A 54,372-nucleotide genomic window follows, 5' to 3' on the forward strand; every position below is an offset into this window, starting at 1 on the left:
GGTGATCGACCAGGCCACATCGTCGCCGCGCTGGGCCAGGTCGACCGCGCTGGGCGGTGGCGGGATCGACGCGGCGGCGGCGGGGACGAACAGGAGCGACGCAATGCCGGCAAAGCGGGCGTGAATGGCTTTGATCTTCATGTCGCTTTCGTAACGAACCGGCCCTGCCGTGCAAGCCTCGATTGCCGCGCCATCGCCCCCGCGATTGCCAAGCCCGTCCCCATTCGCTAACCGGCGCGCAACTCAAACTCTCCCGGCCGCGCGCGCGGCCCAGCCCATACCGGAGCATATTCCATGGCCGCCCAATATAGTTTCGTGATGAAGGGTCTGAACAAGACCTATCCCGGCGCGCAAAAGCCGACGCTCAAGGATCTGAGCCTGCAATTCTACCCCGATGCCAAGATCGGCATCGTCGGCCCGAACGGCACGGGTAAGTCGACACTGATGAAAATCATGGCGGGCATCGACACCGAATTTACCGGCGAAGCATGGCCGGGCGAGGGGATCACGGTCGGTTATCTGGCTCAGGAGCCCGAGCTCGATCCGACCAAGACGGTCAAGGAAAATGTCATGGACGGCGTCCGCCCGGTCGCCGACATGATGGAACGGTTCAACGAAATCAGCACGCTGATGGCCGACCCGCCCGCCGACGCCGATTTCGACGCACTGATGGAAGAAATGGGCTCGCTTCAGGAAAAGATCGACGCGGTCGACGGCTGGACGCTCGACAACCAGCTCGAAATCGCGATGGAGGCCCTTCGCTGCCCGCCGGGCGACTGGAGCGTCGAAAATCTGTCGGGCGGTGAAAAGCGCCGCATTGCGCTCACCCGCCTGTTGCTCGAAAAGCCCTCGATCCTGCTGCTCGACGAACCGACCAACCATTTGGACGCCGAAAGCGTCGCATGGCTGGAAAAGCATCTGGTCGACTATCCGGGTAACGTCATCCTCGTCACCCACGATCGCTACTTCCTCGACAATGTCGTGAACTGGATCCTCGAACTCGATCGCGGTCGCTATTTCGTCTATGAAGGCAATTATTCGACCTACCTCGAAAAGAAGGGCAAGCGCCTCGAGCAGGAAGCGCGCGAGGATGCCGGTCGCCAGAAGGCGATCAAGGACGAACTGGAGTGGATCCGGCAATCACCCAAAGCGCGGCAGGCCAAGTCGAAGGCGCGTATCAAGAGCTTTGACCAGCTGGTCGAGGCGCAAGAAAAGCGCATTCCCGGCAAGGCGCAGATCGTTATCCAGGTGCCCGAGCGCCTGGGCGGCAAGGTCATCGAGGTCGAAGGCATCTCCAAGGCCTATGGCGACAAGCTGTTGTTTGAAAACCTCAGCTTCTCGCTGCCGCCCGGCGGCATCGTCGGGGTGATCGGCCCCAACGGCGCAGGTAAGTCGACGCTGTTCAAGCTGATCACGGGGCAGGAAACCCCCGACGCGGGCACGGTGACGATCGGCGATACCGTCCGCCTCGGCTTCGTCGACCAGAGCCGCGACGACCTGAAACCCGACAATAATGTCTGGCAGGAAATCTCCGGCGGGCACGAGCTGATGAATATCGGCAAGCACGAGATGCAGACACGCGCCTATGTCGGGGCCTTCAACTTCAAGGGCGTCGACCAGCAGAAAAAGGTCGGCCAGCTGTCAGGCGGCGAGCGCAACCGCGTCCATATGGCGAAGATGCTGAAACAGGGCGGCAACGTCCTGCTGCTCGACGAACCGACCAACGACCTTGACACCGAAACGCTGGCGGCGCTCGAAGAGGCGCTCGAAAATTTCGCGGGCTGCGCGGTGGTGATCAGCCACGATCGCTTTTTCCTCGATCGCCTCGCGACGCATATCCTGGCGTTCGAGGGCGACAGCCATGTCGAATGGTTCGAGGGTAATTTCGAGTCTTACGAAGAGGACAAGATTCGCCGCCTCGGCGACGACGCAACGCGCCCGCATGCGACGTCGTACAAGAAATTGACACGCTGATCACGATGGGGGAGGGGCAGCTGCCGATCTCGTCGAGCGCGATCCGTCTGGACGCGGAGGCGCTCAATGCCTTTATGGCCGAGGCTTTTCCCCAGTCGGCGCCCGGATCGCGCGGGCATGTCGTGTCGGCCGCACCGGGCCATATCCGCGCGCGGCTCGACCCCACCGACAAGGCGCTGCGCCCCGGCGGCCTGATTTCCGGCCCGACGCAGATGGGGTTTGCCGACATGGCGGCCTATGCGCTCGTCCTCGCGCACATCGGCCCGGTCGCGATGGCGGTGACCAGCGCGCTCAACTACCAGTTCCTGCGCCCGTGCCGGCCGGGGCCGATGTTCGCCGACGCGCACATGCTGCGGCTCGGCAAAAGGCTGGCCGTCATGGACGTCCGCATCTGGACCGACGATGCCGACAAGCCTGTTGGTCAGGCGAATGTGACCTACGCGATTCCGTAGGGGCCGGAGCGAGCGCGTCAGCGGCTTTCGGCCGGACGACGACATCCATCGGCCGGTCAGGCGGTGGGAGCAAAATCGCCGGTCGCGTCGTCCATCAGGTGCAGCACCCCGTCGCTGATCGCGAAAAAGGCACCGCGAAGTGTCAGCGTTCCGCGCCGCTCCTTTTCCTGAATGCAGGGAAAGGTCCTGAGATTGTCGATGCTGACGCGAACGGCCGCCATTTCCATCGCGCGCCCCGCCTCACGATTGTCGATATCGGCATGGGTGCTGCGGATCTTTTCGCTCGCGTCGTCGAGCATGGCGATCCAGTCCGCGATGAAGCCTCCGCGTCCAGGCTCGGCACCCTCCATCGATTTGTGAAGCGCGGCATGGCAGCCGCCGCAGAGGCCGTGGCCCATCACGACGATTTCCTCGACCTTGAGGAACTGGACGGCGAATTCGAGCGCGGCGGAGACGCCGTGGCGGCCCGGTGTCGTCTCAAACGGCGGCACCAGCGCAGCGACGTTGCGAACGACAAAGATTTCGCCCGGATTGGTATCGAAAATCTGCGACGGTTCGACGCGGCTATCCGAACAGGCGATGACCATGACCTTGGGCGATTGCCCCTCGGCCAATTCGTCCCAACGGTCGCGTTGCTGCTGCCAGCCGCCGTTACGGAAACGACCATAACCATCGATCATATCTGCAAAGTGAGTCATGCAGGCCCCTTAGCATAGGTAGAGAGGTTGAGAAGAGGCGCGTGCACGACTATGTGGGCGGCATGAACGCTCCCGCCCAGCCCCAACCCGACGCCGCGACCACCCCGAGCCAGCGGGCACGCAAGCCCGACTGGATTCGCGTCAAGGCGCCGACCAGCCCCGGTTATGCCGAAACGCGCAAGCTGATGCGCGAGCTGAACCTGCATACCGTGTGCGAAGAAGCAGCGTGCCCGAACATCGGCGAGTGCTGGACGAAAAAGCACGCAACGGTGATGATCCTCGGCGACACCTGCACGCGCGCCTGCGCTTTCTGCAACGTCAAGACCGGGATGCCGCGTCCGGTCGACCTGCTGGAACCGGAGCATACCGCGATTGCCGCGGCGAAGATGGGGCTAAGCCATATCGTCATCACATCGGTCGACCGTGACGACCTGCCCGATGGCGGGGCAAGCCAGTTCGTGAAGGTCATCAAGGCTCTGCGCCGCGAAACGCCGCAGACCACAATCGAGATCCTGACCCCTGACTTTCGCAACAAGCCCGAAAGCGCGGTCGCCGCGATCGTCGATGCGCGGCCCGACGTTTATAACCACAATCTCGAAACCGTCCCGCGGCTCTATCCGACGATCCGCCCCGGCGCGCGCTATTATGCGTCGCTGCGCTTGCTCGAAAGCGTCAAGCGCCGCGATCCGTCGATCTTTACCAAATCGGGCGTCATGCTCGGGCTTGGCGAGGAGCGGATGGAGGTCCACCAGGTGATGGACGACATGCGCAGCGCCGACATCGACTTCATGACGATGGGCCAATATCTCCAGCCGACGCCGAAACATGCGAAGGTGATCGATTTTGTGACGCCGCAGGCGTTCGACGCCTATGCGCAGATCGCGCGCGCCAAGGGCTTCCTGCAAGTCGCATCGTCGCCGCTCACCCGGTCGAGCTATCACGCTGGCGATGATTTCGAGCGGATGCGCGCCGCGCGCGAAGCGCAGCTGGCGCGCGTCAAGGCGGACTGACCAGCCTTTGCCCCGGCATCATGAAACCCGCGTCCTGCCGTATAGCGACGAGCAGATGTTCGCGCTGGTCACCGATATCGAGCGATATCCGCAGTTCCTGCCATGGGTGATTGCGCTGCGCGTGCGCAGCAACAGCGAGCATGAGGCCGTTGCCGACATGATCGTCGGTTTCAAGGGCCTGCGCGAAAGCTTTTCCTGCCGCGTCCACAAACAACGGCCGCACGAGGTCATCGTCAGCTACATCGACGGACCGATGAAGCACCTGAGCAACGAGTGGCATTTCCAGCCCGCCGACGGCGGAGGTTGCCGCGTCGATTTCCTTGTCGATTTCTCGTTCCGTAGCCGGGTGTTCGAGACGCTCGCCGGACAGATGTTCGACAAGGCGCTGCGAAAGATGATCGCCGCGTTCGAGACGCGCGCCGACGAGCTTTACGGGGCGGGGAGGGCGACGTCTTCCGACGGCCGCAATTCGTCCCTGTCCGGCTGAAGCAGGTCTAGCGCAAACAGGGTCGCCGCATGGCGGATCGCCGCGCGATCGGTCGATGCGAACTGCACGCGCTGGGTGAAATAATCGTCGGGGTCCTGGCCGCGCCGGGCGCGGGCGAACACGACCAGGCCGACGGGCTTTTTTTCCGATCCGCCGCCCGGTCCGGCGATCCCGGTGATCGCGACCGCGACATCGGCATCGCTGTTCGCAAGCGTGCCCGCGGCCATCGCCCATGCGGTCGCGAGCGACACTTCGCCAAAGGTTTCGATGATTTCGCTGCTGACGTCGAGCTGTGTCTGTTTGGCGTGCGCCGAATAGGTGATGAACCCGGCAGAGAAGACATCCGAACTGCCGGCAATATCGGTCAGCGCGGCGCTCACCATGCCGCCGGTGCAGCTTTCGGCGACGGCCAGTTTGCGGCCGACGGCGCGGTTGCTAGCCAAGACATTGGCGGCAAGCTCGTCGCGCGCCACTAGGCGCGATTCAGCGTCGGTCAGCACGGTGTCAATTCTCCGGAAGTTGCAGGGTTGCCGCCGCCTGCGCTGCGATCCCTTCGCGGCGGCCGGTAAAGCCCAGCCGCTCGGTCGTTGTGGCCTTCACACTAACCCGTTCGAGCGGAATCGCAAGGATTTCGGCAATGCGCGCCCGCATCGCGGCGCGGTGCGGGCCGATCTTCGGGGCCTCGGCGATAATGGTCAGGTCGACATGATCGATGCGGCCGCCGCGCGCCGACACGCGCTCGGCCGCGAAAGCGAGGAAGCGGTGCGAAGCGGCGCCGCGCCATTGCGGATCGCTCGGCGGAAAATGATCGCCAATATCGCCGTCGGCGAGCGCGCCAAGGATCGCATCGGTGAGCGCGTGAAGTCCGACGTCGGCATCGCTGTGCCCTTCAAGTCCATGACTATGCGCGATTTCTATCCCGCCGATCCACAGCGACTTGTCGGCCACCAGGCGGTGAACATCATATCCCATCCCGACCGCAGTGCGTGTCATTCGATTGATCCCCAGCAAGCCGTTCAGGATTGCCATATCCTCGGCATATGTCAGTTTATGAAGGCGGGCGTCGCCCGCCACCGCAACGACCGGCAGGCCAAGCCGCCGGACCAGTTGCGCATCGTCGGTTGCCGTCGTCTCGGCGGCATTGGCGTGGGCAGCGCGCAAGGCGCCAAGCCGAAACGCCTGCGGCGTCTGAACCCGCGCTAGCGCGCTGCGATCGACAATCTCGCCCGCCCGGTCGGCGTCTTGTTCGACCAGTGTGTCGGGGACCGGGAGCGTGGGAATCGCCGCGTCCGCGGTGCCGAGCGCAGCGAGCAAACGGTCGATGACGTCTGCGGTGACGCCCGGCCGCGCTGCGTCATGGACCAGCACGAGGCTTTCATCATCCCAGCCGGCCAGTGCGATGAGCGCATTTCCGACCGATTGTTGGCGTTCGACGCCAGGATTGGCAGCAGTCCAGGCATCCGGCAGGGCGTCGATGGCCGTCAAGACGTCACCATTTGCGACCAGCACGCCGCCGCCGATTGCCGGATGCCCGGCAAAGGCGTCAAGGCTCCAGCGCAGGACGGGCTTGCCGCCCAGCGCCGCCATCTGTTTGGGGACGCCAAGACCCGCGCGCGTCCCTTGGCCGCCCGCGAGCAGCACGACCGCGACGCGCGGCGAAGGAGAGGGAGCGAGATCATTCATCATCCGCGCGGTTAGCGCAGCCGCGGCTTGCGGGAAAGCCGCTTAGCGTGTAGGGGCGCTGCTTATTTTTTAGGCAATCGACGAAGGCTTCGCCATGGCGCCGCTGCGGCCCATCCAGATCGGCAACATCACCATCGCGGACCCCGTGATCCTCGCGCCGATGACGGGCGTCAGCGATCTGCCGTTCCGCAAGCTTGTCCGCTTCTATGGCTCGGGGCTCAACGTCACCGAAATGATCGCCAGTCAGGCGGCGATCCGCGAGACGCGCCAATCGATCCAGAAAGCGGCATGGGACCCGGTCGAGGAGCCGGTTTCGATGCAGCTTGTCGGCTGCACCCCCTATGAAATGGGCGAAGCGGCGAAACTCAACGAGGATCGCGGCGCGGCGATTATCGACATCAACATGGGCTGCCCGGTTCGCAAGGTTACCAATGGCGACGCCGGTTCGGCGTTGATGCGCGACCTGAAGCTTGCTGCGGCGTTGATCGACAGCTGCGTCAAGGCGGTGTCGGTGCCGGTGACGGTCAAGATGCGCATGGGCTGGTGCCACGACAGCCTGAATGCGCCGGAACTTGCCCATATTGCCGAGGATCTTGGCGCAAAGCTTGTCACCGTCCATGGGCGGACCCGCAACCAGATGTACCGGGGAGAGGCCGACTGGGGCTTTGTCCGCCGCGTCAAGGACGCGGTGTCGATCCCCGTCATCGTCAACGGCGATATCTGCTCGGCCGCCGATGCGCGCACTGCATTGGCGCAAAGCGGCGCCGATGGTGTGATGATCGGCCGCGGCGCGTACGGCCGCCCCTGGCTGTTGGGGCAGGTGATGGCGGCGCTGCGCGGCGAGCCCGAACATCCCGATCCCGGGATCGACGAACAATATGACGTCATTACATCGCACTACCGCGCGATGATCGACCATTATGGCGAAGTGACCGGCGTCAACATGGCGCGCAAGCATCTGGGTTGGTACGTCAAGGGCCTGCACGGGTCGGCCGAGTTCCGCAACAAGGTGAACCAGATCCCCGACAGCAAGGGCGTGCTCGACGCGCTCGAAGCCTTTTACGGCCCGCATCTCGGCAAGGGGCATCTTGTCAGGGCGGCCGCGTGACCGCGCTCACGTCGAGCATCCCCAGCTTCGACCATGATGAACTGATCCAGTCGCATCCCGTTCCCACGCTGCTGATCGATGGCGGCGGGGTGGTGCTGTTCGTCAATGCCGCTGCCGAACAGCTTTGCAACGTCAGCCGGTCGTCGATGGTCGGGCGTGTCATCTATGACGTCATCCAGATGGACCGCAGCTATCGCCAGCGGATGAATGATGCGTCGACCGCCGCGCTGTTTGCCCACCGGGCCGAAATTTCGGTCGGCGGGCGCAAATCGATCTACGTCGATATGCAGATGGTTCCTTACGCGCACAGCGGCCACCGTATCCTCGCGCTCGTACCTTCGCAAAGCGATGCCGAGTTGATGGGCGGGGCGATCGGACGATCGGGCCGGGCAGCCGGGGCGGCGGCGTCGATGCTGGCCCATGAGATCAAGAATCCGCTGGCGGGTATCAAGGGCGCCGCGCAGCTGCTGGCGCGCAAGACCGACGCCGGGGGCGAGCGTTTCACGACGCTGATCTGTGCCGAAGTCGACAGGATTGCGACGCTGATCGACCAGATGGAGCATTTTTCACGCGGCCAGCCGATCGCTTGCGGTCCGATCAACCTTTACCAGCCGATCCATCAGGCGATGGAAACCGCGCGGGCGCGCCAGTTCCAGGGGGTCCGCTTCGCCGAAGATTTCGACCCGTCGCTGCCGCTCGTGCACGGGAACCATGACGCCATGGTTCAGATTTTGCTCAACCTGTTGACCAATGGTTGCGAAGCGCTGGGCGGACGCGACGATGGCGTCGTCCGGTTGACCACCGCATTCCGGCATGGCCTGTCGATCGACAATGGCGACGGGCGCGGCCGCATCGCGCTGCCCATCGAGGTCAGCGTCAGCGACAATGGTCCGGGCGTTCCCGCCGATATCCGCGGCGACCTGTTCGACCCGTTCGTCACGACCAAGCGCGAGGGGCGCGGCCTGGGCCTTGCGCTCGTCGCCAAGCTGGCCCGCGACATGGGCGGCACCGTCCAGCATATGCGCGACGGTGAATGGACGCGCTTTCGCGTCCACCTCCCGGTCGCGCAAGGAGGGCGATCCGCATGAGCAAGGGCAAGACCATCCTGCTGGTCGAGGACGATCCGGCGATCGCCATGATCATCCGCGAGACGCTGGTGGGCGAATGCGGCCTGTTCGTATCGGTGGGCAGCCTGGCCGAACGCAATGCGTGGCTGGCCGACCATCGGCCCGACCTGATCATCACCGACGTCGTCCTGCCCGATGGCGACGGGATCGATTCGCTGTCGGGCGCCGCGGTCGATGTCGCGACGCCGGTCATCGTGTTGTCGGCGCAGAATACGCTCGACACCGCGGTGCGCGCGACGGGGATCGGCAGCTACGACTATCTACCCAAGCCCTTCGATCTCGACGAACTGACCGCCAGTGTCCGCGCCGCCCTGCAACGCCGCGCCGAACCGTCGGCGCGCGACGCGGCGGCGCCCGCGGACAGCCATGGCCTCGTCGGCCGGGCCCCGGCGATGCAGGCGGTGTACCGCACCATCGCGCGGCTCGCGTCGAACGATCTTGCGGTGCTGATCCTGGGCGAATCAGGAACCGGCAAGGAAGTCGTCGCGCGCGCGATCCACGCGACCGGGCTGCGGCGCGGTGGGCCGTTCGTCGCGATCAACATGGCCGCCATCCCGCGCGAATTGATCGAAGCCGAGCTGTTCGGGCATGAAAAGGGTGCCTTTACCGGCGCACACAGCCGCAACGCAGGTCGTTTTGAACAGGCCGCTGGCGGCACCCTGTTCCTCGACGAAATCGGCGATATGCCGCTGGAGGCGCAGACGCGGCTGCTGCGCGTGCTGCAAAGCAACGAATATTCGACCGTCGGCGGCAACCAGGCCTTACGCGCCGATGTGCGCGTCATCGCCGCGACGCACCGCGACATGCGCACGCTCGTCGCCGATGGCCGGTTCCGCGAGGATCTGTTCTACCGGCTCAACGTCATCCCCGTGACCTTGCCGCCGCTCCGCGACCGGCGCAGCGACATTGCCGCGCTCGTTCGCCATTTCGTCGACGCCGGGCGCAGTTCGGGCCTGCCCGACCGGCAGTTCGCTCCCGCCGCGATGCAATGGCTCGAACGCTACGACTGGCCGGGGAATGTGCGCGAACTGGGCAATGTGGTGCAGCGGCTCGCGGTGCTTTCGCGCGACACCGTCGTCACCGTCCGCGACGTCGAAACGGTACTCCACGAAAATGGCGAAGGCGGGGGCGCGGTCGAGCCAGCGGCGCTGATCGCCCGCGCGGTCGACGACTGGGCGCGCGAACAGATGGCGGATGCGGGCAGCGACGGCGAAATCCACGCGCAGCTCGAAGCGATTGTCGAAGCCGCACTTTTCCGCCGCGTCCTGCGCGACGTGCGCGGCAACCAGCTCGAAGCGGCGCGCCGGCTGGGGATCAATCGCAACACGCTGCGCAAGCGGTTGGGGCAACTCGATATCGACCCCGCGCATCCCTGAGACGCATCGATAGTCGCGAAATCGGGGCAATTGGGCGACACGCGATCAGATTGTGTGTTTTCTATGCAACAGGATTGTCGTATCGCAGCAACAATGGCGCAATCGTCCTCTCTAACCTTCGATATGGATTCTGAGGGCGAGGAAGTGCGTTCGGGTATCTGGCGCTTCGCAGCGCCCGAATATTACACGTTGGCGGTCATCATCAGCGTTGCGATCGCGACCTATATCTTCGTCACCGGCGATGCGCAGAGCGAGCGATTGCTGACCCCGGCGCTGGTGGCGACGATCATGGTCGCCAACCTTGTCCCCGCCATGACGCTGATCGTGCTGGTCGGCAGCCGCGTGGCGCGCGCGCGCGCGGTGCATTCGATGGCGGGCGGGCGAGGGCGCCTGCACGTCCGGCTGGTCGCGCTTTTCTCGTTGATTGCTGCCGCGCCGACGCTGCTCGTCGTGATTTTTGCCTCGCTGCTTTTCCAATATGGCGTCGATTTCTGGTTTTCCGACCGGTCGCGCGGGATGTTCGAGAACGCCGCAAGCCTGGCCGAGGGCTATTATCAGGACAATCAGCGCGAGGTGGGGGCCAACACGGCAAAAATGGCCGAAGATTTGGGCAATCTTCTGTCGAGAACGCGGATCGACGACCCCAACTTCTCCAACTATTATTTGCAGCAGGTCGTCGTTCGCAACCTCAATGAATCGGCGATTATCGAGATCGGGAACGACGGGATCGCGCGCACCGCGGCGATGATCGACCCGGATAACCGCGCGGCGGAAAACCGCCTGTCGCCCGATATGGTGAAGCGGCTCGATGCAGGCGAAGACGTCGTCGTGATTGTGCGGCCCGACCGGATCGAGGCGGCCACACGCCTTCCGGGACAGCGCCGCGCCTATGTCTACGCCTCGCGCGATGGCAATGTCCCCGCGTTCAAGCAATCCGAACGCGCCCGAACCGTGCTCGCTGACTATAACGGCCTGTTTGAACGGTCACAGCTGCTGCAACTGCAATTCAACGGCGCGCTCTATCTTGGATCGCTGTTGCTGCTTGGGCTCGCGGTGATCGCCGCGATCGTCGTCGCCGATCGTATCGTGCGCCCCCTGGGGACGTTGATCGAGGCGACGCGAACGGCCGCAGAAGGCGATTTGTCGGTGCGCGTCACACCGCCGCTTCGCGATGACGAAATCGCGGTGCTGACGCGCGCGTTCAACCGCATGACCGAACAGTTGGAGCGTCAGACGGGCACGCTGGTCAGCGTCAACGAACAGCTGGAAACGCGGCGCAGCTTTATCGAAGCCGTGCTCAGCGGCGTGTCGTCGGCCGTGGTGTCGGTGGATGCCGACCACCGCATCCTGCTTGCCAATGCCGCGGCCGAGCGCCTGATCTGCCAGTCGGCCGAATGCCTGACCGGACGCCCGCTGGCGGATGTTGCGCCCGAACTGGCACGCTTGCTTTCGGGGGACGAGCGCGAAGGCATCGTCCAGCTTGCGCGCAGCGATGCCGAGCCCGCAACGCTTGCCGCCAAGGCCGTCGCGCAGGGGGATGGTTATGTTCTGAGTTTCGAGGACATCACCCAGCAATTGCTCGACCAGCGCCGCGCGGCCTGGTCCGACGTCGCACGGCGCATCGCGCACGAAATCAAGAATCCGCTGACCCCGATCCAGCTTGCGGCGGAGCGCCTCCAGCGGCGCTTCGGCGACAAGGTCGAGGGCGACGCGGCGACCTTTCGCAAGCTGACCGACACGGTGATCCGGCAGGTCCACGACATGCGGCGCATGGTGGACGAATTTTCAAGCTTTGCGCGGATGCCGAAACCGACGTTCGGCGTCGAGGACATCCGCGATATCCTGCGCCAGGCGGTGTTCCTGTTCGAGGTCGCCAAGCCCGATATCGCCTTTTCGGTCCACACGCCGAGCGAGATCGAACCGCTCGTATGCGATCGCCGCCTGTTGTCGCAAGCGCTGACCAACATAGTCAAGAATGCAGTCGAAGCAATTGAAGAGAAATTCAAAAATCCAGACGTGGTGGCGACGGGGCATATCGCGGCCGACCTTCAGATCGGGGCCGACGGGGTGATCGTCATCCGCGTTACCGACGACGGGATCGGCTTGCCCGAAGCGCGCGATGCGATCGCCGAACCCTATATGACGACACGGCAGGGCGGAACGGGTCTGGGCCTCGCGATCGTCAAGAAGATCGTCGAGCAACATTATGGCGAACTGGAATTTTCCGATAATCCGGCGGGGCAGGGGACGTGCGTTACGCTGACCCTGCACCCCGACCGCCTGCGGCCGCTGGTCGGTCAGGGCGGGGATGGCAGCATGGGGCAGGCAGAATCGGTTCCGGGACGTATGCGGAACCGACAGGACAGAGAAGATCATGGCGCTTGATATTTTGATCGTCGACGACGAACGCGACATTTGCGAGCTCGTTGCCGGCGTCATGGAAGACGAAGGTTATGAGGCGCGAACCGCCTCCGACAGCGACTCGGCGCTGGAAGCGATCCGCCAGCGGCGACCCTCGCTGGCGCTGATCGACGTGTGGTTGCAGGGGTCGCGGCTCGATGGGCTGGGGCTGGTCGAGGCGATCAAGGCGTTCGACCCGACGCTCCCGATCATCGTCATTTCGGGCCATGGCGGGCTCGACACAGCCGTTGCTGCGATCCGCCGCGGCGCGTTCGACTTCATCGAAAAGCCGTTCGAGGCGTCGCGCCTGTTGCACCTGGTCGAACGCGCGACCGAAAGCGAACGGTTGAAATTTGAATATGAGCAGCTTCGCGAAAAAGCGGGACCATCGGACGAACTGACCGGGACAAGCGCCGCCATCAACAATGTTCGCGCGACGTTGAAGCGTGTGGCGGGGACGGGGAGCCGCGTGTTGATCACGGGCGCGCCGGGCGTCGGCAAGGAAGTCGCGGCGCGCGTGCTGCACGGTTGGAGCGGGCGCCACACCGCGCCCTTCCGGGTCATTTCGTCGGCGCGCATGGATCCCGAAACGGTCGAAACCGAATTATTCGGGTCCGAAGCCGAGGATGGATCGATCCGTGTCGGTCTGCTCGAACAGGCACATGGCGGCACCTTGTTCCTCGACGAGGTTGCCGACATGCCGCTCACGACGCAGGGCAAGATCCTGCGCGTCCTGACCGACCAGAGCTTCACCCGCGTTGGCGGGCGCACGATGATCCGCGTCGACGTGCGCATCATTTCGGGCTCGGCCCGCGACCTGATGACCGAAATCGCCGAAAGCCGTTTTCGCGAAGACCTCTATTACCGGCTCAACGTCGTGCCGGTGCATATTCCCCCGCTGCGCGAACGACGTGACGATATCGTGAGCCTGTGCGATCATTATATTCGCCGGTACGCGGCCGATCGCCGCGTGCCGCCGCCGGTGATCAGTTCAGAGGCGATGGCGGCGCTTCAGGCGCATGAATGGCCGGGCAATGTGCGCGAGCTTCGCAATGTCATCGAACGGGTGATGATCCTGGCGCCGAGCGACCGACTGAGCCGCATCGACGCCGATATGCTGCCGTCGGAACTGGTTCGCGGGGGAACCGACATCCTGCCCAATTCGGAATCGATCACCGCCATCCCGCTGAAGGAAGCGCGCGAAAATTTCGAGCGGGAATATCTGCGTATCCAGATCAATCGCTTTTCCGGCAATATTTCGCGGACAGCGACCTTTATCGGCATGGAACGCTCCGCCTTGCACCGCAAACTGAAACTTTTGGGGCTGACAGAGAGTTCGGAGGGCGAGGGATAGCCGGCATTGATCGGGGTTCTTCGCCAAGGAGGTCGTTTCCATACAATTCCGGCGCTGAATGCGGTTTCCACTTTTTGGGCGAGTGCTCTGGACCTTCCCCATGCTTTGCCGCATATTGGCAGGTGAAGAAGGTCTTTTTGAGCCGGAACACCGGCACCTTACCCGCGGTTTGACCGCCAAAAACAGGAGGCAAATGTGTCCGATAAAAACCAGAATCTCCAGGATATTTTCCTCAACGCCCTCCGCCGCAGCAAGACCCCGGTAACCATGTTCCTGGTCAAGGGCGTCAAATTGCAGGGCATCATCACCTGGTTCGACAATTTCTCTTTGCTGCTGCGCCGGGACGGGCAGTCGCAGCTTGTTTACAAGCATGCGATTTCGACTGTCATGCCATCGCATGATTTCGATCTGTCGCTGCTGGGCGACAATTTGCGCGAAGCGCCCGCTGGCAAGGGCAAGGCGCTTCAGGACGTGTTCCTGAACGCCGTTCGCCGGTCGGACGAATCGGTGACCATGTTCCTGGTCAACGGCGTGATGCTTCAGGGCGATATCGTGGCATTCGACCTGTTCTGCATGTTGCTCGAACGCGAGCGGCAAGTGCAGCTGGTTTACAAGCACGCGATTTCGACCGTTCAGCCGAACGGGCCGATCAACCTGACCGACAGCGAGCCGGACGCCGAAGCGGACAACGCCTGATCGACCCGATTAACGACATCGAAGACGAGGTGACGCGCGGCGCGGCTGCGCTCATCGTCGTGCCCGAATGGCATAGCCAGCGCCTCGCGCGCGATCTTGACGCGCGCGCCGAGGAGGCGAGGGGGCTCGCGCTCGCGATCGGTCTCGATGTCGTCGCGGTGCATACGCTTCGGCTGCGCCAGACACGCGCTGCGACGTTGCTGGGGGTCGGGCAGATCGAAGCCATCGCGCCCGATATCGCGGCGAAGGCTGTCCAGCTCGTTGTCGTCGATGCGGCGCTCAGCCCGATCCAGCAACGCAATCTGGAAACCGCCTTTGGCACGAAGGTCATCGATCGCACCGGGTTGATCCTTGAAATCTTTGGCGAGCGCGCCGCGACCGCCGAAGGGCGGCTTCAGGTCGAACTGGCGCATCTCGACTATCAGGCCGGGCGGCTGGTGCGCAGCTGGACGCACCTCGAACGCCAGCGCGGTGGCTTCGGCTTTCTGGGCGGCCCCGGTGAAACGCAGATCGAGGCGGACCGGCGGATGATCCGCAACCGTATGGCGCGCATCCGGCGCAGCCTCGACGATGCGCGCCGCACACGCCAGTTGCAGCGGTCCAAGCGGCAGCGCGCACCATGGCCCGTTGTCGCGCTGGTTGGCTATACCAATGCCGGAAAGTCTACGTTTTTCAATCGATTAACGGGAAGTGACGTCATGGCGGAAGACATGCTTTTCGCCACGCTCGACCCGACGATGCGCGAGATTCGATTGCCGGGGATCGACAAGGCGATCCTGTCGGACACGGTTGGATTTGTGTCCGACCTGCCGACCGAACTCGTCGCGGCGTTTCGCGCGACGCTGGAGGAAGTCACAACCGCCGACCTGATCGTCCATGTCCGCGACATTGTTCATCCCGACAGCGATGCGCAGTATGACGATGTCCGCGCCATATTGGATTCGCTTGGCGTCAACGGAGCGCAGGACGGCGGCGAGGGCGACGCGCCGCCCGCCATCGCGCAGATCGAAATCTGGAACAAGATCGACACCGCCGACCCCGACCGGCGCGCGGATATCGAGGAAATGGCGGCGCGGCGGTCTGACGTCGCGGTCATTTCGGCGGTATCGGGTGAAGGTGTCGAGGCAGCGCGAACGCTGATGGCGACACAATTGACCGCACAACATCAGATACAGCGCATCTATCTCGATTACGCTGAAGGTGAGGCGATGGCCTGGCTTCACGCGCGCGGTGAGGTGTTGGCCGATGAGCCGTCGGGCGAGGGGCATGTGCTGACCGTACGGCTCGATCCCGCCGACCGCGCGCGGTTCGAGCGTCTATGGCCGGTTAGCGACGTTCCGACGCCTTGACCGCCAGCCAATGATCTTCCTGCGCCTGGAGTGACAGTCCGGCGAGACTGCCACCGGCTCGATCCTCCATCGCCGCAAAGCGGCGCGCGAATTTCGCATTGCCATCGCGCAGGGCGCTTTCGGCATCGACGCCCAGGTGCCGGGCATAGTTGACGACCGCGAACAGCAGGTCGCCGATTTCTTCATGGCGGTCGGCGTCAGTCGCGGCGTCGCCAACCTCGACAAGTTCTTCGGCGATCTTGTCGCGGGGGCCGTCGGCGTCGGGCCAGTCGAAACCGACGCGCGCCGCGCGCCCCTGTAGCTTTTGCGCGCGCAGTAAGGCCGGCAAGGAGGATGCGACGCCGGCGAGCGCGCCGGTCGGACCATCCGCCGCGCGCTCCGCCGCCTTGATCTGCTCCCATTGCTGGCGGACATCGTCGGTCTGGCCGTCGCCGAAAATATGCGGGTGGCGGCGCTCTATCTTGTCGCTGATCGCGTTGGCGACATCGTCGAACCCGAACAGGCCGCCATCGGCTGCAATCTGGCTGTGAAAAACGACCTGAAGCAACAGGTCGCCAAGTTCGTCGCAGATTGCGGCAGGATCGCCGCCGGCGATCGCGTCCGAAACTTCATAGGCTTCCTCGATCGTGTAGGGTGCGATCGTCGAGAAATCCTGCGCAAGATCCCATTCGCAGCCGCCGTCGGGATTCCGCAGTTGGCGCATGATTGCGAGCAGGCGATCGATGGGCGGCTGAGGATCGGTCGCAGACATATGATTATCCGATAATATATATTATGTTAAATAATGCTAAGAGGGACGAGACCCTCGCGCTATGTTACCGCCTGCCACGTTCGGATGACCAGGAACACCAATCCGAAGATCGCAACCCATGCGAGCGCCATCTTCAACCAGTCGGTCATCGGCAGCCGCCGCGCGAGCAGCGAACTGACCACCAGCGCGAAAGCGCCGACAAACCAGATGAGCTGAACGGTCGTATCCCCGGTCATAATTGCACCTCCAGCCCGTCATATCCGGGTTCGACACCCGGCGGCAATTCGGCCGCAAGGTCGTCATAATCCATCGTATTGTCCATATGCGTGATGATCGCGCGCGGATTGCCGACCTTGGCAAGGCCCTCCAGCGTCATCGCCAGATGCGGGTGCGTCGGATGCGGATAGCGACGCAGGGCGTCGATCACGAACAGATCGACGCCCTGAAAGAAATCGACCATTTCATCCGTGAACTTAGAAAAATCAGTGGCATATGCGATTTTGTGCGCACCATCGCTGAAGATCAGCCCGGTCGCCTTGATCGGCCCATGGGGCATTTCGATCGCCGACACCTCGATCGGACCGATAGACTGGTGATCGTGCAGGTCGATCGGGTCGACCGACGCCGGATAGCCTGCATTGCCGGCGAACGCATAAGTGAAACGCCATTTGAGGATGTCGAGGACATGGTCGCGCGCATAGACTGGTACCGCCGAGCGCCGCAGGTGCATGACCTGCCGCAGATCGTCGAGGCCGTGCGTATGATCGGCGTGTTCATGGGTCCAGATGACCGCATCGATGTCGCCGACACCCGCGTCGAGCAGTTGCAGGCGCATGTCGGGACTGGTGTCGACGAGGATGCGAAACCCGCCGAGCGACACCATGATCGACGCGCGGCTGCGCAAGTTGCGCGGATTGTCGGGGTCGCACTGCCCCCAGTCGTTTCCGATCCGCGGCACGCCCGACGACGTCCCGCAACCCAAGACCCGTACCTTCATTGCGCGCGTGACGTCATGGCGCCGCCTTGTTGAAAAGCGCATAGAAATTGGCGCTTGTCGCAGCCGCAAGCCCATTCTCTTCCTCGCCGCGAAGACCCGCTAGAAAGGCGAGTGTATCGGCGACAAAGGCCGGTTCGCCAGGTTTTCCGCGGTGCGGGACGGGGGCGAGGAAGGGGGAATCGGTCTCGATCAAAAGGCGGTCCTGCGGCAGCCATCTTGCGGTGGCCTGAAGGTCGGCGGCATTTTTGAAGGTCACGATGCCCGAGATCGAGATATAAAGCCCCAACTCAAGTGCCCGGCGCGCAAAATTGTCGCTCGCCGTGAAACAGTGGATGACGCCGGGGAAGATCGCCCTGCCCATCTCTTCGCCGAGCAAGGCCAGCGTGTCGTCCTCGGCATCGCGCGTGTGGACGATGATCGGTAATCCGCTTTGCTGCGACGCATGGATATGGCGGCGGAAACTGTCCTGCTGCCGTTGACGGTCGCTCTTGTTGTAATAATAGTCGAGCCCGGTTTCGCCGATACCGATCACGCGGGGATGCGCGGCGCGCGCGACCAGCTTGGCCGTGTCGACGTCGGGATGATGGTCGGCGTCGTGCGGATGGATACCGACACTGGCCCAGACGTCGCCGTTCGCCTCCGCCACCGCGAGAACGTCGTCCCACTCGGCCTCGCGCGTCGCGATGTTGAGCATCGCGGTGACGCCCTTTGCGCGCGCGCGCGCCAGAACCTCATCCTGCTGCTCGGCAAGTCCCTTGTAATTGAGGTGACAGTGCGAATCGACGAGCATCAGGCCTCCCCTTCCCCCCCAATTGCCTCGGCGGGCAGTTCGAGGCGCGGGAAAATCGGGACGGGCTGCCCGACGGTGAAGCCGCTGGCTACCAGCTGGGCGAACCAGTCCTCGTCGGCAAGCGCCGCAAAATCACGCGCGTCGCCCGCGATCCCCATCTGGTCGAGCAACGCGTCGGCAGCCGCAGGCACGACCGGCCGAATGGCGATCGCCAGGGTGCGGACCGCCTGGAACAAGGTCATCAGGACAGCGCGCATACGCTCGGGATCGGTTTTGCGCAGGGCCCAGGGCGCCTGCGTGTCAACATATTGATTGCAGGCGAAAACGGCGCGAATCCAATCCTCGATGCCGATCGAAAAAGCGAGTTGGTCGAACTCGCGCGGCAGGCGGACGGCCGCCATCTCGGCGATGTCCGCCAGCAGGTCGATATCGTCCTGCGCGGCCGCATAGTCCGAGGAAATAACCCCATCCAAATTCTTGAAAATCATCGACAAACTGCGCTGCGCTAGATTGCCGAAACTGTTCGCGAGATCGGCGTTGGCGGTGCGCACGATCGCCTCGGCCGAATAGGTGCCGTCCTGTCCGAAGCTGACTTCGCGAAGCAGATAGTAACGCAGCGCGTCGACCCCGAACTGGTCGGCAAGCGCCATCGGGTCGACGACATTGCCCAGCGACTTCGACATCTTTTCCCCGCGGTTGAGCAGGAAGCCGTGGCCGAACACCTGTTGCGGCAGCGGCAGTTTGGCGCTCATCAGGAAGGCCGGCCAGTAAACCGTATGAAAACGCACGATATCCTTGCCGATCATATGGATGTTCGCGGGCCAGAATTTGCCGAAATCGCCGTCGGGATCGGGATAGCCCAATCCTGAAAGATAGGTGGTCAGGGCGTCGACCCATACATACATCACATGGCCCGGCGACCCCGGCACCGGCACGCCCCAGTCGAAGCTGGTGCGCGAGACGCTGAGATCCTTGAGCCCCCCCTCGACGAAGCGCAGCACCTCGTTACGGCGGCTTTCGGGGCGGATGAAGTCGGGGTTGTCGTTGTAGAGCGCGAGGAGCCTGTCCTGATAATTGGACAGGCGAAAAAACCAGCTTTCCTCGACGGTCCATTCGACCGGCGTGCCCTGCGGCGAGAGGCGCACGCCCCCTTCCCCGTCGCCGAGTTCGCTTTCGTCGTAAAAGGCTTCGTCGCGGACCGAATACCAGCCTTCATAGCGATCGAGATACAGATCACCATTGGCCTCCATCGCCTTCCAGATCGCCTGGGACGCCGCATGATGCGCGGTATCGGATGTCCGCATGAAATTGTCGTAGCTGATATTCAGCTTGGCATACATCTCACGGAAATATCCGGACATTTCATCGGCGAGGTCGATCGTGGCGCGGCCTTGATCGCGCGCGGTCTGGAACATCTTCAGCCCATGTTCGTCGGTGCCGGTGACCAGCCGGACGTCGCGGCCGCGCGCGCGCTGGAAGCGGGCCATGACATCGGTCGCGATCGCTTCATATGCGTGGCCGATATGCGGGCGGCCATTGGGATAGCTGATCGCGGTGGTGATATAGAAGGGAGCATTATGTTCGGACATGCGCGCGCCTTAGCCGCTGGCGCGCGCAAGGGAAAGCGTCAGCGTGCCGCCCGTCCGTGGCGCGGCGCCAGGTCGGCGAGGCAATTGCCGATTTCAAAGCCGACCATGGCCCCGTCATAGGACCCGCGGATCGCGTCGCGGACGGTGCGCTGGACACGATCCCATTGCGCCAAGATCGGTGCAATCTCGGCAACCGGGCGCTCGCGGGCGAGACGGGCGAGAAGTCCAGGGACGATGTCGATGACGAGTTCCAGCCGCGCACGGTTGCTCGTCCCGCCGACCTCGCGCGCCAGCGCCTCGCGCAGCCGGTTTTCGGGGTCCCCCGATGTCGCGATGGCAAGCAGCTTCTTTTCCATCGCTGCGACGTCGCTGTCGATCAGCGCAATTGCTTTGCCCGGAACCCCGCCCGCGGCGCCAACGATCGCGCGCACATCCGCCATGTCGAGCATCGGGCGCAGTTCATGCAGCCAAGCTGTCATGACGTCATCGTTAACAGGCTGGAAACGCAGGATTCTGCAACGCGACCGGATCGTCGGTAACAGCCGTCCGGGCGAGTGGCTGATCAGCAGGAAGAGCGTTTTGGCGGGCGGCTCCTCCAGCGTTTTCAACAGCGCATTGGCGCCGTCGGTTTCAAGATCATCCACTGCATCGACGAGGATGACCCGCCATTCACCCAGGGACAGCGACAGATGCAGGCGGCGGATCATCTGGCGCACCTGTTCGATCGTGATGTTGCGTGCCAGATCCTTGGTCTTGTCCTTTGGCTGGCGTGCGAGCCGGAGGATTTCGGGATGATTGCCCGCGTCGACAAGGCGTGCGGCTGCGTCGTCGCCCCGGTCATCCAGCGTCAGCGCCCCGCCCTCGCCGCCCCGGCCATGGGTGACGAGAAAACGCGCGACATTTTCGGCAAACGCCCCCTTCCCCATTCCCTGCGGTCCAGCGAGCAGCCAGGCGTGATGAAGGCGCCCCACCTGCCAGGCGTCCATGAACGCCTTTTCGGCATCCTGATGGCCGATCATGGCAGCCATTCCGCCAGGTGGGAGAGGATGGCCGCCGTGACGTCGTCCGCTGCTGCGTCGGCATCGACAATCCGCCAGCGCGCGGGCTCTGCGGTCGCCATTTCGACGAAACGCGCGGTCAGGCGCGCCTGATAATCGGCGGGGTTGTTGCCCATGCGATCAGAGCCCCCACGCGCCGCAACACGGCGGGCCGCTTCGTCCGCGCTGACCGTCAGCAGGAAGGTGCGGTCGGGAAGCAGGCCATTCGACCCGAAATCATGGAGCGCGAGCAGGTCGGCGTCGGTGATTCCGCCGCCGCCGCCCTGATAGGCGCGGCTCGAATCGACGAAACGGTCGCAAAGCACCCACGCCCCGCGCTCGATCGCCGGACGGATCAGGCGCGCGACATGATCGGCGCGCGCCGCGGCAAACAGCAACGCCTCGCTGCGCGCGTCCCAGCGGTCGTCGCTCCCCTCCATCAACAGCGTGCGGATCGCCTCGGCGCCGACGCTGCCACCGGGTTCGCGCGTCGCGACGGTTTCGATCCCGCGCGACTGCAACACGGCGGCGAGCGCGCGGATCTGGGTCGATTTGCCGACCCCTTCGCCGCCCTCCAGCGTGACAAAGCGCCCGCGCGTCATCGCGCTAACCGGACATGTCGAGGAAGGCGGCGGCGGGCAGGCATGGTTCGGCGGTAGCGGGGCCGGCGGCCTTTGTCATCTGCGCGTCGCGGCCGTCCCGCCTTTCGGCGGCTTCGCATTCGCGACGGACGCCCCAGCGGCGCCAAACCCCCATTCCATCAGCCGCTCGGCCTCTTCGCGCCGCGCCTTCTCGCTTTTCATACCCGCGACGACGAGGACCAGGCGGCGGCCATCGCGCTTCGCCGAACCGAGGAAGCAATAGCCCGCCTCGGACGTGTGGCCTGTCTTGAGGCCGTCGGCCCCGGCGAAACGGCCGAGAATGGGATTGCGGTTCGGCTGGATGATCGGCTTGCCTTCAGGCGACTTGCCGTGCTGGAATCGCGGAATCGAAAAATAGCGCGCATAGCCGGCGGGATGGTCGCTGATCAGGCGGTCGGCGAGCAGGACCAGATCGGCGGCGCTGACCTGGGTGATGCCGCCGTCAGGCCAGCCGCTGGGCGTTCCGAAACGACTCGACGTCATGCCAATTTTGCCCGCGACGACATTCATTCTTTTAACAAAAGCGGCCTCACTGCCGTCAATGCCGACCGCCAACACCGCCGCCGCGTCGTTGCCGGACACCGTGATCAACCCTTTGAGCAGGTCGTCGACCGACACTTTCTCGTTCGGTGCCAGGAACATGGTCGAACCGCCGGTGCTGCTGTTCCATTTCTTCCACGTCGCTTCCCCGACGGTGAATTGCCTGTCGCGCGCCAATTCGCCGCTCTCGATCAGGTCGAGAACGACATAGGCCGTCATCACCTTTGCCATCGAGGCGGGGGGAAAGCGTTTTTCGGCGCCACGTGAAAAGAGGATCGCGCCCGAATCCATATCCTTCAGCATCACGATCGGCGCCTGCGTCACATAGGGTGACCGGGCAGCCGGCGCGGTCTTCGCCGCGCGGGTGTCGTTGGCGAATGCGGCGGGGCCAGCGAGGGCGAGGCTGAGGAGAGCCAGCGCCGCGAGGCTGCCTTTCGACCGCGCCCTTCCTCTCGCCATGCGCGCGCCGGTCAACGGTTGCGCTGGACCACCGCGTCGCGGAAGCCCTTGGCCTTGGCGGTCGCAAGTCCGCTGCGTGCATCGGCATCGCTGGCGAACGGCCCGATCCGCACGCGCCACAGCTGGCCGGCTTTCGTGACATGTCCGCCGACCGATTTCGCCGCGGCATTGGCACGGGCTTCGGTGCTGAATGCGCCAACCTGAACGACATATTTGCCCGATGCGACCGCCGCAGGCTTCGCCGTCGCGGCAGCGCCAGCGGTCGGCTTGGCTGGCGGCGCCACTTTGGGGGTCGGCATCACCGTTGCGGGGCTGTCGGCGATAAAGCGATCGTCGCCCGGCTTGGCGTTGGCCGATGCGATGGGCGCGGTGGCCGCGGCCGAAGCCGCAGCGGCCTTTGGAACGGGCAAGGCCTTCGCCTTGTTCCGCAAAATGGCGAGCAGCGAGTCGGGGGTCGCGATGCGTTCAGGAACCGGCTTTCCGGTGCGAAGCTGCGCGCGCTCGGCGGCGATCGGATTGGTCCGGCGGACGCGGACGGCGGAGACACCGGCGGTGAGGCCCAGCTGCTCCGCAGCGCCGCGCGACAGGTCGATCAGGCGGTCGCCGACCATCGGGCCGCGGTCGTTGACGCGCACCAGAATCGTCCGCCCGGTGTCGAGCGCGGTAACCTCGACATAGCTCGGTAGCGGCAGGGTCTTGTGCGCAGCGCTGATCGCCGCGGGATCGAATGTCTCCCCATTGGCGGTCGGCCGCCCGGCCAGTTCGTCGCCATACCAGCTTGCATAGCCGACATCGTCATAATCGGGAATGTCGGCGGGCGTGTAGGTGACGCCGTCGATCGTATAAGGATCGCCGATCTTGACCGGGACGTCGGGAACGGCCGCGACGGTCGCGGCGGGCGCGGGGTTTGCCGCCGGCCCGCCCTCGCGCGTGCCATCGAAACTGCCGCAGCCGGACAGCATCAGCGCCGCCCCGGCCATCAGGCCCGCGTCCTTAACGATCGATTTCATCCGCCAGCAACCCCACAGACAGTGCGTAAAAATTGGAACAATTATAGTCCAATATCGCACGATAGTTACCGGTCAGCAAATATGCGGTCCGTCCCGGCCCATCGGGTTCGAGCAAGGTCGCCTGGATATTGCTGTCGGGCCAGCGTCCGTCGAGCGTCTGGACACCCGCGGCGCGCCACTCCGCCCTCGAGCGCCAGCGGCTGTGGCGGTCGAAAACGCGGGGACAGCGCGTCGGGCTGAGCTTGTTCGCAACCGCGGCGCGATTGAATCCGGCCGGAACGCTCACCGCGACACCCCATGGTTGCCCGGCGCGCCAGCCAGCGCGGCGAAGGTACGAGCCGATCGATTCGATGGCATCGGCTTCGCTCGACCAGATGCGCGCGACGCCGTCGCCATCGCCATCCTCGGCCACCGCCAGATAGACCGACGGCAGGAATTGCGGATAGCCGAACGCGCCTGCCCAACTGCCCTTGAGCGCAGCGCGCGGGACGCCTTGCTCGACCATCACCATCGTTGCGATCAGTTCGGGCTCGAACAGGCTGCGGCGGCGGCCTTCATAGGCCAGGGTCGCGAGTGCTTCCGGCAGGTCGAAACTGCCGGTGACCTGACCATAAGCGGTTTCATGCCCGTAAATGGCGATCATGATGCTCGTCGGGACCCCGGTGCGTGCTTCGATGCGCGACAGAAGCGGAAGCAGCCGGTCGTGAACGCGGCGCCCGCCGCCGATGCGCGCTGCATCGACATGCTTGATCCGGTAAGGCGCGAAGGCCGGGATCGGGGTGTTGGGGCTGGGCGGGCTGCCAAGATTGTCGCGGTCGAGCGCAACCACGCGCGCATTATAGCGCAGGCCCGACGTCACCCGGTCAAAAGTTGCCCGCGACACACCGCGCGCCTGCGCCTTGGGCCACAGCGACTGGACGTAGGTGTCGAAGCCCGTATCGCCGCTTTGCGCGTGGAGCGGCGCCGACGCCGTGAGCATCCACGCCGACAAACACGCTGCGGCAAGAGTGAAAAGGCGTCCGATTCTGAAACGTATAGCTTGCATGATGTCCCCACCCATAAGGCGTGTCTCGCACAGATGCGAGCGCCTTGGCTAGGCAGCCGCGGGATGAGTTGAGTCATTCACGCGGTGGGTCGAGCGGGCAAGGTTTTGCTTGCCGCCGGACGCCTGCACGCTATGGCGGCGGCCGAGGACAGGTGGCCGAGTGGTTTAAGGCAGCGGTCTTGAAAACCGCCGTGGGTGCAAGCTCACCGTGGGTTCGAATCCCACCCTGTCCGCCAGTCAGGCAAAATGCAGCCGCCGGTATTTGCCGCGGAAATACAGCAGCGGATCGCGGTGCGGTTCAAACTGCGCACGGACGACGCGGCCGACGAGGATGAAATGATCGCCCGCCTCGTGCAGCGATTCCCGCTGGCATTCAAACGAGACGAGCGAACTGTCCAGCAGCGGGACGCCGGTCTGGCCGGGCGTCCATGGCTGGTTCGCGAACCTGTCTTCGCCCTTTGCCGCAAAGCGGTTCGATGTCGGCTGCTGGCCGATTTGCAGGACGTTGACGCCGAAATGGCCCGCGTTGCGCAGCGCAGGAGCGGTCCCCGCCGTATTGGCGATACAGACGAGCAAGAGCGGCGGATCGAGGGAAACCGAGGTAAAGCTGTTGGCGGTGAGCCCGACCGGCGCGCTTGCATCGTCCAGCGCCGTCACGATCGTGATGCCGGTGGCGAAACAGCCCATCGCGTCGCGCAGCGTCCGCGGGTCCGATCCCGCCTTGAATTCCATCGCTTCGCGCGGCTGGCGTCGTTCGAGAAATTCGAGCAGCTGGCCTAGCAACGCCTCTCTGCGGTCGGAGGCCAGTTCCAGGTCGCATTCGTCGATGTCTGCACTTTCGCCAAACGGCAACGCGGCGTTGAACGTGTCGCTGACGGCGCTGCCCTGCGCCGGCGAGAAGCCGCCCCGCACGACAAGCGCGGGAACCGCAAGGCGCGCCGCGACGTCGTTGGCGATCGCATCGTCATCGACCGGCATATCGACCAGCACCAATCCGGCAGCGAGAAGCGCACCATCGAGAGCCAGGGCGCGCGTCGCGATCCAACCCCCGCGTCCGGCCGTCACGACGATAGGGCGCGATCCCATCTGCGCGAGCACCGCGCGCAAATCCTCTATATGCGGGGCAAGGTCCCCCGTCTCGCGAAGGTCAAGATTGACGACGCGGCGCCCCGAGAGCACCAGCGCGTCGGCGACGTCGCGCCAGGCCGCTCGGCTCTGCCCCACGTCGGGGATCAACAGCACCGCCGGATCATTTTCGTCACCCAGCATGTCCGCCGACAGCCGAACGCCGCCGAAACCTTTATATTCGATGACGCTCAAGCTTCCCCCAAACATCTTTGCTGCCGCGCCGGCTGGCACGGACGGCCAGCGGCATGCGATGCGACCAGATTGCGAAGAATCGGGTCATATCGGATGCGGCCGCGCCGCGCCAGCGCGGCGGGCGTGTCAGGCGTGCAGCGAAGTCAGGCGCGCATCGACGCCAGCCGCTGATCGATGATCGCATCGGCGTCGGCGATGATGCGGTCGATCAACTGCTGACAGGTCGGGATATCGTGGATCAGCCCCTGCACCATGCCGGCCCAGAAGACGCCCTTGCAGAGGTCGCCGGTTTCGAGCAGCTCCCGGCCCGCCTTGCCGTTCACCAGGTCGGCCACGTCGGCGAAGGTCGCATCGGGAGCGGCCAAGCGCCGCACGACCTCTTCGCTGACCGCGCTCTTGCCCACGCGTGCGGTGTTCTTGAGGCTGCGGAAAATCAGGAAACTGCCACGCTCGTCATTATCGATATAAGCCTGTTTCACATTATCGTGGATTGGCGCCTCGACCGTGGCGCAAAAGCGCGTGCCCATGTTGATACCCTCGGCGCCGAGCGTCAGTGCCGCGACCAGTCCGCGTCCGTCGCCAAACCCGCCCGACGCCAGCATCGGGATTTTCACCTTGTCGGCCGCCGCCGGGATCAGGATCAGCCCCGGAATATCGTCCTCGCCCGGATGGCCGGCGCATTCAAAACCGTCGATCGATATGATGTCGCAGCCCGCGCGCTCCGCGGACAGCGCATGGCGCACCGCGGTGCATTTGTGGAGGATCGTGACGCCATGGGGCTTCAGCATTTCCCAAATCTCGCGCACGGCCTGCGTCCCGGCGGTTTCGACAATCTTGACCCCGCCGTCGATGATTGCCTGCGCATAGGCTTTATAGTCGGGAGCATTGATCGTCGGGAACACCGTCATGTTCACGCCGAACGGCTTATCGGTCATCGCGCGGCAGCGTTCGATCTCGGCGCGAAGTGCCTCGGGCGTCGGCTGGGTCAGCGCTGTCAGGATGCCAAGGCCACCGGCGTTTGATACGGCGGCGGCAAGTTCGGCATAGCCGACGCTCTGCATCCCGCCCTGGACGATCGGATGCTCGATACCCAGCATTTCGGTGATGCGTGTCTTGAAAGCCATTCGGTCCCTCCTCAAACAATCCTGCCCTTACGGCATCTTCGCACCGATCCATGAAATAACTTGACGCTTACGTCAACGTCGGGTTGATTGGAGCAAAGGTTAGATAGCGAAGGGAATCGAAATGGCGGCGGACGAAGGCATATCGGATCGGGCAATGGCGATCGCCGCGCAGGTCGAAGCGTTCGTTCGCGAAATCGTCATTTCCTATGAAAAAGATCCGCGCCGCGACCATCATGGCGCGCCGACCGACGAGCTGGTGATGGACATGCGCGAACAGGCGCGCGCGGCTGGCGTCCTGACGCCGCATATCCTGAGCGACGGGAGCCACCTCAACCAGCGCGAGACCGCCGTGGTGCTGATCAAGAGCGGCCTGTCGCCGCTTGGCCCGCTTGCCTGCAACACGATGGCGCCCGACGAGGGCAATATGTATCTGCTCGGCAAGGAAGGCAGTCCCGAACTCAAGGCGCGCTTCCTGAAGCCGATGGTCGAAGGTCGCGTCCGTTCGGCCTTTTTCATGACCGAACCCGCCGAAGACGGCGGTGCCGGGTCCGACCCCTCGATGATGAAAACGACGTGCCATCTCGATGGCAATCATTGGGTCGTGAACGGCCGCAAGACCTTTATCACCGGCGCGCAGGGCGCGCGCGTCGGCATCGTGATGGCAAAGGCCGAACAAGGCGCGTGCATGTTCCTGATTGACTTGCCCGACCCCGCGATCCGCATCGACGATGTGCCGAACACGATCGACAATTCGATGCCCGGCGGCCATGCCACGTTGACGATCGACAATTTGCGCATTCCCGCCGACCAGATGCTGGGACAGGCTGGGGAGGGTTTTCGCTATGCGCAGGTGCGGCTGTCCCCTGCCCGCCTGTCGCATTGTATGCGCTGGCTCGGCGCGTGCCTTCGCGCGCACGAGATCGCCACCGATTACGCCAACCGCCGCGAAGCGTTTGGCAAGCCGCTGATCGAGCATGAGGGCGTCGGCTTCATGCTCGCAGAAAACATGATCGACCTGAAACAGGCCGAGCTGATGATCGATTGGTGCGCAGGCGTGCTCGACACCGGATCGCTCGGCACGGTCGAAAGTTCGATGGCAAAAGTTGCGGTGTCCGAAGCACTGATGCGTATCGCCGATCGCTGCGTCCAGGTGATGGGCGGCACGGGGGTCACCGACAAGACGATCGTCGAACAGGTGTTTCGTGAAGTGCGCGCTTTCCGCATCTACGACGGGCCGACCGAGGTGCACAAATGGAGCCTGGCGAAAAAAATCCGGCGCGACTGGAAAGCGGCGATCGCCTGACACGCCCGCTAGTTGCGCGGCGGAATGCCTGATGTCAAACCTCTTGACGTTTACGTCAACGTCCGGTTCACTGACTCGACAAGATATATGGGAGAAGGACGGGTGCAGCGATGACCATCCTCTATGACGAAGGCCAGCAGGCGATCGCGACCGAATCGCGGCGCGTGCTGGAAGCGCGGGTCGGCAAAGAGGCCCTGTTGCCGCTTCTCGAAACCGTCGGCGAATATCATCAACCGTTCTGGGACACCGCGAAGGAACAGGGCTGGACCGCGCTGGCGCTTCCCGAAGCCGACGGCGGACTGGGCCTTGGTCTGATCGAGCTGGGTTTGATCGCGCATCAGGCGGGGCGCAGCATCAGCGGCGCTCCGTTCCTGACGTCGAGCTTCGGCGCGGCCAAGGCGATCGAGCTTTTCGGTTCTGACGCGCAAAAGGGGCGCTGGCTGCCGGGATTGGCAAGCGGCACGACCATTGGCGCGATCGCATTCGCGGCGGGGCCCGACGCCCTGCCCCGCCAGCCCGATGTGACGCTGACCGGCGATCGGATCGACGGGACATTGCGCGGGGTTTCGGCGGGGCTCGCCGCCGATGTTGCCATTGTTCTTGCAAACGGACCGGGTATGCCGGTTCTCGCACTCGTCCATCTGGACGGCGTGCAGCGTGTCGCCGTGCCAAGCTTCGACAACAGCCGCCTGATCGCCGACCTTGGCTTTTCGGACGCACCAGCGGAAACGCTTGTCGTTGGCGATGCCGCGCGCACGGCCGCGCTTCACATTCTGGCGCTGCAATCGGTGGTGACCGCGCATGAACAGACCGGGGGCGCCGAGGCATTGATGGAGATTGCCCGCGACTATGCGCTCACCCGCCGCGCCTTCGGCCAGCCGATCGGTGCCTTTCAGTCGGTAAAGCACCGGATCGCCGAGCTTTACGGTCTTGTCGAACTCGCCCGAGCGAATTGCATTCACGCCGCCGCGCGCGAAGGTGCGACCGATTTCATCACCGCCGCCGCGGCCGCGCGCCTGTCGGCGACCGAGGCCTATGACACCGCGGCGCGCGATTGCATCCAGATCCACGGCGGCATCGGCGTTACCTGGGAAATCGGGCTGCATCTTCACATGCGGCGCGCGCGCAGCCTGGCGATCGAGCAGGGCAGCAGCCTGTTCTGGGAAGATGTGCTGGTCGACCAGCTTGCGGGAGAAACGGCATGAGCGACCTTGATGCCTATCGGGCCAAAGCCGCGGCGTGGCTTGCCTCGATGGCGCCGACCTATGGCCGCGATGCGCGCAAGGGGCTGTCCGAAGCCGATGACCTGGCGCTCGGACGCCGTTACCAGAAAGCGAAGTTCGACGCCGGTTATGCGGGGATCAACTGGCCGACCGAATATGGCGGCCAGGGCCTCGGCCATCTGGAAAAAGTCACCTTCGATGCAGAGGAAATGAAGCACGGCTTCCCGAGCTTCTATTTCGGAATCTCGCTGGGAATGCCCGTGCCCGTGCTGATGCAGTTCGGCAGCGACAAGGATTTCGTCAAGGAGCGCGTGCTGAAAGCATTGCAGGGTGAGGAAATCTGGTGCCAGCTTTTCTCGGAACCTTCCGGCGGGTCAGACCTTGCGGGCCTGCGCACCAAGGCCGAGCCGGACGGCAACGGGTGGAAGATCAACGGCCAGAAAGTCTGGACGAGCTGGGCGCATTACAGCGACTATGGCGTGATCGTCGTCCGCACCGATCCCAATGTGCCCAAGCACAAGGGCCTTACCTATTTCTGGGTCGACATGAAGGCGCCGGGTGTCACCGTGCGCCCGATCAAGCTGGCGGGCGGCGACAGCCATGTGAATGAAGTGTTTTTCGACGATGTGAAGATCACCGACGATCATCGTATGTCGCCGGTTGGGGGCGGCTTTGCGGTCGCGATCGCGACGCTGATGATCGAACGTTATGTCGCGACCGACAGCGCGGGCTTCGGCCCGCATCTCGACCTGTTCGTTCAGTTGGCGAAAGATATTGCGCTCAATGGCCGCCCTGCAATCGAGGACGGCCGCATTCGGCAACAGATCGCGCGCAACCATGCGATGCGCTCGGGGCTCGATTCGATCAACGTGCGGGCGCGGTTGATGATGCAGGCCGGGATGATGCCGGGACCCGAAGGGTCGCTGAACAAGCTGGTCGCCGTGCGGTCGCGCCAGAAACTTTCCGAACTGGCGCTCGACCTTCAGGGCAGCGGTGGTTTCCTGTTCGACGAACATGCCTCGCCGAAGGAAGATTGGGCGTCGAGTTGGATCAATGCACCGACCGGCCGCATCGCGGGGGGATCGGACGAAACATTGCTCAACACGATTGCGGAAAAAGTGCTTGGCCTGCCGCAGGACCATCGCCCCGACAAGGGCATCCCGTTCAATCAGATTCCTGCCTGAGGAGCCTCCCCATGAAAATCGATTCTACTGTTTCAGCCGTCGTGACGGGCGGCGCTTCGGGGCTTGGCCGGGCGACCGCCGAGGCGCTTGCGGCGTCGGGCGTGAAGGTAGCGATCTTCGACATCAACGACGCGTTGGGAGAGGAAGTCGCGGCATCGATCGGCGGACTGTTCGTGCATGTCGACATCACCGACGAACAATCGGTGCTGGACGGCTATACCAAGGCGCGGGCGGCGCACGGACAGGAACGTGTCTGCGTTCATTGTGCGATGACCTCGCGCCGCGGCAAAACCCTGGCCTATGACAAGGAAACCGGCAGCTTTCGCCGCACCCCGACCGAGGATTATGCTTATGGCGTCGCGGGTATCCTGACCGCCAGTTACCGCATCGGATCGATCGCGGCCGAGGGCATGGCGACGCTTCCCGAAATGGAAGACGGCGAACGCGGAGCGATTATCTTTACCGCGTCGGTCGCGGCACAGGACGCGCAGATCGGACAGGTCATCTATGGATCGGCGAAGGCCGGTGTGAACGGCCTTGTCCTGCCGATGGCGCGCGACCTGATGGACCTCGGCATTCGCGTCAATTCCATCATGCCGGGCGTGTTCGGCACGCCGCTGCTCGGCAACATGAACCCGAAGGTGAAGGAGAGCCTTGAAGCATCGGTTCCCTTCCCCAAGCGGCTTGGCAAGGCCGAGGAATATGCGAGCCTGGCGATGGAGATGGTCCGCAACACCTATTTCAACGGCCAAGCGGTCCGCCTTGACGGCGCGATCCGTATGGCTCCCCGTTAATCTTTCCCGAAAGGAATATTCCATGGCCGAAGCCTATATCATCGACGCCGTCCGCACCCCGCGCGGGGTGGGCAAACCCGGCAAGGGCGCGCTGTCGCATCTTCACCCCCAGCATCTCGCTGCGACCGTCCTTGCCGCAATCCGCGACCGCAACAATCTCGATACCGCGACGGTCGACGATATCGTCTGGTCGACGTCGAGCCAGAATGGCAAGCAGGGCGGCGACCTTGGCCGCATGGCAGCGCTTTCGGCAGGCTATGACACCAAGGCATCGGGTACCACGCTCGATCGCTTCTGTGGCGGCGGTATCAGCTCGGTCAATTTCGCGGCTGCCAGCGTGATGAGCGGTATGGAGGACTGCGTCATCGCGGGCGGGACCGAGATGATGAGCTACACAACCGCCTTTGCCGCCGAGCAGGCGAATGCCGGCCTCCCGCCACGCCTGATGGGGTCCGGGCACGAGGCGCTCGACGAACTTCACCCGCAGTCGCATCAGGGGGTGTGCGGCGACGCAATCGCGACGATCGAAGGCATCAGCCGCGAAGCGCTCGACGCCCTAGCGCTGGTCAGCCAGCAGCGCGCCGATCGGGCGATCAAGGAAGGCCGCTTCGCCAAATCGGTGGTCCCGGTTCTGAACACCGACGGCAGCGTCGCGCTCGACCGCGAGGAATTTCCGCGTCCCGAAACGACCGCCGAAGGGCTTGCTGCGCTGAAGCCGAGCTTCACCGGCCTCGCCGATTTCGATCTCGGTGGGGGCTTCACCTTTCGCAAGCAGATCAATCGGCGTTACCCTGACCTGGAAATCCAGCATTTCCACCATGCGGGCAACTCGTCGGGTGTGGTTGACGGCGCCGCCGCGATCCTTCTCGCGTCCAAAGATTATGCCGACAAGCATGGGCTGAAGCCCCGCGCCCGCGTCGTCGCTTATGCCAATATCGGCGACGACCCGACGCTGATGCTCAATGCCCCCGTCCCCGCGGCCAAGAAGGTGCTGGAAAAGGCAGGGCTGACCAAGGACGACATCGACGTCTGGGAAATCAACGAAGCCTTCTCCGTCGTCGCCGAAAAGTTCATCCGCGATCTCGATCTCGACCGCGAGAAGGTCAACATCAACGGCGGCGCGATGGCGCTCGGCCATCCGATCGGCGCCACCGGGTCGATCCTGATCGGCACCGCGCTCGACGAACTGGAACGGTCGGGCGGCCGCTATGGCCTGGTCACGATGTGCGCCGCCGGCGGCATGGCGCCCGCGATCATCATCGAACGTATTTAAGGGACGGGAGAGCATCATGGCCGGGCCGCTGAACGGTATCAGGATCATCGAGTTTGCGGGCATCGGCCCCGGCCCCTTCTGCGGCATGATGCTTGCCGACCATGGCGCCGAGGTGATCCGCATCGATCGCCCCGGCGGCTTCATGGACCCGCGCGATCCGTTAAGCCGCAATCGCACATCGATCGCGCTCGATATGAAAAATCCGGAAGCGGCGGCGATCGCCCGCGATCTTTGCAAGAGCGCCGACGGGATTATCGAGGGTTATCGTCCCGGCGTGATGGAGCGGCTGGGCCTCGGACCCGAGGTGCTGCTCGCCGACAATCCGAGGCTCGTTTACGGCCGAATGACCGGCTGGGGCCAATTTGGCCCCTATGCACAGGCGGCGGGCCACGACATCAACTATATCGCACTGTCGGGCGTGCTGCACGGCATCGGTCGCGCGGGCGAAAAGCCGGTGCCGCCGGTCAATTATGTCGGCGACTTCGGCGGCGGCGGCATGATGCTCGCCTTCGGCATGTCCAGCGCGCTCGTTCACGCCGCGCGCACTGGCGAGGGACAGGTGATCGACTGCGCGATGACCGACGGATCGGCGTTGCTCGCGGGGATGACCTGGGGCTTCCTGGCGGCCGGGCGGATCAAGGACCAAGCGGGCGTCAACATGCTCGACGGTGCGGCCCATTTTTACGACAGCTATGTTTGCGCCGACGGTAAGTTCATCTCGATCGGATCGATCGAACCCCAATTTTATGCGCTGCTGCGCGAAAAGACCGGGCTGGCCGACGATCCCGATTTCGATGCCCAGATGGACCCGTCGCAATGGGGGCCGCTGAAGGACAAGCTGACCGCGCTGTTCAAGACCAAGACCCGCGACGAATGGTGCGCGATCATGGAAAGGACCGACGTCTGCTTCGCCCCGATCCTGTCGCTGACCGAGGCGCCGCAACACCCCCACAATGTAGAGCGCGAGACATTCCTGACCGTCGGCGGTGCAATCCAGCCCGCCCCGGCGCCACGCTATTCGGCAACGGTGAACGACACGCCCCGCCCGGCGCCGACGGTCGGCGCGAATGGCGACGCCGTGCTGGCAGGGCTCGGTTATGACGCGGCCAAGATCGCGGCGCTGCGCGATGGCGGTGCGGTAAAGTAAGAAAGGCGCTGTCCTCACGCGAAGGCGGGAGGACGGGGTTTCTATTCGGCCCGTCGGTGCACGTCCGACCGCTCGGTCATCATGGCCCACAAACCGCGCCCGCCGAACCCCGCCGCCTGCCGCCCCAGACGCTGCGCCCAATAGGTGTCGTTGCCATGCGCGCCGCGCCACCGCATCAGCGGTATCGTCACGCGGTGAAGGTCGTAGTCCTTGGTGAAGCCGATCGCGCCATGCACCTGATGCGCGATCGCCGTCACGACGCCCACGGCGCGATTGGCGCGCAGCTTCGCCGCCGCGATTTCAAAATCGGCTGCCAGCGGGTCGAGGTTCACGGCATCGAGCCGGGCCGCCAACGCCGCCGCGGCCGCTTCGACCGCGCGCACCTCGCACGCCATGACGGCGAGCGATTGCTGCACCGCCTGGAACTTGCCGAGTGGCCGACCGAATTGCTGCCGCATGTTCACATGCTCGATCGACAGCGCAAGCGCCTGCCCCATCGCCCCTGCCATCAGGCTGACCGTCGCCGCGGGCTGGAGCGCCTGACCGGCGATCAATTCCGCCACCGCGAGGTCCGGCACCATGACCCCGGCGATCTGCAAAACGGCATTCACGTCGCCCCAGTCACCCCCGAACCCATCCTGATCTTCGGCGACAAGCAACAATCCGAAGCCCGCGCCTTCGATGGGCCCCATCCCCGCCGTTGCCGCATCGGCAAAGACGGCACGCGCGGTCGCGCACAGCATGTCTCGCGCCGCGCTCATCGTAGGCCCAATCCGCGCGCGATGATCCCGCGGATGACCTCGCGCGTCCCGCCGCGCAGCGAAAAGCTGGGCGACGCGACGAGCAACGCGCGGAGAAGTTTCGCGAGATCGTCGGGGTCGTCCCAGCCGCAATCGACGATCGCCTGCACGCGGCGGGGCATGTCCTGTTCAAAGGCGTTGCCCAGTTCCTTGACCACCGACGCTTCGACCATCGGATCGTCGCCCGCGGCGAGCTTGGCCGCGGTGGACATCGACAGCTGGCGCAGCGTCCACATTTCGGCGGCAAGTTCGCCGATCAAGGTTGCCATTTCGCCATCGGGGTCCGGTCCTGCGGCATCGACCAGCGCGACCAGCAGCGCGTGGCTCGACAGATAGCGTTCGGGGCCGGAGCGTTCGAGACCGAGTTCGGCGGTGACCTGCTTCCACCCCTGCCCCCGTTCGCCGACGAGCGCGCCGTTGGGGACGAGGACATCGTCAAAAAAAACTTCGTTGAAATCATGGTGCCCCGCCATGTCGATGATGGGGTGGACGGTGATGCCGGGGGTATCGAGGTCGATCAATAACTGGCTGAGCCCCGCGTTGCGCTCGCTGTCCTCTTCGCTGCGGACCAGCGCCAGCATGATGTGCGAGAAATGGGCGCCGGTGGTCCATATCTTCTGGCCGTTGATGCGCCAGCCCTCGGCGGTTTCGCGCGCCGTGGTCCGCACCGCCGCAAGATCGGACCCGGCGCCGGGTTCGGAAAGGCCGATGCAGGCATAAAGTTCGCCCGCCGCGATTCCCGGCAGGTAGCGCTGGCGCTGGTCCTCGCTGCCATAGCGAAGGATCAACGGTCCGGTCTGGCGATCGGCGATCCAGTGCGCCCCAACAGGTGCGCCAGCCGCCAGCAATTCCTCGATCACCACATAACGTTCGAGCGGGTGGCGGTCGCCGCCGCCATAGCGGGCCGGTAAGGTCATCCCGATATAGCCCGCGGCGCCCAGCGCACGGCTGAAGTCGGGATCGAAACTGGCCCAGCAATTTGCCCGTGCGACGACATCGCCGCGTGGCTGGTTGTCGGCGAGCCAGCGCCGCAAATCGGCGCGCAGTGCGGCAATGTCGCCGGGCGGATCGAAGGGATAGAGTGCAAAGCCTTGCATGTCGCACCAGCCATGCAATAGCTTTGGTTAGGCAGCAAAGGATTATTGACGATGAGCGATCTTGGGGGCGAATTTTTGAGTGTCGAACGGCGGGGCAAGATTGCGATCCTGACGATGAGCAAACCCGAAAGCATGAACGCGATCGGCACCCACAAGGATTGTCAGGACATCATCGACACATTGCATAGCCTTGGCGAAGACCGCAGCGTCAGCGCGATCATCCTGACGGGCAGCGGCAAGGCGTTCAGCGCCGGCGGAAACCTGAAGGGCATGAAGAATCGCACCGGCATCGGCGTGCTGGACCAGCCCGATTCGACGCGGTCCAACTATCGAAAGGGTGTGCAGGCGGTGATCCGCGCGCTGATGGATTGCGAGATCCCGATGATTGCGGCGGTCAACGGCCATGCCATCGGGCTGGGTTGCGACCTCGCCTGCACCTGCGACATCCGGATCGCCGCAGAGAGCGCGAAATTTGCGTGCAGCTTCGTCAAGGTTGGTATCGTCCCGGGCGACGGCGGGGCGTGGCTGCTTCAAAAGGTGCTTGGCTATCCCCGCGCCGCCGAACTGTTCCTGACCGGCGATCGTTTTGACGCGGCCCAGGCAAAGGAATATGGTCTGGTCACGGACGTCGTTCCCGACGCGGATCTTTTGGACCGCGCCGTTGCGATTGCCGAACGGATCGTGTGCAATCCGCCGCGGGCGCTGCGGCTGACCAAAAGGCTGCTCCGCGAGGCGCAGCACAGCCGGATGAGCGACATATTGGAGCTCAGCGCCGCCTATCAGGCGATCGTGCACGAAACCGCCGACAATCGGGAGGCGATCGACGCCTTTATCGAGAAGCGCCCGCCGGTGTTTACGGGAGAATGACGATGATTGCCGAGCGTGTCCTGCCGTTGGCCGGCGTCCATAATTTCCGCGACTATGGCGGCTATGCCGTCGAAGGTGGCGGGCGGCTGCGCGACGGGATGCTGTGGCGTTCGGCGCACCATGAGGCGGCGACCGACGAGGATCTCGACGCGCTCGATGCTCTGGGGCTTGAAACGGTGATCGACCTGCGCGGCGACGACGAGCGCGAGCTGCATCCCTGTCGCCGCAGCGAGAATTTCTCGGCCCGCGTGTTGTTCGCGGGCGGCATCACCGCGGGCCTTGCGCCACATCTTCAGGCCGCGGGCGGGACGATCGATGTCGTGACGGCGCGCGACCGGATGATCGACACCTATGCCGGCATGCCGTATCGCCCGGCGCTCGTCGCGACGCTGCGCCTCTATCTGGCCGCGCTCGCCGAATATGACGCGCCCAGCCTCGTCCATTGCGTCGCGGGGAAGGACCGCACCGGCTTTGCCGTCGCGATCGTCCACCGGCTGCTCGGGGTGCATGAAGACGATCTGATGCACGATTATCTGCTCACCAACACCGCGGGCAAGATCGAGGAACGGATCGCGCAGGGCGCGGCGCATATCCGTTCGCGGTACGGCGCAGAGATCCACGATGATGCAATCCGCGCGCTGATGTCCGTTAACCCCGCCTATCTCGATGCGGCGCTCGCCACCGTCCGGCGCGATCATGGCGACATCCCAAGCTATGCCGAAGCGGTGCTGAACTTCACCCCCGACATGCGCGAGGCGCTGGTCGACCGGCTGGTGGTCTGACATATTTCGTCATTGCTAGGAGCCGAAGGCGACGCGGCAATCCAGAGTAGCGCAAGGCTCTTCTGGATTGCTTCGCTTCGCTCGCAATGATGAGGAGAGCTAATCTCCCCGAACCAACGTCCCGCCCTTTACCACTGCGTCGACGCTTTCGAGCTGGCGCACATCGGCCAGCGGATCGCCGTCGACCGCGACGATGTCGGCGTAACGCCCGACGGCGATCGCTCCGACGTCTTTCTCGCGCCCCAGTGCTTCCGCCGCATTTTTCGTCGCGGCCTGAATCGCCTGAATCGGCGTCATCCCATATTCGACCATGACGCGGAATTGCTTGCCGATATCGCCGTGCGGCATCACCCCGGCATCGGAGCCGAACACCATGCGCACGCCCGCCTTTACCGCTTTGCGAAAATTATCGCGCTGGATCTGCGCGATTTCGCGATCCTTGCGGAGATTGTCTTCGAGCACGCCGTTTTTCGCCCCTTCGGCCTGCGTATATTCGGTGTTGTAGATATCCATCGAAAACCACACCGGCTGTTTACGCGCCACCGCCATGCGAATGCCTTCGTCATCGACCAGGCTGGCATGTTCGATCGTGTCGATCCCGGCGGCGATTGCGGCGCGAATGCCTGCCGCGCCGTGGGCGTGCGCCGCCACGCGCAGGCCCCATTGATGCGCTTCGTCGGCGATCGCTGCGAGTTCCCGCTCCGAAACCTGAAGCTGTCCCGGCTCGGTGTTGCGCGAAAAGACGCCGCCGGTCGCGCACACCTTGATCACCTCGGCGCCATATTTGCGCTGGCGGCGGACCTGGTAGCGCAGTTCCTCGGGCGTATCGCCGATCCCCTCTTCCTTGCCGTCCTTCTTTTCCAGGCTGGGCGGCAGGAAGGTGCTGTCGCAATGTCCGCCGGTCGCGCCGAGCGCATAGCCCGCGGGCACGATGCGCGGTCCGGTCGCATAGCCCGCGTCGATCGCCTGTTTCAGCCCGATATCGTTGCGATCGGATGAGCCGACGTTGCGCACGGTGGTAAAGCCCGCGCCGAGCATGTCGTTGGCGTTCTTGACCGCAGTCATGCCCCAGAAGCTGTCGGTAAATTCGAGCCCGCGATACCCCCCGATGTCGGCGGGACCGTCGAGATGGACGTGCATGTCGATCAGGCCGGGCAGCAAGGTCTTGTCGCCCAGGTCGATATGTTTGACGTTCGATCCCCAGCGCACCGTGCGCGCGTCGGCGATATTCGTGATGCGGCCATCGGCGCCGACGAAGATTGCGGGAAACTCGATCGTCTTTCCGGTCAGCACGTCGACGTAGCGCGCGGCGGTGATTACCGTCTGCCCGGCCGCTTCCTGCGCCACGGCAGGGGCGATCGAGGCGGCAAAAAACGCCGTCGAGCCCAAAATGATTCCCCGCAAAAAACTGCCGAACTTCACTCGCGATTGCATGTTTGACCCGCCTGTTGTTGGTGCCCGAATAGCGTGATGGCAAACCGCCGCAGAATAGGACAGCGGAAAATACGTCAGGCAGGCGTCCGGTGCCTCGCCACCCACCAGACAGCGATCAGCGCGAAGGCGGTGCCGAGCATCGTGCCCCCGGCGATATCGCTCGCCCAGTGAACGCCGAGCATGATCCGCGAGAAGCCGTTGAGGACGATCATCGCCGCCGCGAGCGCCCAGGCGAAGGGTCGCCAGCGCGGTGGGGCAAGCCAGGCGAGGAGCAGGTAGACGACCGCGGCGCTCGTCGCATGGCCGCTGGGGTAAGCGAAGCTGGTCTGATGATCGAGATGATCGATCAGGTCGGGGCGCGGGCGGCCGAAGCCCAGCTTGAGCAGGCTGGAGGCGAGGTTCGCGAGCAAGGACGCGCCGCCGAGCGCAACCGCGCAGCGCGGGCCGCACCAGTGCCACACCAGCGCGCAAAGCAGGATCACGATGACCCAGCGCGGGATGCCGCCGCCGATCCAGCTTATCGCTTGCATGACGGATATGAAGGCGGGGCTTCGTTCGTCGACGCGGATCGCGAGACTGTGCGAGATTTGCCAGTCGGCGGTTTCTGTCCAGCCCGCCCGGACCGCGAAGCCGAGCAGGATGACGGTGAAGAGGAGCGCCAGTGCCAGGGCCGGTAGTCGGTTGGTTTCGGTTGTCATCCTATACCTTCGTCATTCCCGCGAAAGCGGGAACCCAGTTGCAACGTCAGCTCGCTGGGTTCCCGCTTTCGCGGGAATGACGAGATTTGTGGAGATCAAATATGCAGCGGCCGTCCGAACGCGGCCAGCACGCCCTCGTGCATCGTCTCGCTCAGTGTCGGATGCGGGAAGACGGTGCCGATGAAGTCGTCCTCGACCAGCTCGGCGGTCTTGCCGATCGTATAGCCCTGGATCAGTTCGGTCACCTCGGCGCCGATCATATGCGCGCCGAGCAATTCGCCGGTCTTGGCGTCGAATATGGTCTTGGTGAAGCCTTCCGACTCGCCCAGCGCGATCGCCTTGCCGTTGCCGATGAAGGGGAAGGTGCCGGCCTTGACCTCGTAACCGAGCTCCTTGGCCTTCGCCTCGGTCAGGCCGACGCTGGCGATCTGCGGGCGGCAATAGGTGCAGCCGGGGATGTTGCGCGGGTCCATCGCGTGCGGATGGTTGCCCGCGATCGCCTCGACCGAGATGACCGATTCGTGCATCGCCTTGTGCGCGAGCCACGGCGGCGCGGTGACGTCGCCGATCGCCCAGATGCCGGGCACGTTGGTGCGGCACATCGCGTCGGTGTCGATATGGCCCTTGGTCGTTTTGACGCCAAGCGCTTCGAGCCCTATATTCTCGGTATTCGGAACGATGCCTATCGCGACGATCGCGTGGCTGAATTCGGCGCTTTCGGTCTTGCCGTCCTTGGTCTTGATCTTGGCGGTGACGCCGTTCGCGGTCGCCTTCAGCTCCTCGACACCGGCGCCGGTGAAGATCGTCATCCCCTGTTTCTTCAGCTGCTTTTCAAGGAAGGCCGACACGTCGGCGTCCTCGACGGGGACGAGGCGGTCGAGCATTTCGACGACTGTCACTTCGCAACCCATGTCGCTGTAGAAGCTCGCAAATTCTATCCCGATTGCGCCCGAGCCGATAACGAGCAGCTTCTTCGGCATTTCGGGCGGGACGAGCGCGTGGCGATAGGTCCAGATGCGCTTGCCGTCGGCAGGCGCGAACGGCAGGTCGCGGGCGCGGGCGCCGGTCGCGACGATGATATTCTTGGCGGTCAGGGTTTCGGTTTTACCGTCGCTCGTGACCGTCAGCTTGCCCGGACTCGCGAGCTTGCCCTCGCCCATATGGACGGTGATCTTGTGCTTCTTCATCAGGAAGGCGACGCCCTGGCTCAGCTGTTTCGCAACGCCGCGGCTGCGCTTCACAACCGCGTCGATGTCGGCGCTGATCTGCTGCGCGACGAGGCCATAATCGCCCGCGTGCTGCATATAATGATAGATTTCGGCCGAGCGCAGCAGCGCCTTGGTCGGAATGCAGCCCCAGTTGAGGCAAATGCCGCCAAGATTCTCGCGCTCGACGATTGCGGTCTTGAGCCCGAGCTGCGCCGCACGGATTGCGGCGACATAGCCGCCGGGTCCCGAGCCGAGGACGATGAGGTCATATGATTCCGACATAAATGCCCCTAAAACTTATCTCTGAAAAAAATTAAGACTAATACGCCGATCAAAAACCAGTTTAATATAACGGACGAGCTATTGTTCTCTATATCCGACTGGCGTTTTCTCTTTATTCTATATTTTCCGCCACCGCCTTTAATTTCACGATAGCTTCTACCGCCGCCGGGACCCTTATAAGAAACCTCAATCTCAATTTTTTCGCCGCGCGGAAATTTTGGTGTTGATACTTCAAGCGAGGTCCCAACATTTTGGACGGATATCATTTCCTTGCTAAGCGTATCTGTTGATGAAACTTCGAATCCCAAAATTTCGGGAGTTCGATCAACATGAGCGATAAAGTTTTCAACGTCAGTTCGTCCAATATTACGGAACACAATGATTTCTAGGCATATCTCAATGCCCTTCCAGTCATCTGATAGAACTAAGTCATCACCCTCGATCTGAAATTTCTTAGATAGAGAGACGATCTCATAAGTGATCGTGCTCTTATATAGATAAATGAAAAATCCGATCGCAGCTGTTGCCAATACTCCGACGAGCGCTGCTATGACTTCGCTCATAACGTCAGGCCACCAGCCCCAGCGGGTTCTCCACCAATTCCTTGAACGTCTTCATCAGCAGCGCACCGTCGGCGCCGTCGATCGCGCGGTGGTCGAAGCTGCCGGTTGCCGACATGACGGTGGCGATCGCGAGCGCGTCGTCGACAATATAAGGCCGCTTCTCGCCCGCGCCGATCGCCATGATCATCGCCTGCGGCGGGTTGATCACTGCGGTGAACTGCTTGATCCCCATCATGCCCATGTTCGAGATGCTGGCGGTGCCGCCCTGATATTCCTCGGGTTTCAGCTTGCCTTCCTTCGCCTTCGCCGCGAGCTCGGACATTTCGGTCGAGATTTTCGACATCGACTTGCCGCCGGCGTCGGTGATGATCGGGGTGATCAGGCCGCCGGGGATGCTGACCGCGACCGAGATGTCGGCGCGCTTATACTGGCGCATCACGTCGCCACCGAAGCTGACGTTGCACGCGGGCACGCGTTCGAGCGCGACCGCGAGTGCCTTGATCAGCATGTCATTGACGCTGAGCTTGACGCCGCGGCTTTCGAGGCTGGCGTTGAGCTCGCCGCGCAGTTTGAGCAGCGCATCGAGGCGGATATCGACCGTCAGGTAGATATGCGGCGCCTCCTGCATCGACTGGCTCAGGCGGCGCGCGATCGTCTTGCGCATGCCCGACAGCTTTTCGTCCTCGTGCGGGATGCCGAAATCGGGGATCGCGCCGGCGCTGGCTGGCGCGGGCGCGGCCGCAGGAGCGGTGGCGGCAGCGGTCGCCGGGGCGGCGGTCGCGGCGGCACCCGCAGGGGCGCCTTCGAGGTCCGCCTTGACGATGCGGCCACCGGGGCCGGTCCCGGTCAGCGTTTTGAGGTCGATGCCCTGTTCGGCGGCAAGGCGCTTGGCGAGCGGGCTCGCCTTGATGCGATCGCCCTTCTCCGTCGTCCCAGCGGAAGCTGGGACCGCTGGCGTGGGCGCGCTGACGGGAGCGGCCCCAGCGTCCGCTGGGGCGACGTCTTTTGCGGGCTCGGCAACCTTGGGCGCCTCTTCCTTCGCGGCCGAAGCAGGGGCCGGAGCAGCTTTCGCGCTCCCCGCGTCTTCGCCCTCGCCCGCGATCACCGCAATCACGGTGCCGACCTTCACATTGTCGGTCCCCTCGGCAACCAGTATCTGGCTGACGACGCCCTCGTCGATCGCTTCAAACTCCATCGTTGCCTTGTCGGTCTCGATCTCGGCGAGCAGGTCACCCGATTTGACCGTATCGCCTTCCTTGACCAGCCATTTGGCAAGGGTCCCCTCCTCCATCGTCGGCGAAAGGGCGGGCATTTTGAGTTCGATCGGCATCGTCGGATTTGTCCCTCTTGAACCTGGGCGTGAGTCTTGCAGGGCTTGCCTGCCGCTACGGATTGTTCCTTGCCTTAAGCCTCGCCCCGGTCAAGGTCCAGCGGGCCAAACTTGCGTTTCATACGAATGTGACGCAGTCTTGGCGACAAGCAAAAAAACGAGGGGTCGGGGCGATGCGGACATATCTGGTGGTGATCGACGACAGTCCGGAGGCATCGCTGGCGCTGCGCTTTGCGGCGCGGCGCGCGGCGCGCACGGGTGGCGGGGTGATCGTGCTCGCGATCGTCGCCCCGCAGGATTTTGTCGCGTTCGGCGGCGTCCAGGCGGCGATCGAGGCCGAAGCGCGCGAACATGCCGAGGAACTGGTGGCCGCCGCCGCCGATGCGGTCGTGCAGGAAGCGGGCGTCACGCCGCAGATCATGATCAAATCGGGCAAGCCGGTCGAGGTTGTGCGCGAACTGATCGGGGCGAGCGACGAGATTGCGGCGCTGGTGCTTGCCACTGCCGCGTCGGGCGCGCCCGGACCGCTGGTGACGCATTTCACCGGACAGGATGCGGGCACGCTTCCCTGTCCGGTGATGCTGGTGCCGGGCGGCATCGACATTACCCGGCTCGATGCGCTGAGTTAGCGCGTCCGCCTTGGGCGGCGGGGTCAGACCGTCACCGTGCGCGGCGCTGCGGCACCTTTTCCTTCGAGGATCGCGAAGCCGAGCACGGCGAGGGCCTGCGCGATGACAACCGCGATGCCCAGCCCGGTCATCGTGGCGGCGAAGCTGGCGACCACGGCAAAGCTGGCGGCGACCCACCCAAGATTGCCCAGCGCGATCAGCTTTACCAGCGCCCCGTTCGGCACCTTTTGCGCGGCGGCGACGATCATCAGCAGCGCGGCGGCGAGGCAGATCCAGCCGCCTGCGCTGACGATATTTGCGGGCAGTCCCAGCAGCGTGCCGACGGGGGCAGCAGCGAGCAGGCCGATGGCGAAGACGCCGGTGCAGGTGATGGCGTCGGCGACAATGATGGTTTTGAGATTGAGCTTTGACATGTGGGTTCTCCTTTCGACCCGCTCAAACTGGACGCGGAAATGAATGGCGTCGATTACGCGCGAGGTAATGGAAAGCGCGAAGGCCGGGGTATAGCTGGCGTTACGAAGGAGACAGACGATGAAGCCCGCTCCCCTTGGCGAACAACTTCGCGAATGGCGCGTCCGGCGCCGGATGAGCCAGATGGACCTGGCGCTGGACAGCGAGATTTCTACCCGGCACCTCAGCTTTATCGAGACGGGCCGCTCGCGGCCAAGCGCGGCGATGCTGCAACGGATCGCCGATTGCCTGGAGGTGCCGCATCGCGCGCGCAACGCGCTGCTGCTCGCGGGCGGCTACGCCCCCGATTTTCAGGAACGCGCGCTCGACAGCGAGGAAATGGCAGGAATGAAGGCCATCGTCGAGCATGTGCTGAAGGGGCATGAGCCCTATCCGGCGATTGCTGTCGATCGGCACTGGAACATGATCGCGGCGAACGATGCGGTGGAACTGTTGATACGGCTCGCGGCACCCGAATTGTTCGAGCCGCCGGTCAATGTGCTCCGCGTCGCCCTGCATCCCAGGGGCCTTGCGCCGCATATCGTCAACCACGCCGAGTGGCGCGCGCACTTGCTCGAACGGCTCGACCATCAGGTCGACGCGAGCGCCGACGCCGGACTGATTGCGCTGCGCGAGGAACTTGCCGCCTATCCCGCAAGCGCGGACGCCCATCACGGAAGCGCCGCCAATGGCATTGCCGTGCCGCTGATTCTCGACACACCGCTGGGCGAGGTCCGCTTCGTCTCCACAGTGACGATTTTCGGCACGCCGGTAGACATCACGCTGTCGGAACTGGCGATCGAAGCCTTTTTTCCCGCGGATGCCGAGAGTGCGGCGTTGTTGCAGCGGATGGCGGGCGGCTGATTAGCGTTTCCGGCCCTTGTGCTTGATATTCGCGGGCCGCCCGCGCTTGCCGACCATATGCTTGCCGGCCTTGTCTTTGCCGGCCCCCCTTGCCTTCACGCCGTCGCGGCGCGGCGGGCGGGCGCGAAAGCCGCCTTCGGGTGCGTCGGGCAATTCAAAGCGGAGCGCGCCGCTGATCGGGTTGGCGTCCATCAACCGGAGGTCGAGCCGCTGGCCCACGGCATAGCTCACGCGTCCATGTTCGCTGTCGAGGCTGCGCGCCGCTTCGTCATAGAAGAATCGTTCGCTGCCCAAGGTCGAAACCGGCACCAGCCCGTCGCCGCCAAGCCCGTCGACCGTCGCAAAGAAGCCGAAGGGCTGGACCCCGGTGATGCGCGCAGCGACGATTTCGCCCGTCTTGCTTGCCAGATAGGCGGCGACATAGCGATCGACCGTCTCGCGCTCCGCCTCCATGGCGCGGCGTTCGAGCGCGCTGATTGCCTCGCCGATGCGCGACAGCCCCTTCGCGTCGGCGTCGCCCAGCCCGGTGCGCGCGGGCAGATCCTTCGGCTTGCCCGGCACTTCGAGCCTGTAGGCGTCGACGAGCGCGCGGTGAACGATGAGGTCGGCGTAGCGACGGATCGGCGACGTGAAATGCGCGTAGCTGCCCAGTGCGAGGCCGAAATGCCCCGCGTTGGCGGGACCGTAATAAGCCTGCGTCTGGCTGCGCAGAATTGCCTGCATGATTTCGGGCAAGCGATCGTCTTCCGAAAATCCGTCGATCAGCCGGTTGAACACCGCCGGGGTGATTACCTGTCCCAGCGCAAAGCTCTGCTCGAAGGTTTCGAGATAGTCCTTGAGCCCGACGAGCTTCTCGCGGCTCGGCGGTTCGTGGATGCGGTACATGACGGGCGACTTCTTCGCCTCCAGCGCCTTGGCTGCCGCGACGTTCGCCGCGATCATATAATCCTCGATGAGCCGCATCGAATCGAGCCGTTCGCGGACGCGGATCTCCGCAATGCCGCCTTGTTCGTCAAGGATGACCTGACGTTCGGGCAAGTCGAGATCGAGCGGCGCGCGGGCGGCACGCGCCTTGGCGAGCAGCGCCCAGCAGGCCCACAAATTCTTGAGCGTGGGAAGCACATCGGCGTCCCATTCATCGCGGGGCGCATCGGCATCATAGGCTGCCTGCGCATGTTCATAGGCGATGTTGGCGCGCAGCCGCACCAGCGCGCGCGTGAAACGCCATGACGTCACTTTCCCGTGCTTGTCGATGACCAGATGACACGCCATCGCGGCGCGGTCCTGCCCGGCCTTCAGCGAGCAGACGCCCGCCGACAGCGTTTCGGGCAGCATCGGCACGACCTGGTCGGGGAAATAGACGCTGTTGCCGCGCCGCCGCGCCTCGCGATCGAGCTCGCCATCGGGGCGGACATAATAGCTGACATCGGCAATCGCGACGATCGCACGAAAGCCGCCTTTGTTGGCCGGTTCATCGTCCGGAATCGCCCAGACGGCATCGTCATGGTCGCGCGCGTCGATCGGGTCGATCGCGACAATCGGCAGGTCGCGCAGATCCTCGCGCCCCTCGGGCGTGAGCGGCAGTTTCGCCGCGCGTTCGGCCTCGGCAATCGTCTCGCCGCCGAAGACATGCGGGATTTCGTGCCGCGCGATCGCGATCATGCTCAACGACTTCGGTGCGAAGGGGTCGCCGATGCGTTCGATGACTTTCGCCTTGATCGCCGGGCCGCGCCCGTTCAGTTCGGCGCGCACAAGGTCGCCGATATCGGCGTCGCCCTTGTCGGCGACGGCAAAGTCGTAACGCGCGCGCTTGTCGGCAGGGCGCAGCCAGATCATTGGCTTTCCACCGGGTGATTTATCCTCGACGAGGACGCCGATCACCATCTCGGCGCTCGCCTGAAGGCGCTTCATCGGGTGCGCGACATGCCCGCTTCCGCGTTCTTCGGTGCGGGCAAGGATGCGGTCGCCGACCCCTAGCGCCCCTTTCCTGCCCTGTTCCATCACGCGTAGTCGCGGCGCCGGGCCGGCGGCTTCCCAGCGTTCGGGAACGGCCCAGACGTTGCTGCCCTCGATTGCCGCCACGCGCAGCACGGTGACGCGCGGCAATCCGCCATGCTTGTGAAAGGCGCGTCCGGGGGCAAGATCGACCAGCCCTTCGTCGGTCATGTCCTTCAGCAACGCCTTCAGCGCGATCTTGTCATTGCCATGAAGCGCAAAATGCTTCGCGATCTCGCGCTTCCCGACGGCATCCTTGCTCTCTTCGATAAAGCGAAGGATCTGGTCGGGGCTGGGTAGCCCGGCGGGCTGTTGCCGCTTTGCCAATTAATAGGTCCGCCCGATAAGCACGCGTTCGACCGCGGGCTCGCCGGTGAAGAAGCAGGCGCCATCGGCGGGCGCGGCATCGAGCGGGGTGTTGCGCATCGTCAGCTTCAACGCTTTCAATTGCGCAACGATCCCGTCGAGCGCCGCGCCGGTCGGGCGCGACCATTGCACCTCGGCCCAGCCGACGAACTTGTCGTCGCCCGCAAAATGCGCCGCAAGGTCGGTGACGTCGCGCCGGATGTTCGCGTGGAGGCGCTCTTTCGCTTCGGCGTGCAGGCTCGACTGGATATCCTCGAGCGTCGCGACCGCATCGACGACGAAATCGCCCTTGGCGACAAACGCCGCGTTGAGCTTGCCGTCGTCCTTGTAGAGCCGGTCGCGGCGGATCACCGCGACATTGCCGCCGGCAACATCGCGCGGCCCGATTTCGACGATGATCGGCGCACCCTTCTTGACCCAACCCCAACGCTTGGTCTGCGCCTTGTTCGCGCTGGCGTCGAGCAACACGCGGACGGGTTCGCGGAATGCGTCGATTGCCTTGAGCTGGCTTTCGAGGTCGCGGCAATAGGCCAGGATGGCCGCATCCTCTTCATTGTCGCGCAGCATCGGCACGATCACGATCTGGTGCGGCGCGATGCGCGGCGGGCAGCGAAGGCCATCGTCGTCGCCGTGCGTCATGATGACGCCGCCGATCATGCGGGTCGATGTGCCCCAACTCGTCGTGTGGCACAGGCTGTGGCCGCCGTCCTTGTCCTGATAACGGATGTTCGCCGCCTCCGCGAAGCCGGTGCCCAGATAATGCGAGGTGCCAGCTTGGAGCGCCTTGCCGTCCTGCATCATCGCTTCGATCGAATAGGTCGCGACGGCGCCGGGGAAACGCTCATTCTCCGGCTTTTCGCCCGCGATCACGGGCATCGCGAGCACATCTTCGGCAAAGCTGCGATACATTTCGAGCGCGCGCAGCGTTTCGGCCATCGCATCGTCGCGGTCGGCGTGGGCGGTGTGGCCTTCCTGCCACAGGAATTCGCTGGTGCGCAGGAACATGCGCGTGCGCATTTCCCAGCGCACGACATTGGCCCATTGATTGACCTTCAGCGGCAAGTCGCGCCAGCTCTGCACCCAGCGGCTCATCGCATTGCCGATTACCGTTTCCGACGTCGGGCGGACGATCAGCGGTTCTTCCAGCTTGGCTTCGGGATCGGGGATCAGCTTGCCCTTGCTGTCCTGGACCAGCCGGTGGTGCGTGACGACCGCCATTTCCTTGGCGAAACCATCGACATGGTCGGCTTCCTTTTCAAAGAAGCTCAGGGGGATGAAGAGCGGGAAATAGGCGTTCTGGACCCCGGCATCCTTGATCGCGGCGTCCATGACCTTCTGGATGCGTTCCCAGATGCCATAGCCCCATGGCTTGATCACCATGCAGCCGCGCACCCCCGATTCCTCGGCAAGATCGGCTTCGGCAATGACATCCTGATACCAGGCCGCAAAATCGGCCTGCCGGGTTACGCTGAGCGCATGTTTGACCATTATATTTCGTTTTTCCGTCACTGGGGCGCATGGCCCCGCTTATTTCTTCTTGGCGAGTTCCGACTTGAGCTCGGCAATTTCGGTTTTCAGCGCCGCAATTTCGGCATCCTTGGCCTTGCTGGCACCGCCGGCACCGGGGATGAACGCGCCTGCGGCCTGCTGGAACATCTCCATGTTGCGGCGCGTCAGTTCAGCCAGCGGGTTGGAACCCAGCGCGCCTTCGAGCGCGGAGCGCACGTCCTGCTGGTTCTTGCGGAACGCGGTCATCGACGCTTCGAGATATTGCGGCACCATCGATTGCATCTTGTCGCCATACATGCCGATCAGGTGGCGCAGGAAATTGACGGGCAACAAGGTTTCGCCGCGCGTTTCCTCGTCCATGATGATCTGCGTCAGCACATTGTGCGTGATGTCGTCGCCGCTCTTGGCATCGACGACGCGAAAATCGCGGCCGTCGCGAACCATCGTGCCGAGATCTTCGAGCGTGATGTAACAGCTGCGCTCGGTGTCATAGAGCCGCCGGTTGGCATATTTCTTGATCGTGACGACATCATCTTCCGCCGTCCCCTTGGACTTCGCCATTTTGACCCGCGCTCCTTGCGTTCCCTGCGTCGGCGACCCCGCCGCGCCGGATATTTCGTGCCGACTGCATTAGCATCAATATATGATGCATCGCAACATGCGCCCCGCGCCGACCCGCCAGGCCATGCGATGATTCGCCGCCGACATCGCGGCGCTGGTCGCGGAGTGACCGACGGCTTCGCCGGACATGCTGCGCCCTCTATGCAACGTCGCCTTAATCCGTCGAAGCAATTTAGTTACAAAAGAAATCAGGCGGCTGGCATTTCCATCCTCAAAACTGCCACAGGAAAATCATTCCTGTCGTGCGGTCGAACTTTGATTCCATTCGGTGCAAACTGCCGAGGCTGCGTTGCTGTTGCGAAAATGCAACAGCGCCACGGCAGAGTCTTCCAACTGTCAGAAAAAATTCATCAAGGACTTGTGCGGCCAGAATTTTCTGTCTTGTTGGCTCCCAATCCGTTCACTTCAACTCTTTGAACGGCAACCGGGGAATATATCATGAAGAAGACCAGCCTGCTGGTGCGGGGCTCTGCCCTGTCGCTTGCTCTTTTCAGCGCCATGCCCGCGATCGCGCAGGACGCCAGCGTCGCCGCCGACGGTGCGGCGAGCGAAGCCGATGACGGCGGCGTCATCGTCGTCACCGGATCGCGCATCCTTAATCGCCCGAACCTTGATGCGTCGATCCCGATCACGAGCGTCAGCGCCGAAGACCTGCTCGAAACCGGCGAACTGTCGCTGGGCGACATGCTCAACCGCCTGCCGCAGCTCCGTTCGACCTTCACCCAGGCGAACTCGACGGCCGCGATCGGCACCTCGGGCCTCAACCTTCTCGACCTTCGCGGCCTGGGTACCGGCCGTACGCTGGTTCTGGTCAACGGCCGCCGCTCGGTGTCGTCGACCCCCGGCACTTACCGTGTCGACACGAACACGATCCCGACCGAACTGCTGGAACGCGTCGACCTGGTCACCGGCGGCAACTCGGCGGTCTATGGTTCGGACGCCGTTTCGGGCGTCGTCAACTTCATCCTGAAGCGCGATTATGACGGCTTTGCGCTGAACGCGCAGGGCGGCGTGTCGTCGCGCGGCGACCGCGGATCGTACCAGATCAGCGGCGTTTACGGTAAGAACTTCGCCGATGGTCGCGGCAACATCGCGATTTCCGGCGGCTATGCCCATTCGAGCACGCTGCTGTTCTCCGACCGCAATGCCCAGACGGGCGCCTTCACCGGCACCCCGGGCTTCGCGACCGTCGATTCGGACATCCAGTGCCGCCTCGATGCATCGGGCAATCCGATCCCGGGCAGCGTCGCATTCTGCGACCCCAATGTCCGCGACGCATCGGACGGCATCCCCGACACGGCATTCTTTGATGTCTATCCGGGCAGCACCTTCGGCAACGCGTCGCTTGGCGGCACGGTGCTGTTTTCCTGCCCCGCGGCAACCGCGACCAATGCGGCGCAGCGCGCACTCGTTTGTGCGCCTTTCCTGACCCCGACGGGCGGCCGCGTTGCCGACAACTATATGTTCAGCCCCGATGGCACGCTGCTGCGTAACAACCCCGCCATCGACCTTCGTCCCTTTGGCGGCGGCGTGCGCGGTGGCCGCGGTGCCAGCGGCGTCGAAGGCGCAATGCTGCTTCCGGGGCTTCAGCGTTACAATGCGACGCTGCTCGGCCGCTACGAATTCTCGCCGGCGGCGGAAGTCTTCTTTGAAGGCAAATATGTCAACATCACCGCGAACCAGACGTCGACCCAGCCGGTCGCGCTCTCGCTCGGCGGGACGTCGTCGACCTTCTTCCTCGACAACCCCTATCTGACGGACCAGGCGCGTTCGGCGATCCAGCAGGCGCTGGGCACGACGTCGACCACGGCCGGCTTCTCGATGATCCGCTTCCTGAACGACACCGGCACGCGTTCGGAACAGCACAAGCGCGAGACCTGGGGCCTGGTCGGCGGTCTGCGCGGCGAAATCAGCGCCGCGAACAATCTGCGCTATGAAGTCGCCCTGAACTGGGGTCGTACCGAAACCTATTATGAGGCTGGTGGTCACTTCATCTCGTCGAAGTTCAACAATGCGACCAACGCCGTTCGCAATGCGCAGGGCGACATCGTCTGCCGCATCAACGCCGATGCAAGCACGACGAACGACGACGCGGCCTGCCGTCCGATCAACCTGTTCGGCGAAGGTGCACCGCTGACGACGCCCGATGGCCTTGCCTATGCGCGTTACACGCCTTTCCGCGACCAGTGGGCCGAAATGTTCAACGCCACCGCGTTCATTTCGGGCGACACGTCGGGCCTGTTTGAACTGCCCGGCGGTCCGATCGGCTTCGCGATCGGCGCCGAATATCGCAAGGAAGACGCGTTCTCGGCCTATGACGCCGAAACCACGGCTGGCCGCACGACGCTGAACAGCTCGTCGGCCTTTGATCCGCCGTCGATCACGTCGAAGGAATTGTTCGGCGAACTGCGCATCCCGCTGCTCGCCGACATGCCGCTCGCCGAGGAGCTGTCGGTCGAAGTTTCGGGCCGCGTGTCCGATTACAGCAACGTGTCGAAGGCGGTGTATGCCTATAACGCGGGCGTCGTCTATTCGCCGTTCGACGGCCTGCGTCTGCGGGCGGGCTATGCCCGTTCGGTTCGCACCCCGAACCTGTCGGATGCCTATGCGACCCAGTCGCAGACCTTTGCGAACAACCTGGTCGATCCTTGCAGCCAGACGGTGATCAGCCAGAACCCCAATCGTGCGCGCAACTGCGCCGCGGCGGGTGTTCCGACGGTGCTGACGCTGCCCGACGGTTCGACGCAGCCGTGGGTGAACACCCCTTCGGGCGGTATCTCCGGTTTCAACCAGGGCAACCCGAACCTCGAACCCGAAGTCGGCAAGAACCTGACCTTTGGCGGGGTCATCCAGCCGAAGTTCCTTCCGGGCTTCAGCCTGTCGGTCGATTATTATCGCATCAAGATCGACAAGGCGATTGCAGGCCTGACCGGCCAGGCGATCATCAACCGCTGCTATGACGACACGGTCGGCATCGACAATCCCTATTGCGCCGCCGTCTTCCGTCGCACGACCAACGATCCGTTGACCAACGCGACCTTCGACGGTCAGTCGGGCCGCAACGTGTCGGGCCTGCCGATCATCACCCTCCCCGACCTGGGCCCGGCGTTCATCAACCAGCCCTTCAACTATGCCTCGTTCAAGGCGTCGGGCATCGATGCGCAGGCAGAATATGCCTATCGCTTCAACGACGATGTGCGGATCTCGCTCAATGCGGCGGTGTCGTGGATCGAAAACCGCGAATATTTCACCTCGATCACCGATCCGGAATTCTCGGACCGCGTGCATGGTGAACTGGGCGATCCGATTTGGGAAGGCAGCTTCGGCGTCAACCTGGTCGCCGGCAATTGGGACATCGACTATGATTTCCGCTTCATCGGTCGCCAGGCGATTGCGACCTGGGAAACCCAGCATTCGCACCAGGGCCGCGCGCCTTTGAACGCCGACGCGTTCCCGGTGAAATATTACCCGAGCATCGGTTATGTCGACCTTCAGGTTGGCTATACGGTGAACAAGCAGTTCCGCTTCTACGTCGGTATGGACAATGTGTTCGACACGCTGCCGCCGTGGGGCCTGACCGGAACGGGCGATGGCAGCGGCATCTTCCCGGTCACCGGCCGCTACATGTATGCGGGCGCGAAGGTTAAGCTCTAATCCTCGCCGCCACCCAAATAACGAAGGGCCGCTCTCACGAGCGGCCCTTTTTCTTTGGGGGGTGGAACGGGCAGCGATCTGCGGCGAAACCTTGCTGGCAGGGCGGGCGTTCGCGCTCGCGCGGCTATTCGGACCAGATGCGCTCGAACCGCGCGCCGAGCCCGGTTAGCAGCTCATATTGCGACAAGCCGCTCGCCGACGACACGATCGGCAGGTCGTAACCGAGTGCCAGCCAGTCACCCTCGCCGATCGCGGGGGCATCGCTGACGTCAAAGGCGACAAGATCCATCGAGACGCGCCCGATCAACGGCAGCGCATGGCCCTGCCAGCTTGCCATGGCACCCGTCCCCGCGTGGCAGCGCAGAAAGCCATCGGCATAGCCGAGGTTCGCGACGGCGATGCGGCTGTTGCGGTGCGCCGTCCATGCCGCGCCATAGCCGACGGCTTCGCCCGCCGGGACATCGCGGACCTGCAACACACGCGTTTCGGGAAAAGCGACCTGGCGGATATGCCCCGCTGCCTCGCGGCGCGGAATGCCGCCGTATAGCGCGATGCCGGGCCGGGTCAGGTCGAAGGCGAAATCGGTGCTCAGGCAAATGCCGGCACTGTTCGCGAGGCTGTATCGCCGTGCGGGAATGGCGTCGCGGACGGCCCGAAACGCCGCGAGCTGCTGCGCATTCTGGGCGCTGTCCTCGTCGGCCGAGGCCAGATGGCTGAGCAGAGTTTCGATGCGCAGCCCGCCCAGCGCGCCGGCCAGCGCCTCCTCGACGCGAAGCCCCAGGCGGTTCATCCCGGTGTCGACCATCACGTCGCACGGCCGCCCCTCCCCCACGTCACGCCAGCGGACAACCTGTTCCACACTGCCGAGAACGGGACGAACCGGCAATGTGCGCGCCGCGATCATGTCGCTCGCGCCCGCGCCGTGGAGGACCGACAGCGACGCGCCTTCGGGCAGCGGCATCAGCGCCGCCGCTTCGGCCCAGGTCGCAACGAAAAAGTCGCGGCACCCTGCGGCAGCCAGATGGTGCATCACCGCGCGCGCGCCGAGGCCATAGCCATTGGCCTTCAGCGCCGCACCGCAGGCAGCGGACCCGCTTTGGGCGGCGAGCCAGCGCCAGTTGGCGACAAGCGCAGCGCGGTCGAGACGAAGGCGGAGCGGCGATGGGACTTCGATCATGTTGGCGCCCCTATACGGCTTCGCCCGCCGCGCCAATGGGTGGATCAGCTGGTCGGTCCGGCCGTCGGCGCCGCCTTGTCCCACTGTCCCTCCACCTGGTCCTTG

The 54,372-nt window shown here is 64.0% G+C and carries 49 protein-coding genes, 1 tRNA gene and 1 pseudogene; 24 read left to right on the forward strand and 27 right to left on the reverse strand.

Annotation, left to right across the window (positions count from 1 at the left end):
- The first annotated feature begins 294 nt into the window (after window positions 1-294).
- The gene (gene ettA / locus A3E77_RS04045; protein ID WP_293643556.1) at window positions 295-1,974 is read left to right on the forward strand and encodes an energy-dependent translational throttle protein EttA; all 1,680 of its coding nucleotides are present in this window, start codon (window positions 295-297) and stop codon (window positions 1,972-1,974) included.
- A gap of 5 nt (window positions 1,975-1,979) precedes the next feature.
- On the forward strand, window positions 1,980-2,426 hold the full coding sequence (locus tag A3E77_RS04050; protein WP_293643557.1) for a PaaI family thioesterase: 447 nt from the start codon (window positions 1,980-1,982) through the stop codon (window positions 2,424-2,426).
- 56 nt (window positions 2,427-2,482) lie between these two features.
- Here the strand turns inward: A3E77_RS04050 and A3E77_RS04055 are convergent, their stop codons facing one another.
- The gene (locus A3E77_RS04055; protein ID WP_293643558.1) at window positions 2,483-3,124 is read right to left on the reverse strand and encodes a carbonic anhydrase; all 642 of its coding nucleotides are present in this window, start codon (window positions 3,122-3,124) and stop codon (window positions 2,483-2,485) included.
- 62 nt (window positions 3,125-3,186) lie between these two features.
- Here A3E77_RS04055 and lipA point away from each other — a divergent pair, with 62 nt between their 5' ends.
- Together lipA and A3E77_RS04065 are read left to right on the forward strand one after the other, a co-directional pair.
- A complete protein-coding gene (lipA, locus tag A3E77_RS04060) occupies window positions 3,187-4,134 on the forward strand; it encodes a lipoyl synthase (protein WP_293643559.1) in 948 nt (315 codons plus the stop codon).
- A 7-nt stretch (window positions 4,135-4,141) separates the two neighbouring features.
- Window positions 4,142-4,621 (forward strand): type II toxin-antitoxin system RatA family toxin, encoded by a 480-nt coding sequence (locus A3E77_RS04065; RefSeq protein ID WP_293643560.1) that lies wholly within the window; start codon window positions 4,142-4,144, stop codon window positions 4,619-4,621.
- Here the strand turns inward: A3E77_RS04065 and A3E77_RS04070 are convergent.
- Both A3E77_RS04070 and A3E77_RS04075 read right to left on the reverse strand, forming a co-directional pair.
- Entirely contained in the window at window positions 4,564-5,094 is a 531-nt protein-coding gene (locus A3E77_RS04070; protein ID WP_293643561.1) for a CinA family protein, read from the reverse strand. The genes A3E77_RS04065 and A3E77_RS04070 overlap by 58 nt on opposite strands.
- A gap of 31 nt (window positions 5,095-5,125) precedes the next feature.
- Window positions 5,126-6,304 carry a bifunctional 2-C-methyl-D-erythritol 4-phosphate cytidylyltransferase/2-C-methyl-D-erythritol 2,4-cyclodiphosphate synthase gene (locus A3E77_RS04075; RefSeq protein ID WP_293643562.1) on the reverse strand — a complete coding sequence of 393 codons (1,179 nt, stop codon included), beginning with the start codon at window positions 6,302-6,304 and terminating at the stop codon, window positions 5,126-5,128.
- A gap of 94 nt (window positions 6,305-6,398) precedes the next feature.
- Between A3E77_RS04075 and dusB the strand changes: the two genes are divergently transcribed.
- The 7 genes and pseudogenes from dusB to hflX all read left to right on the forward strand — a co-directional run bounded on the left by dusB (window position 6,399) and on the right by hflX (window position 15,714).
- On the forward strand, window positions 6,399-7,412 hold the full coding sequence (gene dusB, locus A3E77_RS04080) for a tRNA dihydrouridine synthase DusB (RefSeq protein WP_293643563.1): 1,014 nt from the start codon (window positions 6,399-6,401) through the stop codon (window positions 7,410-7,412).
- Entirely contained in the window at window positions 7,409-8,500 is a 1,092-nt protein-coding gene (locus A3E77_RS04085) for a two-component system sensor histidine kinase NtrB (RefSeq protein ID WP_293643564.1), read from the forward strand. Before dusB ends, A3E77_RS04085 begins: the two co-directional genes overlap by 4 nt.
- Window positions 8,497-9,915: a sigma-54-dependent transcriptional regulator gene (locus tag A3E77_RS04090; protein WP_293643565.1), complete on the forward strand. Its 1,419-nt coding sequence runs from the start codon at window positions 8,497-8,499 to the stop codon at window positions 9,913-9,915. Before A3E77_RS04085 ends, A3E77_RS04090 begins: the two co-directional genes overlap by 4 nt.
- Window positions 9,916-10,038: 123 nt before the next feature.
- Window positions 10,039-12,300, forward strand: a complete 2,262-nt coding sequence (locus A3E77_RS04095; protein WP_293643566.1) for a sensor histidine kinase — start codon at window positions 10,039-10,041, stop codon at window positions 12,298-12,300.
- The gene (ntrX, locus tag A3E77_RS04100) at window positions 12,290-13,669 is read left to right on the forward strand and encodes a nitrogen assimilation response regulator NtrX (RefSeq protein ID WP_293643567.1); all 1,380 of its coding nucleotides are present in this window, start codon (window positions 12,290-12,292) and stop codon (window positions 13,667-13,669) included. Before A3E77_RS04095 ends, ntrX begins: the two co-directional genes overlap by 11 nt.
- A gap of 171 nt (window positions 13,670-13,840) precedes the next feature.
- Window positions 13,841-14,365: pseudogene (hfq, locus tag A3E77_RS04105) on the forward strand (RNA chaperone Hfq); the annotation flags it as partial.
- 29 nt (window positions 14,366-14,394) lie between these two features.
- Entirely contained in the window at window positions 14,395-15,714 is a 1,320-nt protein-coding gene (hflX, locus tag A3E77_RS04110) for a GTPase HflX (RefSeq protein WP_458574407.1), read from the forward strand.
- Here hflX and mazG read toward each other — a convergent pair.
- The 10 genes from mazG to A3E77_RS04160 form a co-directional block, all read right to left on the reverse strand.
- Window positions 15,692-16,417 (reverse strand): nucleoside triphosphate pyrophosphohydrolase, encoded by a 726-nt coding sequence (gene mazG / locus A3E77_RS04115; protein WP_293643568.1) that lies wholly within the window; start codon window positions 16,415-16,417, stop codon window positions 15,692-15,694. The two genes, hflX and mazG, sit on opposite strands and share 23 nt — an antisense overlap.
- 107 nt (window positions 16,418-16,524) lie before the next feature.
- Window positions 16,525-16,701, reverse strand: a complete 177-nt coding sequence (locus A3E77_RS04120; RefSeq protein WP_293643569.1) for a hypothetical protein — start codon at window positions 16,699-16,701, stop codon at window positions 16,525-16,527.
- A complete protein-coding gene (locus tag A3E77_RS04125; RefSeq protein ID WP_293643570.1) occupies window positions 16,698-17,462 on the reverse strand; it encodes an MBL fold metallo-hydrolase in 765 nt (254 codons plus the stop codon). Before A3E77_RS04125 ends, A3E77_RS04120 begins: the two co-directional genes overlap by 4 nt.
- A 13-nt stretch (window positions 17,463-17,475) precedes the next feature.
- Window positions 17,476-18,252 (reverse strand): TatD family hydrolase, encoded by a 777-nt coding sequence (locus tag A3E77_RS04130; RefSeq protein WP_293643571.1) that lies wholly within the window; start codon window positions 18,250-18,252, stop codon window positions 17,476-17,478.
- Window positions 18,252-19,841 (reverse strand): methionine--tRNA ligase, encoded by a 1,590-nt coding sequence (metG, locus tag A3E77_RS04135; RefSeq protein WP_293643572.1) that lies wholly within the window; start codon window positions 19,839-19,841, stop codon window positions 18,252-18,254. Before metG ends, A3E77_RS04130 begins: the two co-directional genes overlap by 1 nt.
- Before the next feature lie 38 nt (window positions 19,842-19,879).
- A complete protein-coding gene (locus A3E77_RS04140; protein WP_293643573.1) occupies window positions 19,880-20,869 on the reverse strand; it encodes a DNA polymerase III subunit delta' in 990 nt (329 codons plus the stop codon).
- Window positions 20,857-21,480 (reverse strand): dTMP kinase, encoded by a 624-nt coding sequence (tmk, locus tag A3E77_RS04145; protein ID WP_293643574.1) that lies wholly within the window; start codon window positions 21,478-21,480, stop codon window positions 20,857-20,859. Before tmk ends, A3E77_RS04140 begins: the two co-directional genes overlap by 13 nt.
- 75 nt (window positions 21,481-21,555) lie before the next feature.
- Window positions 21,556-22,518 carry a D-alanyl-D-alanine carboxypeptidase family protein gene (locus tag A3E77_RS04150; RefSeq protein ID WP_293643575.1) on the reverse strand — a complete coding sequence of 321 codons (963 nt, stop codon included), beginning with the start codon at window positions 22,516-22,518 and terminating at the stop codon, window positions 21,556-21,558.
- A gap of 11 nt (window positions 22,519-22,529) precedes the next feature.
- Window positions 22,530-23,528 (reverse strand): septal ring lytic transglycosylase RlpA family protein, encoded by a 999-nt coding sequence (locus A3E77_RS04155; protein ID WP_293643576.1) that lies wholly within the window; start codon window positions 23,526-23,528, stop codon window positions 22,530-22,532.
- Window positions 23,512-24,507, reverse strand: coding sequence for a lytic murein transglycosylase (locus A3E77_RS04160; RefSeq protein ID WP_293643577.1), 996 nt, complete (start codon window positions 24,505-24,507; stop codon window positions 23,512-23,514). The genes A3E77_RS04155 and A3E77_RS04160 overlap by 17 nt, the downstream gene beginning before the upstream one ends.
- A gap of 212 nt (window positions 24,508-24,719) precedes the next feature.
- On the opposite strand from A3E77_RS04160, the gene A3E77_RS04165 reads away from it, so the two are divergent.
- Window positions 24,720-24,809: transfer RNA gene (locus A3E77_RS04165), tRNA-Ser, on the forward strand.
- Window position 24,810: 1 nt separating this feature from the next.
- Here the strand turns inward: A3E77_RS04165 and A3E77_RS04170 are convergent.
- Window positions 24,811-25,893, reverse strand: a complete 1,083-nt coding sequence (locus A3E77_RS04170; RefSeq protein WP_293643578.1) for a flavin reductase — start codon at window positions 25,891-25,893, stop codon at window positions 24,811-24,813.
- 143 nt (window positions 25,894-26,036) lie between these two features.
- Window positions 26,037-27,017 (reverse strand): NAD(P)H-dependent flavin oxidoreductase, encoded by a 981-nt coding sequence (locus A3E77_RS04175; RefSeq protein ID WP_293643579.1) that lies wholly within the window; start codon window positions 27,015-27,017, stop codon window positions 26,037-26,039.
- A 121-nt stretch (window positions 27,018-27,138) separates the two neighbouring features.
- Between A3E77_RS04175 and A3E77_RS04180 the strand changes: the two genes are divergently transcribed.
- The 6 genes from A3E77_RS04180 (at window position 27,139) to A3E77_RS04205 (ending at window position 33,941) form a co-directional block, all read left to right on the forward strand.
- Window positions 27,139-28,320, forward strand: coding sequence for an acyl-CoA dehydrogenase family protein (locus tag A3E77_RS04180; RefSeq protein ID WP_293643580.1), 1,182 nt, complete (start codon window positions 27,139-27,141; stop codon window positions 28,318-28,320).
- Window positions 28,321-28,430: 110 nt separating this feature from the next.
- Window positions 28,431-29,525 carry an acyl-CoA dehydrogenase family protein gene (locus tag A3E77_RS04185; protein ID WP_293643581.1) on the forward strand — a complete coding sequence of 365 codons (1,095 nt, stop codon included), beginning with the start codon at window positions 28,431-28,433 and terminating at the stop codon, window positions 29,523-29,525.
- Window positions 29,522-30,727 (forward strand): acyl-CoA dehydrogenase family protein, encoded by a 1,206-nt coding sequence (locus A3E77_RS04190; RefSeq protein ID WP_293643582.1) that lies wholly within the window; start codon window positions 29,522-29,524, stop codon window positions 30,725-30,727. The genes A3E77_RS04185 and A3E77_RS04190 overlap by 4 nt, the downstream gene beginning before the upstream one ends.
- Window positions 30,728-30,738: 11 nt before the next feature.
- A complete protein-coding gene (locus tag A3E77_RS04195) occupies window positions 30,739-31,521 on the forward strand; it encodes an SDR family NAD(P)-dependent oxidoreductase (protein WP_293643583.1) in 783 nt (260 codons plus the stop codon).
- Between the two features lie 22 nt (window positions 31,522-31,543).
- Complete coding sequence (locus A3E77_RS04200) at window positions 31,544-32,794, forward strand: acetyl-CoA C-acetyltransferase (protein WP_293643584.1); 1,251 nt, start codon at window positions 31,544-31,546, stop codon at window positions 32,792-32,794.
- Between the two features lie 16 nt (window positions 32,795-32,810).
- Window positions 32,811-33,941: a CaiB/BaiF CoA transferase family protein gene (locus tag A3E77_RS04205; RefSeq protein ID WP_293643585.1), complete on the forward strand. Its 1,131-nt coding sequence runs from the start codon at window positions 32,811-32,813 to the stop codon at window positions 33,939-33,941.
- A 41-nt stretch (window positions 33,942-33,982) separates the two neighbouring features.
- On the opposite strand, the gene A3E77_RS04210 is transcribed toward A3E77_RS04205, so the two are convergent.
- Window positions 33,983-34,702: an acyl-CoA dehydrogenase family protein gene (locus A3E77_RS04210; protein ID WP_293643586.1), complete on the reverse strand. Its 720-nt coding sequence runs from the start codon at window positions 34,700-34,702 to the stop codon at window positions 33,983-33,985.
- The gene (locus tag A3E77_RS04215) at window positions 34,699-35,838 is read right to left on the reverse strand and encodes an acyl-CoA dehydrogenase family protein (protein ID WP_293643587.1); all 1,140 of its coding nucleotides are present in this window, start codon (window positions 35,836-35,838) and stop codon (window positions 34,699-34,701) included. The genes A3E77_RS04210 and A3E77_RS04215 overlap by 4 nt, the downstream gene beginning before the upstream one ends.
- A 51-nt stretch (window positions 35,839-35,889) precedes the next feature.
- Between A3E77_RS04215 and A3E77_RS04220 the strand changes: the two genes are divergently transcribed.
- On the forward strand, window positions 35,890-36,705 hold the full coding sequence (locus A3E77_RS04220) for a crotonase/enoyl-CoA hydratase family protein (RefSeq protein WP_293643588.1): 816 nt from the start codon (window positions 35,890-35,892) through the stop codon (window positions 36,703-36,705).
- Window positions 36,702-37,487, forward strand: coding sequence for a tyrosine-protein phosphatase (locus A3E77_RS04225; protein WP_293643589.1), 786 nt, complete (start codon window positions 36,702-36,704; stop codon window positions 37,485-37,487). The genes A3E77_RS04220 and A3E77_RS04225 overlap by 4 nt, the downstream gene beginning before the upstream one ends.
- Window positions 37,488-37,586: 99 nt before the next feature.
- On the opposite strand, the gene A3E77_RS04230 is transcribed toward A3E77_RS04225, so the two are convergent.
- From A3E77_RS04230 to A3E77_RS04250, 5 genes are all read right to left on the reverse strand, one after another.
- Complete coding sequence (locus A3E77_RS04230; RefSeq protein WP_293643590.1) at window positions 37,587-38,921, reverse strand: Xaa-Pro dipeptidase; 1,335 nt, start codon at window positions 38,919-38,921, stop codon at window positions 37,587-37,589.
- Between the two features lie 74 nt (window positions 38,922-38,995).
- Window positions 38,996-39,619 (reverse strand): phosphatase PAP2 family protein, encoded by a 624-nt coding sequence (locus A3E77_RS04235; RefSeq protein ID WP_293643591.1) that lies wholly within the window; start codon window positions 39,617-39,619, stop codon window positions 38,996-38,998.
- 95 nt (window positions 39,620-39,714) lie between these two features.
- A complete protein-coding gene (lpdA, locus tag A3E77_RS04240; RefSeq protein WP_293643592.1) occupies window positions 39,715-41,109 on the reverse strand; it encodes a dihydrolipoyl dehydrogenase in 1,395 nt (464 codons plus the stop codon).
- Window positions 41,110-41,117: 8 nt separating this feature from the next.
- Window positions 41,118-41,672, reverse strand: coding sequence for a hypothetical protein (locus tag A3E77_RS04245; protein WP_293643593.1), 555 nt, complete (start codon window positions 41,670-41,672; stop codon window positions 41,118-41,120).
- Between the two features lie 4 nt (window positions 41,673-41,676).
- Window positions 41,677-43,002, reverse strand: a complete 1,326-nt coding sequence (locus tag A3E77_RS04250; protein ID WP_293643594.1) for a pyruvate dehydrogenase complex dihydrolipoamide acetyltransferase — start codon at window positions 43,000-43,002, stop codon at window positions 41,677-41,679.
- A gap of 173 nt (window positions 43,003-43,175) precedes the next feature.
- Between A3E77_RS04250 and A3E77_RS04255 the strand changes: the two genes are divergently transcribed.
- A complete protein-coding gene (locus tag A3E77_RS04255; protein WP_293643595.1) occupies window positions 43,176-43,631 on the forward strand; it encodes a universal stress protein in 456 nt (151 codons plus the stop codon).
- A gap of 23 nt (window positions 43,632-43,654) precedes the next feature.
- Here A3E77_RS04255 and A3E77_RS04260 read toward each other — a convergent pair whose 3' ends face one another.
- On the reverse strand, window positions 43,655-44,044 hold the full coding sequence (locus A3E77_RS04260) for a hypothetical protein (RefSeq protein WP_293643596.1): 390 nt from the start codon (window positions 44,042-44,044) through the stop codon (window positions 43,655-43,657).
- 118 nt (window positions 44,045-44,162) lie between these two features.
- Here A3E77_RS04260 and A3E77_RS04265 point away from each other — a divergent pair, with 118 nt between their 5' ends.
- Entirely contained in the window at window positions 44,163-44,945 is a 783-nt protein-coding gene (locus tag A3E77_RS04265) for a helix-turn-helix domain-containing protein (protein ID WP_293643597.1), read from the forward strand.
- On the opposite strand, the gene A3E77_RS04270 is transcribed toward A3E77_RS04265, so the two are convergent.
- The 3 genes from A3E77_RS04270 to phaR are packed head-to-tail and all read right to left on the reverse strand — an operon-like array spanning window position 44,946 to window position 49,376.
- Complete coding sequence (locus A3E77_RS04270) at window positions 44,946-47,267, reverse strand: ribonuclease R family protein (protein ID WP_293643598.1); 2,322 nt, start codon at window positions 47,265-47,267, stop codon at window positions 44,946-44,948. It lies immediately after the preceding gene.
- Entirely contained in the window at window positions 47,268-48,794 is a 1,527-nt protein-coding gene (gene proS, locus A3E77_RS04275; RefSeq protein WP_293643599.1) for a proline--tRNA ligase, read from the reverse strand. It abuts the gene before it with no gap.
- Between the two features lie 39 nt (window positions 48,795-48,833).
- On the reverse strand, window positions 48,834-49,376 hold the full coding sequence (gene phaR / locus A3E77_RS04280; protein WP_293643600.1) for a polyhydroxyalkanoate synthesis repressor PhaR: 543 nt from the start codon (window positions 49,374-49,376) through the stop codon (window positions 48,834-48,836).
- 165 nt (window positions 49,377-49,541) lie between these two features.
- Here phaR and A3E77_RS04285 point away from each other — a divergent pair, with 165 nt between their 5' ends.
- Both A3E77_RS04285 and A3E77_RS04290 read left to right on the forward strand, forming a co-directional pair.
- Window positions 49,542-49,853 (forward strand): hypothetical protein, encoded by a 312-nt coding sequence (locus tag A3E77_RS04285; RefSeq protein WP_293643601.1) that lies wholly within the window; start codon window positions 49,542-49,544, stop codon window positions 49,851-49,853.
- A gap of 21 nt (window positions 49,854-49,874) precedes the next feature.
- Window positions 49,875-53,090, forward strand: a complete 3,216-nt coding sequence (locus A3E77_RS04290; RefSeq protein ID WP_293643602.1) for a TonB-dependent receptor domain-containing protein — start codon at window positions 49,875-49,877, stop codon at window positions 53,088-53,090.
- Window positions 53,091-53,214: 124 nt separating this feature from the next.
- Here A3E77_RS04290 and alr read toward each other — a convergent pair whose 3' ends face one another.
- A complete protein-coding gene (gene alr / locus A3E77_RS04295; RefSeq protein ID WP_293643603.1) occupies window positions 53,215-54,267 on the reverse strand; it encodes an alanine racemase in 1,053 nt (350 codons plus the stop codon).
- Window positions 54,268-54,372 lie beyond the last annotated feature (105 nt).

Origin of the sequence: Sphingopyxis sp. RIFCSPHIGHO2_12_FULL_65_19 (genome assembly GCF_001830555.1) — a bacterium.
Lineage (GTDB): Bacteria > Pseudomonadota > Alphaproteobacteria > Sphingomonadales > Sphingomonadaceae > Sphingopyxis.

Coding starts and splice junctions, on each gene's coding strand:
- A3E77_RS04195 (WP_293643583.1), top strand. CDS start 30,739: ATGAAAATCGATTCTACTGTTTCAGCCGTCGTGACGGGCGGCGCTTCG.
- A3E77_RS04050 (WP_293643557.1), top strand. CDS start 1,980: ATGGGGGAGGGGCAGCTGCCGATCTCGTCGAGCGCGATCCGTCTGGAC.
- A3E77_RS04260 (WP_293643596.1), bottom strand. CDS start 44,044: ATGTCAAAGCTCAATCTCAAAACCATCATTGTCGCCGACGCCATCACC.
- A3E77_RS04090 (WP_293643565.1), top strand. CDS start 8,497: ATGAGCAAGGGCAAGACCATCCTGCTGGTCGAGGACGATCCGGCGATC.
- lipA (WP_293643559.1), top strand. CDS start 3,187: ATGAACGCTCCCGCCCAGCCCCAACCCGACGCCGCGACCACCCCGAGC.
- A3E77_RS04130 (WP_293643571.1), bottom strand. CDS start 18,252: ATGCTCGTCGATTCGCACTGTCACCTCAATTACAAGGGACTTGCCGAG.
- ettA (WP_293643556.1), top strand. CDS start 295: ATGGCCGCCCAATATAGTTTCGTGATGAAGGGTCTGAACAAGACCTAT.
- A3E77_RS04175 (WP_293643579.1), bottom strand. CDS start 27,017: ATGGCTTTCAAGACACGCATCACCGAAATGCTGGGTATCGAGCATCCG.
- alr (WP_293643603.1), bottom strand. CDS start 54,267: ATGATCGAAGTCCCATCGCCGCTCCGCCTTCGTCTCGACCGCGCTGCG.
- A3E77_RS04095 (WP_293643566.1), top strand. CDS start 10,039: ATGGATTCTGAGGGCGAGGAAGTGCGTTCGGGTATCTGGCGCTTCGCA.
- A3E77_RS04290 (WP_293643602.1), top strand. CDS start 49,875: ATGAAGAAGACCAGCCTGCTGGTGCGGGGCTCTGCCCTGTCGCTTGCT.
- A3E77_RS04265 (WP_293643597.1), top strand. CDS start 44,163: ATGAAGCCCGCTCCCCTTGGCGAACAACTTCGCGAATGGCGCGTCCGG.
- A3E77_RS04205 (WP_293643585.1), top strand. CDS start 32,811: ATGGCCGGGCCGCTGAACGGTATCAGGATCATCGAGTTTGCGGGCATC.
- A3E77_RS04055 (WP_293643558.1), bottom strand. CDS start 3,124: ATGACTCACTTTGCAGATATGATCGATGGTTATGGTCGTTTCCGTAAC.
- A3E77_RS04120 (WP_293643569.1), bottom strand. CDS start 16,701: ATGACCGGGGATACGACCGTTCAGCTCATCTGGTTTGTCGGCGCTTTC.
- A3E77_RS04215 (WP_293643587.1), bottom strand. CDS start 35,838: ATGCAAGGCTTTGCACTCTATCCCTTCGATCCGCCCGGCGACATTGCC.
- A3E77_RS04180 (WP_293643580.1), top strand. CDS start 27,139: ATGGCGGCGGACGAAGGCATATCGGATCGGGCAATGGCGATCGCCGCG.
- A3E77_RS04235 (WP_293643591.1), bottom strand. CDS start 39,619: ATGACAACCGAAACCAACCGACTACCGGCCCTGGCACTGGCGCTCCTC.
- ntrX (WP_293643567.1), top strand. CDS start 12,290: ATGGCGCTTGATATTTTGATCGTCGACGACGAACGCGACATTTGCGAG.
- A3E77_RS04250 (WP_293643594.1), bottom strand. CDS start 43,002: ATGCCGATCGAACTCAAAATGCCCGCCCTTTCGCCGACGATGGAGGAG.
- phaR (WP_293643600.1), bottom strand. CDS start 49,376: ATGGCGAAGTCCAAGGGGACGGCGGAAGATGATGTCGTCACGATCAAG.
- A3E77_RS04225 (WP_293643589.1), top strand. CDS start 36,702: ATGACGATGATTGCCGAGCGTGTCCTGCCGTTGGCCGGCGTCCATAAT.
- A3E77_RS04230 (WP_293643590.1), bottom strand. CDS start 38,921: ATGCAATCGCGAGTGAAGTTCGGCAGTTTTTTGCGGGGAATCATTTTG.
- proS (WP_293643599.1), bottom strand. CDS start 48,794: ATGGTCAAACATGCGCTCAGCGTAACCCGGCAGGCCGATTTTGCGGCC.
- A3E77_RS04160 (WP_293643577.1), bottom strand. CDS start 24,507: ATGCTCACGGCGTCGGCGCCGCTCCACGCGCAAAGCGGCGATACGGGC.
- A3E77_RS04125 (WP_293643570.1), bottom strand. CDS start 17,462: ATGAAGGTACGGGTCTTGGGTTGCGGGACGTCGTCGGGCGTGCCGCGG.
- lpdA (WP_293643592.1), bottom strand. CDS start 41,109: ATGTCGGAATCATATGACCTCATCGTCCTCGGCTCGGGACCCGGCGGC.
- A3E77_RS04150 (WP_293643575.1), bottom strand. CDS start 22,518: ATGGCGAGAGGAAGGGCGCGGTCGAAAGGCAGCCTCGCGGCGCTGGCT.
- A3E77_RS04190 (WP_293643582.1), top strand. CDS start 29,522: ATGAGCGACCTTGATGCCTATCGGGCCAAAGCCGCGGCGTGGCTTGCC.
- A3E77_RS04255 (WP_293643595.1), top strand. CDS start 43,176: ATGCGGACATATCTGGTGGTGATCGACGACAGTCCGGAGGCATCGCTG.
- A3E77_RS04220 (WP_293643588.1), top strand. CDS start 35,890: ATGAGCGATCTTGGGGGCGAATTTTTGAGTGTCGAACGGCGGGGCAAG.
- mazG (WP_293643568.1), bottom strand. CDS start 16,417: ATGCGCCAACTGCGGAATCCCGACGGCGGCTGCGAATGGGATCTTGCG.
- A3E77_RS04210 (WP_293643586.1), bottom strand. CDS start 34,702: ATGAGCGCGGCGCGAGACATGCTGTGCGCGACCGCGCGTGCCGTCTTT.
- A3E77_RS04200 (WP_293643584.1), top strand. CDS start 31,544: ATGGCCGAAGCCTATATCATCGACGCCGTCCGCACCCCGCGCGGGGTG.
- A3E77_RS04140 (WP_293643573.1), bottom strand. CDS start 20,869: ATGGCTGCCATGATCGGCCATCAGGATGCCGAAAAGGCGTTCATGGAC.
- A3E77_RS04075 (WP_293643562.1), bottom strand. CDS start 6,304: ATGAATGATCTCGCTCCCTCTCCTTCGCCGCGCGTCGCGGTCGTGCTG.
- A3E77_RS04245 (WP_293643593.1), bottom strand. CDS start 41,672: ATGAGCGAAGTCATAGCAGCGCTCGTCGGAGTATTGGCAACAGCTGCG.
- dusB (WP_293643563.1), top strand. CDS start 6,399: ATGGCGCCGCTGCGGCCCATCCAGATCGGCAACATCACCATCGCGGAC.
- A3E77_RS04155 (WP_293643576.1), bottom strand. CDS start 23,528: ATGAAATCGATCGTTAAGGACGCGGGCCTGATGGCCGGGGCGGCGCTG.
- metG (WP_293643572.1), bottom strand. CDS start 19,841: ATGTCCGAACATAATGCTCCCTTCTATATCACCACCGCGATCAGCTAT.
- tmk (WP_293643574.1), bottom strand. CDS start 21,480: ATGACGCGCGGGCGCTTTGTCACGCTGGAGGGCGGCGAAGGGGTCGGC.
- A3E77_RS04185 (WP_293643581.1), top strand. CDS start 28,431: ATGACCATCCTCTATGACGAAGGCCAGCAGGCGATCGCGACCGAATCG.